The organism is Pseudomonas sp. QTF5, from assembly GCF_000512695.2.
Lineage (GTDB): Bacteria > Pseudomonadota > Gammaproteobacteria > Pseudomonadales > Pseudomonadaceae > Aquipseudomonas.
The window spans coordinates 171,708-223,018 of sequence record NZ_AZRW02000005.1 but is presented as its reverse complement, the minus strand read 5'-3'; the positions used below and the strand labels follow the sequence as shown (position 1 = coordinate 223,018).

The 51,311-nt window shown below is 58.5% G+C and carries 54 protein-coding genes (1 of these 54 only partly in view); 29 read left to right on the top strand and 25 right to left on the bottom strand.

From position 1 onward, the window contains the following. Positions 1-508 precede the first annotated feature (508 nt). The 8 genes from IC37_RS06505 to IC37_RS06470 all read left to right on the top strand — a co-directional run bounded on the left by IC37_RS06505 (position 509) and on the right by IC37_RS06470 (position 6,655). Complete coding sequence (locus IC37_RS06505; protein ID WP_051414885.1) at positions 509-1,450, top strand: SMEK domain-containing protein; 942 nt, start codon at positions 509-511, stop codon at positions 1,448-1,450. A gap of 38 nt (positions 1,451-1,488) precedes the next feature. Next, a complete protein-coding gene (locus IC37_RS06500; RefSeq protein ID WP_030132033.1) occupies positions 1,489-2,247 on the top strand; it encodes a hypothetical protein in 759 nt (252 codons plus the stop codon). A gap of 95 nt (positions 2,248-2,342) precedes the next feature. After that, positions 2,343-3,005 carry a TauD/TfdA family dioxygenase gene (locus IC37_RS30885; protein WP_030132032.1) on the top strand — a complete coding sequence of 221 codons (663 nt, stop codon included), beginning with the start codon at positions 2,343-2,345 and terminating at the stop codon, positions 3,003-3,005. Between the two features lie 2 nt (positions 3,006-3,007). Continuing rightward, a complete protein-coding gene (locus IC37_RS06490; protein ID WP_051414884.1) occupies positions 3,008-3,985 on the top strand; it encodes a hypothetical protein in 978 nt (325 codons plus the stop codon). Positions 3,986-4,369: 384 nt separating this feature from the next. Next, entirely contained in the window at positions 4,370-4,903 is a 534-nt protein-coding gene (locus tag IC37_RS06485) for a hypothetical protein (protein WP_030132030.1), read from the top strand. 229 nt (positions 4,904-5,132) lie between these two features. Continuing rightward, positions 5,133-5,474 (top strand): hypothetical protein, encoded by a 342-nt coding sequence (locus IC37_RS06480; RefSeq protein ID WP_030132029.1) that lies wholly within the window; start codon positions 5,133-5,135, stop codon positions 5,472-5,474. Positions 5,475-5,812: 338 nt separating this feature from the next. After that, positions 5,813-6,172 carry a DUF6124 family protein gene (locus IC37_RS06475; RefSeq protein WP_030132028.1) on the top strand — a complete coding sequence of 120 codons (360 nt, stop codon included), beginning with the start codon at positions 5,813-5,815 and terminating at the stop codon, positions 6,170-6,172. Positions 6,173-6,340: 168 nt separating this feature from the next. Then, positions 6,341-6,655 carry a phage tail assembly protein gene (locus tag IC37_RS06470; RefSeq protein WP_030132027.1) on the top strand — a complete coding sequence of 105 codons (315 nt, stop codon included), beginning with the start codon at positions 6,341-6,343 and terminating at the stop codon, positions 6,653-6,655. A gap of 59 nt (positions 6,656-6,714) precedes the next feature. Here the strand turns inward: IC37_RS06470 and IC37_RS06465 are convergent, their stop codons facing one another. Then, a complete protein-coding gene (locus IC37_RS06465) occupies positions 6,715-6,975 on the bottom strand; it encodes a hypothetical protein (protein WP_030132026.1) in 261 nt (86 codons plus the stop codon). Between the two features lie 18 nt (positions 6,976-6,993). Here IC37_RS06465 and IC37_RS06460 point away from each other — a divergent pair, with 18 nt between their 5' ends. From IC37_RS06460 to IC37_RS06440, 5 genes are read left to right on the top strand one after another with little or no spacing between them, the layout of a single operon-like run. Next, positions 6,994-9,582, top strand: a complete 2,589-nt coding sequence (locus IC37_RS06460; RefSeq protein ID WP_030132025.1) for a phage tail tape measure protein — start codon at positions 6,994-6,996, stop codon at positions 9,580-9,582. Beyond that, positions 9,582-10,463, top strand: coding sequence for a phage tail protein (locus IC37_RS06455; protein ID WP_030132024.1), 882 nt, complete (start codon positions 9,582-9,584; stop codon positions 10,461-10,463). The genes IC37_RS06460 and IC37_RS06455 overlap by 1 nt, the downstream gene beginning before the upstream one ends. After that, positions 10,463-10,669 (top strand): tail protein X, encoded by a 207-nt coding sequence (locus tag IC37_RS06450; protein ID WP_030132023.1) that lies wholly within the window; start codon positions 10,463-10,465, stop codon positions 10,667-10,669. The genes IC37_RS06455 and IC37_RS06450 overlap by 1 nt, the downstream gene beginning before the upstream one ends. Next, positions 10,657-11,709, top strand: a complete 1,053-nt coding sequence (locus tag IC37_RS06445) for a phage late control D family protein (RefSeq protein WP_030132022.1) — start codon at positions 10,657-10,659, stop codon at positions 11,707-11,709. Before IC37_RS06450 ends, IC37_RS06445 begins: the two co-directional genes overlap by 13 nt. Continuing rightward, entirely contained in the window at positions 11,706-12,239 is a 534-nt protein-coding gene (locus IC37_RS06440) for a phage baseplate assembly protein V (RefSeq protein WP_030132021.1), read from the top strand. Before IC37_RS06445 ends, IC37_RS06440 begins: the two co-directional genes overlap by 4 nt. Here IC37_RS06440 and IC37_RS06435 read toward each other — a convergent pair. Further along, complete coding sequence (locus IC37_RS06435; RefSeq protein WP_256580682.1) at positions 12,220-12,741, bottom strand: DUF4145 domain-containing protein; 522 nt, start codon at positions 12,739-12,741, stop codon at positions 12,220-12,222. The two genes, IC37_RS06440 and IC37_RS06435, sit on opposite strands and share 20 nt — an antisense overlap. 211 nt (positions 12,742-12,952) lie before the next feature. After that, positions 12,953-13,624: a DUF4145 domain-containing protein gene (locus IC37_RS30375; protein WP_051414883.1), complete on the bottom strand. Its 672-nt coding sequence runs from the start codon at positions 13,622-13,624 to the stop codon at positions 12,953-12,955. 80 nt (positions 13,625-13,704) lie between these two features. Here IC37_RS30375 and IC37_RS06425 point away from each other — a divergent pair, with 80 nt between their 5' ends. From IC37_RS06425 to IC37_RS06395, 7 genes are read left to right on the top strand one after another with little or no spacing between them, the layout of a single operon-like run. Beyond that, positions 13,705-14,082, top strand: coding sequence for a GPW/gp25 family protein (locus IC37_RS06425; RefSeq protein ID WP_030132019.1), 378 nt, complete (start codon positions 13,705-13,707; stop codon positions 14,080-14,082). Further along, the gene (locus IC37_RS06420; protein WP_030132018.1) at positions 14,066-15,187 is read left to right on the top strand and encodes a baseplate J/gp47 family protein; all 1,122 of its coding nucleotides are present in this window, start codon (positions 14,066-14,068) and stop codon (positions 15,185-15,187) included. Before IC37_RS06425 ends, IC37_RS06420 begins: the two co-directional genes overlap by 17 nt. Then, on the top strand, positions 15,180-15,725 hold the full coding sequence (locus IC37_RS06415) for a phage tail protein I (RefSeq protein ID WP_030132017.1): 546 nt from the start codon (positions 15,180-15,182) through the stop codon (positions 15,723-15,725). The genes IC37_RS06420 and IC37_RS06415 overlap by 8 nt, the downstream gene beginning before the upstream one ends. Beyond that, entirely contained in the window at positions 15,725-16,669 is a 945-nt protein-coding gene (locus IC37_RS28970) for a glycine-rich domain-containing protein (RefSeq protein WP_143519161.1), read from the top strand. Before IC37_RS06415 ends, IC37_RS28970 begins: the two co-directional genes overlap by 1 nt. 5 nt (positions 16,670-16,674) lie before the next feature. Further along, positions 16,675-17,172, top strand: a complete 498-nt coding sequence (locus IC37_RS06405) for a DUF4376 domain-containing protein (protein WP_256580681.1) — start codon at positions 16,675-16,677, stop codon at positions 17,170-17,172. A 2-nt stretch (positions 17,173-17,174) separates the two neighbouring features. Next, positions 17,175-17,375, top strand: a complete 201-nt coding sequence (locus IC37_RS06400) for a Com family DNA-binding transcriptional regulator (protein ID WP_081729410.1) — start codon at positions 17,175-17,177, stop codon at positions 17,373-17,375. Beyond that, entirely contained in the window at positions 17,336-18,187 is an 852-nt protein-coding gene (locus IC37_RS06395; RefSeq protein ID WP_030132015.1) for a DNA cytosine methyltransferase, read from the top strand. Before IC37_RS06400 ends, IC37_RS06395 begins: the two co-directional genes overlap by 40 nt. A 140-nt stretch (positions 18,188-18,327) precedes the next feature. On the opposite strand, the gene IC37_RS06390 is transcribed toward IC37_RS06395, so the two are convergent. Continuing rightward, positions 18,328-19,512, bottom strand: coding sequence for a thiolase family protein (locus IC37_RS06390; protein ID WP_030132014.1), 1,185 nt, complete (start codon positions 19,510-19,512; stop codon positions 18,328-18,330). Between the two features lie 105 nt (positions 19,513-19,617). Continuing rightward, complete coding sequence (pap, locus tag IC37_RS06385) at positions 19,618-21,141, bottom strand: polyphosphate:AMP phosphotransferase (protein WP_030132013.1); 1,524 nt, start codon at positions 21,139-21,141, stop codon at positions 19,618-19,620. 322 nt (positions 21,142-21,463) lie between these two features. Here pap and mnmC point away from each other — a divergent pair, with 322 nt between their 5' ends. The 5 genes from mnmC to IC37_RS06360 all read left to right on the top strand — a co-directional run bounded on the left by mnmC (position 21,464) and on the right by IC37_RS06360 (position 28,784). Next, positions 21,464-23,446 carry a bifunctional tRNA (5-methylaminomethyl-2-thiouridine)(34)-methyltransferase MnmD/FAD-dependent 5-carboxymethylaminomethyl-2-thiouridine(34) oxidoreductase MnmC gene (gene mnmC, locus IC37_RS06380; protein WP_030132012.1) on the top strand — a complete coding sequence of 661 codons (1,983 nt, stop codon included), beginning with the start codon at positions 21,464-21,466 and terminating at the stop codon, positions 23,444-23,446. Positions 23,447-23,569: 123 nt separating this feature from the next. Beyond that, positions 23,570-25,342 (top strand): N-acetylglutaminylglutamine amidotransferase, encoded by a 1,773-nt coding sequence (locus tag IC37_RS06375; protein ID WP_030132011.1) that lies wholly within the window; start codon positions 23,570-23,572, stop codon positions 25,340-25,342. Positions 25,343-25,345: 3 nt separating this feature from the next. Then, complete coding sequence (ngg, locus tag IC37_RS06370; protein ID WP_030132010.1) at positions 25,346-27,091, top strand: N-acetylglutaminylglutamine synthetase; 1,746 nt, start codon at positions 25,346-25,348, stop codon at positions 27,089-27,091. 68 nt (positions 27,092-27,159) lie between these two features. Next, positions 27,160-28,350 carry an osmoprotectant NAGGN system M42 family peptidase gene (locus IC37_RS06365; RefSeq protein ID WP_030132009.1) on the top strand — a complete coding sequence of 397 codons (1,191 nt, stop codon included), beginning with the start codon at positions 27,160-27,162 and terminating at the stop codon, positions 28,348-28,350. Between the two features lie 206 nt (positions 28,351-28,556). Continuing rightward, complete coding sequence (locus IC37_RS06360; RefSeq protein ID WP_030132008.1) at positions 28,557-28,784, top strand: YheU family protein; 228 nt, start codon at positions 28,557-28,559, stop codon at positions 28,782-28,784. Between the two features lie 5 nt (positions 28,785-28,789). Here IC37_RS06360 and csrA read toward each other — a convergent pair whose 3' ends face one another. The 3 genes from csrA to IC37_RS06345 all read right to left on the bottom strand — a co-directional run bounded on the left by csrA (position 28,790) and on the right by IC37_RS06345 (position 30,342). Beyond that, a complete protein-coding gene (gene csrA, locus IC37_RS06355) occupies positions 28,790-28,975 on the bottom strand; it encodes a carbon storage regulator CsrA (RefSeq protein ID WP_030132007.1) in 186 nt (61 codons plus the stop codon). 154 nt (positions 28,976-29,129) lie between these two features. Further along, entirely contained in the window at positions 29,130-29,462 is a 333-nt protein-coding gene (locus tag IC37_RS06350; protein WP_030132006.1) for a YnfA family protein, read from the bottom strand. A gap of 64 nt (positions 29,463-29,526) precedes the next feature. Then, complete coding sequence (locus tag IC37_RS06345; protein ID WP_030132005.1) at positions 29,527-30,342, bottom strand: SDR family oxidoreductase; 816 nt, start codon at positions 30,340-30,342, stop codon at positions 29,527-29,529. A 293-nt stretch (positions 30,343-30,635) separates the two neighbouring features. On the opposite strand from IC37_RS06345, the gene IC37_RS06340 reads away from it, so the two are divergent. Further along, entirely contained in the window at positions 30,636-30,788 is a 153-nt protein-coding gene (locus IC37_RS06340) for a DUF3309 family protein (protein ID WP_033864998.1), read from the top strand. Positions 30,789-30,847: 59 nt separating this feature from the next. Here the strand turns inward: IC37_RS06340 and IC37_RS06335 are convergent, their stop codons facing one another. The 10 genes from IC37_RS06335 to IC37_RS06290 all read right to left on the bottom strand — a co-directional run bounded on the left by IC37_RS06335 (position 30,848) and on the right by IC37_RS06290 (position 40,597). Further along, positions 30,848-32,941 carry an LTA synthase family protein gene (locus tag IC37_RS06335; RefSeq protein ID WP_030132004.1) on the bottom strand — a complete coding sequence of 698 codons (2,094 nt, stop codon included), beginning with the start codon at positions 32,939-32,941 and terminating at the stop codon, positions 30,848-30,850. 603 nt (positions 32,942-33,544) lie between these two features. Further along, positions 33,545-34,147, bottom strand: coding sequence for an START domain-containing protein (locus IC37_RS06330; RefSeq protein ID WP_030132003.1), 603 nt, complete (start codon positions 34,145-34,147; stop codon positions 33,545-33,547). Between the two features lie 39 nt (positions 34,148-34,186). Then, a complete protein-coding gene (locus IC37_RS06325) occupies positions 34,187-34,441 on the bottom strand; it encodes a YkgJ family cysteine cluster protein (protein WP_030132002.1) in 255 nt (84 codons plus the stop codon). 158 nt (positions 34,442-34,599) lie between these two features. Then, on the bottom strand, positions 34,600-35,067 hold the full coding sequence (locus tag IC37_RS06320) for a hypothetical protein (RefSeq protein ID WP_030132001.1): 468 nt from the start codon (positions 35,065-35,067) through the stop codon (positions 34,600-34,602). An 87-nt stretch (positions 35,068-35,154) separates the two neighbouring features. Beyond that, on the bottom strand, positions 35,155-36,594 hold the full coding sequence (locus IC37_RS06315; protein WP_030132000.1) for a PLP-dependent aminotransferase family protein: 1,440 nt from the start codon (positions 36,592-36,594) through the stop codon (positions 35,155-35,157). 196 nt (positions 36,595-36,790) lie between these two features. Beyond that, on the bottom strand, positions 36,791-37,603 hold the full coding sequence (locus IC37_RS06310) for an OmpA family protein (RefSeq protein ID WP_030131999.1): 813 nt from the start codon (positions 37,601-37,603) through the stop codon (positions 36,791-36,793). Continuing rightward, positions 37,600-37,956, bottom strand: a complete 357-nt coding sequence (locus IC37_RS06305; protein ID WP_008073146.1) for a DUF4398 domain-containing protein — start codon at positions 37,954-37,956, stop codon at positions 37,600-37,602. Before IC37_RS06305 ends, IC37_RS06310 begins: the two co-directional genes overlap by 4 nt. A 9-nt stretch (positions 37,957-37,965) precedes the next feature. After that, positions 37,966-38,802, bottom strand: a complete 837-nt coding sequence (locus IC37_RS06300) for an ABC transporter substrate-binding protein (RefSeq protein ID WP_030131998.1) — start codon at positions 38,800-38,802, stop codon at positions 37,966-37,968. A 113-nt stretch (positions 38,803-38,915) separates the two neighbouring features. Then, on the bottom strand, positions 38,916-39,845 hold the full coding sequence (locus tag IC37_RS06295; protein ID WP_030131997.1) for an electron transfer flavoprotein subunit alpha/FixB family protein: 930 nt from the start codon (positions 39,843-39,845) through the stop codon (positions 38,916-38,918). 2 nt (positions 39,846-39,847) lie between these two features. Next, a complete protein-coding gene (locus IC37_RS06290) occupies positions 39,848-40,597 on the bottom strand; it encodes an electron transfer flavoprotein subunit beta/FixA family protein (protein WP_007903904.1) in 750 nt (249 codons plus the stop codon). 546 nt (positions 40,598-41,143) lie between these two features. Between IC37_RS06290 and IC37_RS06285 the strand changes: the two genes are divergently transcribed. After that, on the top strand, positions 41,144-42,808 hold the full coding sequence (locus IC37_RS06285; protein WP_030131996.1) for an electron transfer flavoprotein-ubiquinone oxidoreductase: 1,665 nt from the start codon (positions 41,144-41,146) through the stop codon (positions 42,806-42,808). A gap of 185 nt (positions 42,809-42,993) precedes the next feature. On the opposite strand, the gene IC37_RS06280 is transcribed toward IC37_RS06285, so the two are convergent. Next, positions 42,994-43,884: an AraC family transcriptional regulator gene (locus IC37_RS06280; RefSeq protein ID WP_030131995.1), complete on the bottom strand. Its 891-nt coding sequence runs from the start codon at positions 43,882-43,884 to the stop codon at positions 42,994-42,996. A 203-nt stretch (positions 43,885-44,087) separates the two neighbouring features. On the opposite strand from IC37_RS06280, the gene IC37_RS06275 reads away from it, so the two are divergent. Beyond that, positions 44,088-45,140: an NAD(P)-dependent alcohol dehydrogenase gene (locus IC37_RS06275; protein WP_030131994.1), complete on the top strand. Its 1,053-nt coding sequence runs from the start codon at positions 44,088-44,090 to the stop codon at positions 45,138-45,140. 15 nt (positions 45,141-45,155) lie between these two features. Here IC37_RS06275 and IC37_RS06270 read toward each other — a convergent pair whose 3' ends face one another. From IC37_RS06270 to IC37_RS06240, 6 genes are all read right to left on the bottom strand, one after another. Further along, a complete protein-coding gene (locus IC37_RS06270; protein WP_008012044.1) occupies positions 45,156-45,959 on the bottom strand; it encodes an IclR family transcriptional regulator in 804 nt (267 codons plus the stop codon). A 60-nt stretch (positions 45,960-46,019) separates the two neighbouring features. Continuing rightward, complete coding sequence (locus IC37_RS06265) at positions 46,020-47,330, bottom strand: MFS transporter (RefSeq protein ID WP_030131993.1); 1,311 nt, start codon at positions 47,328-47,330, stop codon at positions 46,020-46,022. Between the two features lie 197 nt (positions 47,331-47,527). Further along, positions 47,528-48,676 carry a galactonate dehydratase gene (gene dgoD, locus IC37_RS06255; protein ID WP_030131992.1) on the bottom strand — a complete coding sequence of 383 codons (1,149 nt, stop codon included), beginning with the start codon at positions 48,674-48,676 and terminating at the stop codon, positions 47,528-47,530. A gap of 64 nt (positions 48,677-48,740) precedes the next feature. After that, positions 48,741-49,361, bottom strand: coding sequence for a 2-dehydro-3-deoxy-6-phosphogalactonate aldolase (locus tag IC37_RS06250; protein ID WP_018926189.1), 621 nt, complete (start codon positions 49,359-49,361; stop codon positions 48,741-48,743). A 19-nt stretch (positions 49,362-49,380) separates the two neighbouring features. Next, positions 49,381-50,373: a 2-dehydro-3-deoxygalactonokinase gene (locus tag IC37_RS06245; RefSeq protein WP_030131991.1), complete on the bottom strand. Its 993-nt coding sequence runs from the start codon at positions 50,371-50,373 to the stop codon at positions 49,381-49,383. Between the two features lie 217 nt (positions 50,374-50,590). Beyond that, a complete protein-coding gene (locus IC37_RS06240; RefSeq protein ID WP_030131990.1) occupies positions 50,591-51,073 on the bottom strand; it encodes a GNAT family N-acetyltransferase in 483 nt (160 codons plus the stop codon). 231 nt (positions 51,074-51,304) lie between these two features. Here IC37_RS06240 and IC37_RS06235 point away from each other — a divergent pair, with 231 nt between their 5' ends. Then, positions 51,305-51,311: the 5' portion of an HD domain-containing protein gene (locus tag IC37_RS06235; RefSeq protein WP_030131989.1), read on the top strand. The gene runs 656 nt beyond the window's last position; only the first 7 of its 663 coding nucleotides appear in the window; it begins with the start codon at positions 51,305-51,307; its stop codon lies off the right edge, out of view.

Here is a 51,311-nt window from a genome sequence, read left to right as displayed (position 1 = left end):
GGACGAGAAAAGAGCGGCATAGCTGGACGGTTGACGCGACAACTACCTTGAAAAACGCCGGTTGAGAGACCGCCGTACCGTGATGTGGAGAGACCTCCGTACTGTGAGGTAGACATTCCTCCATATTGAGAAGTGGACATGCCCCCGTACTGTGAACTAGACATACCTCCATACTGTGATGTTGACATACCACCATATTGAGAAGTGGATAAGCCACCGCGTTGTCTTGTGCTCAAATTACGCGGCCACAACCTCATGTTTGGAATTACTGGCCTAGGCATTATCTATCTTCCTGAATGGATGAAAACCCGACTTTAAACGGTTTTTTCTCGGGACTGTGGCCCCTCTGAAATTGACCCCTATGAGCCTTCAACGCGGGGCATGCTACCCTTTCTGCAAGGGGCAAGATCGCGATGGTGCTCTACCTGAGGTCGCCGACCGATGCAGCATCGACCCCGCTTGTACTAAACCCCGCTTGCTGACTTCTGTCTACCACTTTAGGAATGCCATGTTGAAACACGGACAACTGATCAAGGAGATCACCCTCCACATCACTCATCTAAGCGCATCCATAGAGGTCCTCGGGACTATGCACTTTTTTGACCTCAATATCGCAGCAGAACATTTCTTCCAGCGGTTGCTCAATCAGGTCTATGGGTACAATCTTGTCAACCTTAACCATAGTCAGTTAAACGCCGCCGCAATCGACCTAGCAGACCAAAACATTAGTCTGGCGGTCCAGGTTACCTCGGATCGCCGAGCGCCGAAGATCCAAAAGACTCTGGATAAATTTGTAAAGCACGGACTGGGGACGACCTACAAATCCCTCAAAATTCTGTTGATTGGAAAACGAACAGGCACGTATAGCACTGTAACCGTGCCTAGCGGAGTGGTCTTCGATGGTCGTGCCGACGTCATCGATAATAAATCGTTGATGCAAGACATCGAAAAAAAGACGACTTCGGAGCTCCAGGCCATCCTTGCCCTTATAGAGAGCGAGATCAGCTATGACCATACCGCCATATCCATCTTGGACAAGACCGATGCTGACGCACTTTCCGATATTCGGGACCGCATGGATCGGCCAGCTTTGCAGGATCCATGGCACTTGGAGAGCGACTATCGGGCGTTTGGGGATACGATCACTGGCCTTATTGAGACAATCAACACTGGGCGGTCAGATGGGCAGCTCGTGACGAAACCGCGATTCAAGTACCAAGACCCAACACTTATTGATCAACTCAATATTCTCTACAACCAACTGCGCGCACTGCGGCTTCTGTTTCGGACTCATGTCCAGAGCGGGGAGATCAATTTGATAGACAACGTCTGTAATTTCCGGTTGTCGCAAACTGCAAAAACCTTTGATTCGCATCGGAATTTAATTAACGCTGAATTCAACTCAATTGGCGCGCAGTACAATCTCGCCCCGTTACTAAATGTCAGCTAGCACATAGGTGCCTGCCAACAGAAAACTTGAGGATGGGTATGCAAGGGTCTCTAGAGCATTTCCGATCGACGCTGGGTGGCGTTGGGTGGTTCATACCGCCCTATATAACCATGGGTTTTTTGAGCGCTGTGTGTGCGGATATTCATAGGAAAGGTACATTATTCACTCAAGATGATCTGGAAAAGGTGCTAGCACTCGCATATTCCCCAGCTAATTTGGCGGCCATGGTCACAGAGCGATACCCAATCACTCCGTTCATTCAGGATTACAAGGTAATCATCTCTGAGGCCGTTCAAGCGCACTTCATGGGGCTTGATCACGTCGCTGTAGCCGGCCTGATGCCGGTGATAGAGGGTGCCGCTAAAAGGATTGCAGCCGATCGTGGGGTGACCTTCGGAAATATTCGGCCTGGATTTAAAGCTCTTGCTGATGATTGCAAACGCGACGCCATTCAGAACAGCAAAGGGGCCGTGGGCGAACTGGTCTCAATGATGGATTCCTTCTCGGATTTTACTGAAGGGAATATGTACATTGGGTCAGAAAAATATCCACACCCAGATATGACAAATCGGCACGGAATTCTTCACGGCGCATACGCCGACGAAGACTATGGCAAGCCGATCAATTTTTACAAATCCATCGCCGCGATCGATTTTTTGTGCCTGATTTCAGCATTCAAGGCCCATGTATCTTGGATGTCCCCTAACTCAACTGCCGAGTCGAGCAGCCTTGCGTTTTTCTACGTTGCGTGCCAACAGCTCTCTAAGCGAAATCCACTGAAAATTAATCCTGCATAGCCGATCATGACTTCTACACTGATCTAGACATTTGCATTCGTATTGACCAGCTATCGCATTGGATCAGTGTCAATGAAGTCCACAGGAAGTCATAAATGCACGAGCAGCTTGAGAGCGCGGAAGAAAAGCTGATCACAAACGGTTGGGCTGTGCTCACCGCCCCCAGCTCAACAGTGGATACCCTACAGGATCTGGTTGTCGGCATAGCCCGGCAGCTGGGATCGCCTCGGGCTAGCCGTAAGGGAGGCGATCTTGTAGATCATCTTCGACCCACTAGCGCCAACGCGGCGAAGCCGAGATCCCTAAGTGCACTTTATGGTACTGGGTTATTTCCGTGGCACACCGATGGCGCACATTGGTCAGTTCCTCCCCGTTACCTGGTCCTAGCTTGCGCGCAAGCTTCAGCAAACACGGCAGCGACCATTATCTGGGATGCCCGCCAAAGCCTTGCGCTGAATAGCCAGGCGGCACGGCAAGCAAATTTCAGGGTGTGTAATGGCGCCCATAGTTTCTACGCGACGGCCACAAGTCCGCTACAGTCGTACTATCGCTATGATCCGGGCTGCATGTCGCCTCTGGACTCAACCGCGCAGTACCTGCAGGGAGCGATAGAGGACGAAGGCACCTCGGTCTCGGACCAAATTGCATGGGCGCCTGGACTAATCGCAATAATCGACAACTGGCGATGCCTGCATCGGCGTACGAATGCCGAGCAAGACAGTGCCCGCTATCTTCTTCGCACAACGGTAATGGAGTGACGATGAACGACATGGAAAAGATGGACAAGCAATCGAAGTCGACACCAGGCAAGCATGAGCCCGTGGCGCTGTCCGCAGACGCACTTTTTGTGAAATCCCGAGTTTTTGTACATCGCGCGCTGAAAGCCAAAGACGGCGGAGATCATGAGGTTTTCCAGATGTGGGCCGCCTTGGCTTTGGAGCTGTTAGCAAAGGCGTCGCTCGCAAAAATCCATCCCAGCCTTGTCGTCGATGCCGTCAACCCAAACAGCCTTCTTGAAGCGTGCGGATTCAATACCAACACGGTAGTAAGAACGGTTGATGCTAACGTCGTTTTCGCCCGGCTTAAGCATACAGTTCCGAATTTCGGCACACCCAATGCCGAGGCTTGCAAGCGCATATCAGCTCGCCGAAACGCCGAACTTCATTCAGGTCAGGCAGCATTTTCCGGAATGCCATTGGACGCATGGGAAGGCGAATTTTGGAGCGCCGCGCAACTTATCTTAATTTCAATGGGGCTGGATCTAGAGGCTTGGGTAGGCGCCGAGTCTCAAATTCCTTTGGAATTGTTACGACACTTTCGTGACATTAAGGCCCAAGCGGCGCGACAGAGAATTGCTGATGCGAAGGCGACGTTTGTCAAAGACCACACCAAGAAGGAACAGGAGGCACTTCAGACTGTAGCAAAAAGCTTCAACAGCTTCTCATACCTCGAAAATTTCCGTTATCACTTGGACCACCACTGGGAACAAATCTGCCCTGCATGTGCCTGCACAGGCTTCCTAGGGGGCGATCGAGCTGATGAGGAAGTGATTGATCAAGACTTCAGTTCGGGCTACGAAACGGTCAATGAGTACTTCTCCCCAATGGAGTTCTATTGCCCCACCTGCCAACTACATCTTGAGGGTGAGGAGGCGTTGCACGAAGCTGAACTTTCCGACGATTACTCCGAAGAAAGCGAACGAGAAATGGAGTACGAGCCGGAATATGGGAATGACTGAACCCTTTGTGGTGGTCTAGTTGCAAACGTAGTTGTACCGAGCGAGCTTTTCTAAGCTCGCTATTACCCAACGTCATTGCCTACACCCGCTACAGAATCGGGCCGGCTGTTTCGCCAAGGGCTCGCCGCTATCTTGTCTCCTGTCACCGCTGCAGGGACCGGGCGGAGCAGCCCGTGGCACATTAGGTTGTAGTGCCTCTCGAAGGGACAGCTCCACCAGAGACAACTCTGAGAATTACCCTCGATCAAAGCTGTTTGAGTTATTTTGGCAAAAAAGTGAGCTAAACGACAGCTCTTGCTGCCGTTTAGCAAGGGACAAAGGCGACTTTGGCTAACGCCTACTATGCTTTTCCCGCCTCAACTCATTTTCAGAAAGGAAACAAGGATGCGCTCAAGGATCGCAGTCAGTACATTGCTGGTCGCTTTGCTAAGCGGCTGCACATCTGTACCCCCGCTGAATTTCTCCGTTCCAAGTATTTCGCCCTCGACTCACAAAGTGGACGCGGACCTTCGTGCAGTATCCGTTTCCTTCGCTGCCCCCAATGAGCAAACAGGAAATGTACCGTCCGATGGTGAAGGCATTCCCGAACTCTGGGAAAGGGCAGTAGTAGAAGCCATTAACAAGAGCTCAGTGTTCGACGACGAGTCGACAAAAAAAGTGAATCTTTTCGTCAAAATCCAGGAGCTGGATCCGCCGGCAGCTGGCGTGACCATGGTGACTGATGCTTCCGCAAAGTACCTGCTGGTAAATCGCAAAACGGGCGAAACCTTGCTCGAAGAAACGATCATCACCCAGGGCATCGTCCCTCCAGGCTACGCCTTCGCGGGTGTCGTCCGCCTCAAGGAATCAGTCAATCGCGCCGTACAGAACAATATTCGAGACTTCCTGGCGAAACTGGAAGCTCAGAAGTTGAACTAGGCGTAAAGACAAGGTGAATCGCCTTGGAAGAACGTGCTTGGTGCAACGCTGTATGACTTCGTGAGGCTACAACACCCAACGCCATTGCCTACACCCGCCACAGAATCGGCCGGCTGTTTCGCCAAGCGGTCGCCGGTATCTTATCTCCCGTCACCGCCGCAGTGACCGGGCGGAGCAGCCCGCGGCACGTTAAGTTGCATGTGCCTCTTTTGACGGGAAAGGCAGCTCCATGCCTAATGTTGATGGTGACTGTACACAGTGTGCCCTCGGGCAAGTCGGTATTGCGAAGCTCCCCTACGACTCCATTACCTGCGTACAGTTGCCATCCTTTTTCAACTCTGCACGGCTCATTCAAAAGGACCGACGCAGCGTTCAGCGTCCTATCCATCCGCCGGTGACCGATCCGGCATCCTCCTACCAAATCCTCGATTCAAAAAACCACGCCGCCGCGCGCGTCCTGCATGACTTTGAGCGGGCGACAGGTGCGGCCGCGCCGCAACACAACCCCAAAATTGTCAGGCGCTTCCTCGTTTTTTTGAAAGCGCTCACACGTTTAACGATGCGTGTTTAAAGACACCCGCTGTTACGTCCTAACGACTACAACACCTTGCGTCGTTACCTACGCGTGCACCAGAATCCGCTGGCTTGTGCGGCTGTGGGGCGGGCTATATCGTTTGCCGGTCACTGCAAAACAGTGATCGGGTTTGGTAGCCCGCTACGAAGTCGCATGGCAACACCTTATGCAGTCTCTTTTCGGGACTCTGCTTTTATGGTGGTCATGCGTGGGGCTCCATTGTGAGCGCCGGGTTTTTCCAACTTCGACCGGTCTACCAACCCACGTATGGCCGCCACCCTTCGTTTGGTAGCGAGGGTGATGGCTCCTCAATATTGCAAGTTGGAGCTTCATCTATGTTCAAAGTAACACCCAACCCGCCAGACACCGATCCGGCATCCCCGTACGAATCTGACGATTCAAAAAAATTTCATGAAGCCGCCGAGCGCGCCCTCAATTTCTACCTCAACCCGGCAGCGCTCAAGAACACCCCCCGCAAACCCAGCACCATGTACATGATTGCGCCGGATGTCGGCGATGAAGCCTTGCTGGTTCAAACGTGTGAGAACTTGGCTTCGGCCAGTGTCATGGCCAGTGACATTGCTGCATTGGTGGAGGGCACCCAGCGCAATACCCTGCTGGCGCTTCAGCAAGTCATCATGCTGGCTGAACTGGCGGTGAATCGAATGCTGGATAACTTCGTGCCACCTAAGTAATTACTCAGCCCTTTACCGGGGGTTTGTCCCTCGGTAAAGGGCTTTGATCGTTGCACCGCGAAGGGGTCGCATAAAAGTGCTGTCTCTTTAAAGTCGATTAAAAGTCTGCACCACGGCCAAGTGCGATGCTCAGGGCTCTTCAACAGCAACCCACCTGGAGCACCAACGATGGCCGACCCACTCAGCTTCACCCTCAAATTTCCCTTCAAAAGCGCCAACGGTGACATGGTCACCCAACGGCCAATCACGCGCCTCAAACGCAAAGACATCAGCGCCGCGCAGGCAGCGACCAAAGACGAAGGCGTGATGGAAGACATGCTCGTGGCCAAGATGCTGGGCATCACCCTGGAAGACCTCGGCGAGTTCGACATTGCCGATTCCAAATTAGCCACCGAGGTGTTGCGGGAAATGGCAGCCGCAGGCGACGTTGCTGCAGTCCTGGGACGAGGCGTTATTGCTGGTGCTGCGAATGCAGCCGTCTGAAATCGCCCGGCTCGACATGGTCGAGTATTGGCGCTGGGTAGACGTGTGTCAGCGCGAAATCAATCGTCGACTCGAACTCGACGAGCAAGCCCGTAGCTGATCAGCCTGACTAGCCCCATACCCAACCCGGCCAACAACGCGCCGCCCGCGGCAACAGGGGCGGCAGCCAAGGCCAGCAGTGGCAGCGCTAAACAAAACACCAGCACCGCCGCCCACAACGGCAAGTGAACCAGGCACAACCAGGCAAGCCAGATCACACCGGCGCCAATGGCCAGTGCATAGAGGATCTTGGCAGTGCGTAAAGCGGCTTTTTCAAACATGCCCAAAGCGTAGCAACTATGGCTAACGAAGTCCTCGTCGGGTTAAAAATTGGAGCAGTTGTCTCCGGCAGCCTGAACGCCGCCTTCGGGTCGGCCAAATCGACCGTGCAGCAACTGGGCCGCGCCATCAATGGCCTCACGACCAAGCAGCAGCTGATGGGCAACGAACTGTCAGCATCCCTGGTGCGTGGCGGCACCGGTGTCGAGCGCCTGCGCCGGCAGTACGATGCGGTGGGCCGCACCCTTGATCAGCTCAAGGTCAAACAAGACCGCCTTACCGCCAGCATCGCCCGCGGTAATGCCCTCAAAACCCAACGCGGCGACCTGCGCGGCCAGGCCATGGAAGTGGCCGGCACTGGCGCGGCGTTGGGCGTACCGGTTTTTCAGTCGATGAAAACCGCCATCGACTTTCAGGACCAGACCCGCGACGTCGCCATCACCGGCGGCTTCGACGAAGCAGAAGAAACCCGCCTCAGCCAGGTGATGCGCGGCGCCGCATTGAAGTGGAACCAGACCCAAACCGAGGTCGCCAACGGCACCGCCATACTGATTGCGGGTGGCATTGCCAGCGCAAAAGAGCTGGCCGCCTACGCCCCCGTCATGGCCAAAACAGCCACCGCCACCCGCGCCAGCATGGAGAATTTGGGTTCGGTGGCCATCGCCCTCAACGACAACCTGGGCATTGGCGCCGAGGGTCTTGAACGGTCCATGAACATGTTGGCGTTCGCCGGCAAAAGTGGTCAGTTCGAACTCGCCGACATGGCCAAGTGGCTACCGCAATTAACGCCCCAGTTTGCCGCCTTGGGCATCACCGGGGAGCGAGCGGTGGCAGAGATTGGCGCGTCCTTACAAATCGCCCGCCGTGGCGCCGGCAGTAATGACGAGGCCGCCAACAACTTCAAAAACTTCCTTTCAAAAATCACCGCACCCGAGACGCTCAAGTCATTTGAGAAGGCCGGTATCGATCTCAAAGGCAGCATGAAAAACCTGGTCAGCGAAGGGCTTTCACCCGTCGAGTCGATGATCAAAATCCTGACCGCCCACTTGGGCACCAAAGCCCCGGCCGCCGCGGCAGCGTATGGCAAGGCGCTGGACATCAAGGATGAGCAAGAGCGGCAGACGGCACTGGCCCGGCTGGACGAAGCCTACAAACTGGGCGAGCTGTTCGCCGACCAGCAAGTGCTGTCCTTTGTTAGGCCGGCATTAGCCAACCAGCAAGACCTTGGCGGTATCAAGCAAGGCAGTAAGGCGGCAGCGGATAAAGGCGTGCTCGATGATGATTGGGCCAAACGGATGGGCAGTTCCAAAGAGCAATTGAAAGAACTGCGCGTCAACCTCGCCGACATCGGCATCTCGGTCGGTAACGCGCTGCTGCCTGCCATTGTCGACGTCAGCCGCGCCGTCGTCCCGCTCATGCGCTCGTTCTCCGCTTGGGCAGGCGAGCACCCGGAATTGATCCGGGGTGTCATTGGGTTGGTGGGCGGTCTGCTGCTCGGGAAAATGGCCTTCATTGGCGTGGCGTACGGCGTCAACCTGATCTTGGCGCCGTTCGTGGCCATGACCACCACCGTCACCATGCTGTCCGCCAAATTCACCTTGCTGCGCAGTCTGTGGCAGATGGGCAAATTTACGCCCCTGATTACCGGGTTAACGCGTATCGGCGGCGGGTTGCTCACGGTGGCGAAATACAGCGGGTTATTCCTGCGCGGTATGACGCGGGCCTTGGGTAGCCCGCTGAGGGTGATCGCTCGCGGCGGCTTATTCTTGGGCAAGGTGTTGGGCGGCACATTGTTGTTCGGGCTGAAGCTCGCTGGGCAGGCCATTCTCTGGCTCGGCAGAGCCTTGATGATGAATCCTATTGGCTTACTGATTACCGGCATCGCACTGGCGGCGTATTTGATTTACCGGCACTGGGCGCCGATAAAAACGTTCTTCACCGGTCTGTGGGACGAGGTGAAAACCGGCTTCAGTGGTGGTCTGTCCGGCATCGCGGGGTTGATCATCAATTTCTCTCCGGTCGGCTGGTTCTATCGAGCCTTTGCCGGTGTCATGAATTACTTCGGCGTCGAGCTGCCGGGCACGTTCACCGAGTTCGGCGGCCTGCTCATCACGGGGCTGGTCAACGGCATCAGCAACATGGCCGGCGCCCTCAAAGACAGCGTCGTGGGCATCGGGTCTTCCGTTAAGGGGTGGTTTACCGAAACCCTCGGCATCCAGTCCCCCAGCCGGGTCTTCATCGGTTACGGCGCCAACATCAGCGAAGGCGCGGCCCTCGGCATCAGCGCCCAGTCTGGCCTGGTCCGTCAGGCGGCGTTGGGCATCGCCGCACAAAGCGCAGTCGACATGGCACCGCCCAATCCAGCAGAGGTATCCAAGGCCAGCAGGATGGGCGCCGCTGGCGGAAGGTCAGCCGCAGGTGCCGCAGAATCCGCGAGCCAAATGACCTTCCATTTCTCGCCTCAGATCAATTTGCCTGCCGGTGCCGGCATGGACCAGATCAACCAAGGCCTGCACGCCAGTTATGCCGAATGGGTGCGCTTGATGGAGCGCTACCTGCACGACAAACACCGCCGCAGTTACGGCCCCGCTGAGGAGGGGATGACCTAATGTTTGCGATCCTGGGCGACATCGAATTCACCGTCGCGGGCGGCATCAGCGGCATGGAACACAGCGGCTCAGCCGACTGGGCCGAGCATGCGCGCATCCAAGGCAAGCCATTATTGGAATGGATGGGCGAAGGCTTGGATGAATGCAACCTGACCATCGAGTTACACCCGGTGCTTGGCGATCCCGAAGAAAGGCTGCGCGCATTGCACCAGGCCAAAAGCCAACACCAACCGTTGGCCTTCGTCATGGGCAGTGGTGAATACCTGGGTGCCTATGTCATTAAAACCATCAGCAACACCCTGCGGCGTGCCACGGCCACTGGGCAAATCAAAGCGGCCACCGTGCAGCTCAGCCTTGCGGAATACAACGGCGCCTTTACGCGTAAAGTCGTTCACCCCGGTTTACTCGACACAGCCCTAAGCGGTACGTCAGCAGCCACCAGCGGTTCGCCAGGCTTGATCTCGCGCCTGATGCCATCGCCCAGCGCCACGCAACAGGTGATCGCCCATGCGAAAACCGCGGCCAACATGCTCAAGGCCGGCCAAAACCTTTACCACACGGTCAAGAGCGGTAACGCCGTCATGATTTTTGGCCAAGTGCCGCAGTTACTCGGCATCACGGCGCGGGCCATCGAGCCGTTGCAAGGGTTAGCCGACATCGCAAAGCTGCTCGACAATGGCTCAGATTTATCACGTTTGGGTGAGCAGGTACTGGGCAGCGTCATGGGCGCACGCGCCAGCCTGAACCCCGTCGACCTAGGCAACATCGTCGATCGCTTTTCCACCTCCCGCCACGCCCTCGACCAAGCCGTCAGTGCAATGGACGGTGCCAACACCCGATTGGCCGGCTTGGCCGCGCACGTCTTGACCCGGAGGGCCTGATGTTCATCGCCCATATCACCACCGAAGGCGAACGTTGGGACCAACTGGCCTGGCGTTATTACGGCGACGCCCACCGCTATTTGCCGATCGTTCAGGCCAACCCCCATGTCCCCATCAGCGCCACATTGCCCGCCGGATTGACACTCGCCATCCCCGTATTGCAACCACTGCCCACCACAGAAGACCTGCCGCCATGGATGCGATGATTCCCCAACAGGTGCCCCACGCGCGCTTCGTACTCACCTACCAGCAGCGCAACATCACCCGCAACGTCAGCCAGCACCTGCTGTCCTTGTCCTACACCGACTACCTCACCGGCCAGGCCGACAGCCTGGCGGTCGAGCTCGAAGACACTCAAGGTCAATGGCGCGATCAATGGTACCCAGGCCACGGCGACAGCTTGGCCCTGTCCATCGGTTGGGAAGGTCAGCCCCTGCGTGCCCTCGGCCGATTCGAAATCGACGAAGTCGAACTCAACTGCCCGCCCTCAACCATCACCCTCCATGGCCTGGCCACCGGCATCAAAGCGGCGCTGCGCACCACACAACACCACGCCTACGAAAACACCACGCTGGCCGCCATCGCCCAACAGATCGCCACGCGCCAGGGCCTACAACTGATCGGCAACATCCAGCCCGTCCCACTCGACCGCCTGACCCAGCAAGACGCCGACCTGACCTTCCTGCGCAACCTCGCCGCCGAGTACGACTACGCCTTCAAGATCACCGGCCAGCGCCTGGTCTTCCACGCCATCAGCGAGTTGGTCAACGCCGCGCCAGTGGCAACGCTCATACTCCAGGACTTAAGCCACGTGAACTTGCGCGACCAAATCAGAACCGTGCCCCAGGCCATCGAGCTCAAACACAAAGACCCCGCCAACAAGCAACTGCTCACCTACAAAATCGAGAACGGCGAAACCGTCGCCGTACCCAGCAGCATCAGCAAAACCACCACCAGTGGCGACACCCAAAAAAGCCGCAAACGCAGCGCCTCGACCGAAGAATCCAAAGCAAAAGTCAAAGCCGAACTGGTCAAAGCCAACCGCGAACGCACCACCGGCAGCTGGACCGCCATGGGCCGCCCAAATCTGCTCAGCGGCAACGTCATCACCCTGGCCGCCGCCGGCCAACTCGGCGGCCACTACCTCATCACCTCATCCCAACACCGCATCACCCGCACCGGCGGCTACACCGTCGACAAACACGTGTGCCGCGTCCGCACCACCAACTCAGAGCAAACCCCATGACCATCGACCTGGCCTACGGCGAAGTCAGCGCCATCGACTACCCCAGCTGCCGCATCCGCGTCCACCTGGATGACCGCGACGGCCTCCAGACCTATTGGCTCAACGTGCCCCAACACAACACCCAGGGCACAAAACGCCGGCCGCTCATGCCCGAACTGCGTGAACAAGTGGCGGTGCTGCTCGATGCGGATGGCGTGGGCGGCGTATATCTGGGCGGCATCTACTCAACCGCCGAACCGCCACCGATAGTGGATGAGGACACGGACTATGTGCGGTTTAGCGACGGGACGGTATCGACCTACGACCGTGCGGCCGGGGTGATGACGCTGGATTGTGTGGGGGCTTTGATTGTGAAGTGCGGGCGCAACATCACGGTTGAGTCGGGTGGGCCGGTGGTGGTGAAGTCACCTTCGGCGACGTTGAACATCCTGCAGGTCACCTTGAACGGTGACCTGCAGGTGAACGGAAATGTGAATGCGACAGGGGTAATCATGGACGTCGGTGGAAACTCTAATCACCACCACCATTAGATAAAAGCTTCGGGGCATCGCGCCTAGATATTGCATCAAGAGCACCTGTCGGCAGGCTATTGAAACGTTCTTCTATTTGTTTAGGACGGCTGATCAGCTCTTCGACAATGAGATTGATCATCTCAAACATCACCGTGACGTGATCAGGATTCTCCTCTAGAGATATTTCTCCGGGATGCACTGCATGATTTCCAGTGATTCGGACTACGTCAAAGGCTTGCTGGATTTTTGGGTTGAGGCCAGCACGCACCAACATACCAATGTCGTCATCAACCTTTTTTCCCTTGCCACCTAACTCCATGCATAGCTTTTGAAGGCACAACCGAAGTAACGCTGCAGCTCCTCGAGGAGATCGACTAGAAATCTCGCGAGCTTCTTCAAAATCCACTTTGCAGTCTGGTGGAAGGTCGACATGAGCGACAGGCGCGGCTGCGGTTGAAGGTAAGATCAATCGACCAGTAACGGGCGGCTCATCTTCAAAGTCCTTTTCGGTAGTGTTCAACCATAGACTGTTTTGACCGCAATGGCCGCAATAGCACAACTGGAATGACGACAACCTAACTCCACCACCTTGACGGATCCACAGCGGAACCCAAGTCATGGATGTGAGGACCGAACAAAACATGCATGTGTAGGCTTTGGCGTGGAAAGTGGGGGCTACATGCTTAGACATTTAGTGCTCATCCTGAAAGAGGCAACAGCATGGATAGTAGCTAGATTTCTCTGCGCTTGGTCTCAGGAGTCAAAGCGCGGATCGCTTCCAGCTCCTTTTCCTCCGTGATGCAGTGACGAACCGCCATGTTCAACAAACTGAAAAGCGCGAGGGCAACCTCTGGGGTGTCATTGAGGTTCACGGTTCCGGGGTGTACAGACTCATTTCCGAAGATGCGAATGGTGTCAAAGGCCTTCAGCACACGGGGTGGTAGTCCTTTATCAACAAGCTCACCAATTTGTTTGTGAATGTCGCCTTTTTTGCCGAGAAGCTGATGACAGAGCTTTTGCACGCACAGCCGTAATAATGCGGCTGCCGCCCGAGGCGAACTGCCAAAAACCTGCCTAGCCTCCTCGAAATCGATCTTAATTTCGTCGGGCATGTTCTCTTCAGGATTCGGGGCTTGAGAAATTGCTGGGTAAACAAGCTTGTAGTCCATATTAATAAGGGCTAACGCAGACACAGCGTTTTTAACAGGCACCCAGAGACTGTAATTATCGCAACCTTGGCAGGCAGCCATCATGATGAATTTTATTGGGTACTTTGGTGCCTTCAACGCAGTCCAGTCCATGGATGAAAAGGCCATGCAATGTGGGCACGTGAATCGTTGCGCCTGATACAAAGGCGGATGATAGCTGTTACTCAAGGCGTGCTCTCCAAATTGAAGATCCATTCGATGTTCTTCCTTATAGCGGAAGGGCTCCTTAAACTCGATTAAAAGCCAGCGTTAATTGGCACATGCACCATGTGCCCATGACTACGCCCATTCCCCATACCAGCATCACCGCCGCTCATTGGCAGCCAACCCTGGGTACCTCCGGAGAGGTGGTCGAGGGTCTGCGCGACATCGACCAGGCCATCCGCATCATCCTGAGCACGCCCAAGGGCAGCGATCCCCATCGTCCAACATTTGGCAGCGACCTGCACCTGTACCTCGACTGGCCCACCAACCGCGTCACGCCACACCTGGTGCGCGAAGCCGTCGACGCGATTCGCCACTGGGAACCCCGCGTCTCGGTAGTCCAGGTGCAAATCCAGATCAACGCCGCGCAAATTACCGTGCGCGTGCAGTGGCGTGTAGCCGGCGAAGTACCCCAGTTGACCGAGGTGCCCTATGCGCGAGCTGCCTAAACCCGAACTCATCAAAATAGACCCCGCCGCGCTAGAGGCCCAACTGATCGCCCGCTACGAGCAGAAGTCGGGCAAAACCCTGTACCCGGCCCAGATCGAGCGGCTGTACATCGACCAGATTGCCTACGCGGTGTCCCGGTTGCAGATGAGCATCCAGAATGCCGGCGAACAACTGCTGGTGCGATTCGCCCGCGGCCCGATCCTCGATTACCTCGGTGAACTGGTCGCCACGCCAAGGTTGCTGGCCCAGGCTGCCGGCTGCACGGTGTGCTTCACCATGCCCACGGCCGTGGCGCAGCCACTACTGATCCCAGTCGGCACTCGGGTCAGTACTCAAGATGCCAAGCTCACCTTCATCACCGATCGGGATGTGGTGATGGCCGTCGGTCAAACCCATGTGACCGTCACCGCAACCTGCTTGACCGCGGGCGAACAAGGCAACGGCTGGACCGTCGGCCAGATCAGCACCCTCGGTAGCTCGCCAGCGGCAGGCCTGACGGCCAGCAACACCACGATCACCGCCCACGGTGCTCAAGATGAAGACGATGACCGCTACCGCGAGCGCATCATCCTGGCCCCCGAAGCCTTCAGCAACGCCGGCAGTCGTGCCGCTTACCGCTACCACACCCTGGCCGTGCACCAGTCGATCATCGACGTCGCCGTCAATGGCCCAGACGAAGGCCAGCCAGACGGCCACGTCGCGCTGTTCCCACTGACCATCACCGGCTTACCAACGGACGATCTACTGCAACGCATAGAGCACCAGGTCAGCGGCGAAAAACTGCGCCCTCTGTGCGACACGGTCAGCGCGCTGTCACCCACCGAGGTCGCCTATCAAATCAAGGCAAACATTACCTTCTACGCCAACGCCGACCGCAGCGTCGCCATGGCAGCCGCACAAGCCGCCGCGCAGGCCTACGCCGCCGAATGCCGCGCCAGTCTCGGCCGCGATCTGGTGCCAGAACAACTCATCGCAGAGCTTCAAGTCACCGGCGTGTACCGCGCCCATCTGTTTCTACCAGCAAGCTTGCGCGAGTTGCAGGGCAATGAGTGGGCAAACTGCTCCGCCATCCAATTGATCGATGCCGGGGTGGCCTATGACTGATCAGCCGCTGCCGCCTGCATTGGCTGACGATGAACGATTCGCGCTGCTGTGCGAGCTGCTTAACCAGGCACTGGCCGACCTCGATCTCAACGTGATGCTGGTCTACCTGATCGACCTGGTGAAACCCTCGCTGCTACCGGCCTTGGCCGATCAGTTCTCGCTGCTCGACGAAGCCGCCTGGGGCCTGGCCGAATCCGAAGAAGCCAAGCGCAACTTAATCAAAAACGCCTCTGAGCTGCATCGGTTCAAGGGCACGCCATGGGCGATCCGCGAAATCATTCGTTTGTTGGGCTTTGGTGAAGTCACCCTCCAGGAAGGGCTACACGCGCAGCCGAGCACCGAGGCTTCTGCCTGGCCGCTGTACCGGGTCGTTCTAAAACGCGTCATCACCAACGATCAGGCGATGCTCTTGCGCTGCCTGCTTCTTTCCATCGCCCCGGCACGCTGCCGCCTGGTATCGCTCGACTACCAGACCGTCGCCATTCGCTACAACGCCGTCGCGTGCTACGACGGCCAATACAACCATGGGAGCAGCTAATGGCCGACTTACCCGAATCACCCGACTGGGCGCCTGGCGTCTACCAACTCGAAACATCCGACCCGGTACTGGGTGGGCCAGAAGGCATTACTAACCTACCGGCCAAACAACTGGCGAACCGGACAAGCTGGCTCAAGAAAAAAATCGATGCGTTCCTCGATGGCTCCGGTATTCCCTTTGCCAACCAGCGGGAAGCAGAGAAAGGGTCTGATACTAACAAGCCGATGAATGCGCTCAGGGTGTTCCAAGCGATCGGCGCCAAGGTCGTTCAGGCAACTACGAGTGCGCCGGGTATTGCGCGGATAGCAACTCAAATCTTGGTCAAAGCGGGCACTGATGATCGCACGATAATTACGCCTAAAACGCTCGCAGCAATGTTTCCGCTCCGTGGCATAAAAGTCTATTCGTTGGCGGGGGTATTCACCTGGGACGTACCGCCTGGCGTAACTAAAGCATGGGTGATTGTCATCGCAGGCGGCGGTGGCGGTGCCCGATCCGGATCATTACCGGGTCCTTCGGGTGGCTCTGGCGGAGGTATTGCCAAAAAGCTCGTCGACCTGACCGGTATTACGTCGGTAACGGTCACGGTGGGCTCAGGTGGTGTGGGTGGTTTGGAGGATGGAAGCACAGGCACCAACGGTGGCACCTCGTCATTTGGAACCACCTTATGGGCCTCGAATGGAGCAGGCGGCTTTATCAATGGCCAAGGACCACAAGGGGGGCAAGGTGTGGGTGGTGATGAGAACGGCACCCTCGGCCAAGGTGGCCTCCCTGTTGGCGATAGCAGTAACACAGACTTTCACGGGGGACGTGGTGGGGGTGGTGTATCCACGGCGGCAGGGAGCGATAACCAAAAGCCGCGAAGTCCGGGACAAGGGGGTGGCGGGCGTAGTGACGGTCCGGCACCTGATGGCGCAGATGGGCAAATAACAATTCAATGGTGATGAGCATGTGGGCACGTATAGAAAACGCAACAGTAGCTGAAGTTACAAACATCGACCCGCAAGGACGGTTTCATCCCTCTTTAATTTGGGTAGCTTGCTCCGACGACACACGGTCAGGCATGCAATACGTGAATGGATTGTTCACCGTAACGCCTAGAGCGCCAGCCGACGATGCCGCGCAAATTGCGGCCGTGCGCTATCGGCATGAAGTAGCAGGCATCACCGTCAACGGCGTTCGTATTGATACCCACCGAGCAAGCCAAGCGTTGATCACAGCAGCCGCGCTATCTGCGGTGCTCAATCCGGCTTATGCCTGTACCTGGAAGGCGCTAAGCGGGCCGGTAGAACTGAATGCAGCGCAACTGATCGACCTAGCCAAAGCCGTGCGGGTCCACGTCCAGGCCTGTTTCGATCGCGAGTGTCAGTTGCTTGCTGCATTGGCTAAAGGGACTTACAAGGCGGCCATGCTCGATAAGGGGTGGCCAACAGCGCAAGGGGCATAACCATGCAGGAAATTCGCTGTGGCGAATGTCACCGCAAACTCGCCGCCATCCGTGGCTTCATCGAACTACAAATCAAGTGCCCGCGCTGCCGGACACTCAATCACCTGAAGGCCCCGAGCCTCCTATCCGAATGCCCTGAGCATCTGTCCATTAAAGAGCAGACATGCCCCAGCCCACCATTGGAAGCCTGTTCGCAGGCATAGGAGGTTTTGATGTCGGATTCGAAAACGCAGGCTACCGCACCACCTGGCAAGTGGAACTTAACCCCATCAACCGGGCTGTGCTTGCCGATCGATTTCCTCACGCCGCCCAATTCGAAGATGTCCGCCACTGCGGCGCCCACAACCTCAGCCCCGTCGACGTCATCACCGGCGGCTTTCCCTGCCAAGACATCAGCCTGGCCGGCGCCAGACCCAGCAACAAAGACACCCGCGGCCTGCGCGGCCAACGAAGCGGCCTATTCTGGGAAGTCATACGAATCCTCAAAGAGACACAACCTCGCTGGGTGGTGCTTGAGAATGTCGTTAACCTGCTCGCTATCAACGATAGCCAAGACTTTGAAACAGTCATCGGGGCCCTTGCGCAATGCGGGTATGTGGGATTCTGGCGAGTGCTTAATGCTCAATATTTCGGAGTCCCCCAGCAACGTCGTCGAATATTCCTGGTCGCAGGTCATCGACGAATGCCCCCCATCGAGCTGCTGGCTGACGCTGCGCCAGTGGAAGCAATACCTCCAGCGTCTAGCAAGATCCAATGGCCACGCCCCGCGGATGCATGGGCTGCCAATACTCTATTGGCAAACAAAGCAGGCTCACAAATCGCTATGGGCTGTACCACTTTCGTCGCTCAACCGCACGGATGGCATCAGATGGCTGAGCGGCAGCGAGCGTCTGAAGATGATGGGTTTTGCCTCGGACTGGATGCGTCCAACCTTGCAGAGGCTTTCGCTGCCGGAAACGCCGTCGTTACGCAAATCGCGCAATGGATTGCCGAAAAGCTAATCAAAGCAGGCTGAAAAACAAAAGACAGCGGGGACTATCGTCTCCGCTGCCTACCCAACCACCTCAGCTTTCGCAATTCTCTTGCACCAGACGCAAAAAAACTAAACCCTATTTACCTCGCGCCAGAGCCCGAGTTTTTCGCGCTCGGCATCACTTAACGCACCGCCTCAAACAACCCCGTAGCCCCCATCCCGCCCCCCACGCACATGGTGACGATGCCGTAGCGCAGGTTTCGCCGCTGCAACTCACGCACGATGTGCCCGACCTGACGCGAACCGGTCATGCCGAACGGATGGCCGATGGAAATCGAGCCGCCGTTGACGTTGTATTTGTCGTTGTCGATTTCCAGTCGAGTGCGGCTGTACAGGCATTGCGAGGCGAACGCTTCGTTGAGCTCCCACAAATCGATGTCGCTAATCTGCAAACCCTTGGCCTTGAGCAATTTCGGCACCGAGAACACCGGGCCGATACCCATCTCGTCCGGCTGGCACCCGGCCACGGCAAAACCGCGGAAGAAGGCTTTGGGCTTGAGCCCCAGCGCCAGGGCTTTCTCCAGGCTCATCACCAGGGTCATCGAAGCGCCATCGGACAATTGCGACGAGTTGCCAGCGGTCACTGAGCCGTCTTCGGCAAACACCGGTTTCAACCCGGCCAGACTTTGCAACGTGGTGTCCGGGCGGTTGCAGTCGTCGTGGTCGACGATGCCGTCAAGGATCTGCACTTGGCCGGTGACCTTGTCCTCAACGCGATACTTCACCGCCATCGGTACGATTTCATCGTTGAACAACCCGGCGGCCTGCGCCAGGGCGGTACGTTGCTGGCTTTGCAGGGCGTATAAATCCTGCTCTTGGCGACTGACGTTGTAACGACGCGCGACGATTTCGGCGGTCTGGCCCATGGGGAAATAGATGCCCGGCACCTGCTCTTTCAGCAGCGGGTTGATCAGGTTGTCGGTGTTGACGCTTTTCATGGTCAAGCTGATCGACTCGACACCACCGGCGACGATGATGTCGCTGCAGCCCGAAGCGATCTGATTGGCGGCAATGGCGATGGCCTGCAAGCCTGACGAACAGAAGCGGTTAAGGGTCATGCCACCCGTGCCGATGCCCAAGTGCGACAGCACCGCGACGTTGCGGCCGATGTTGAAGCCCTGGGCGCCTTCGTTGGAGCCGGCGCCGACGATGCAATCCTCGACACTGGCCGGGTCGACGTCATTGCGCGTGAGCAACGCATTGACACAGTGGGCCGCCATGTCGTCCGGACGGGTCATGTTGAACTTGCCGCGAAAGGATTTGGCCAGGCCGGTCCGCACGCTGTCGACGATCACCACTTCACGCATGGCATACACCTCATTGTTGTTGTCAGTCAGGAGTTGGACCGAGCATAAGTCCACCCCCTGACCGACCGCGACAATCATTCACCTCGCGTATGCGCAGCCATCGGTTCAGCGCTTGCGCTTTTGCAGTTTCTTCTCGCGTTTGTCGGACTTTTCGAAGGCCTCTTCCAGCGCCTGGTTAATGGTGCGCAAGACCTTGACCCGTGCCCAGCGCTTGTCGTTGGCTTCCACCAGGGTCCAGGGTGATATCTCGGTGCTGGTGCGATCGACCATATCGCCGACGGCGGTGCGGTAGTCGTCCCATTTGTCGCGATTGCGCCAATCGTCCTCAGTGATCTTGAAACGCTTGAAGGAGATCTGTTCACGCTCCTTAAAGCGTTCCATCTGAGTTTCCTTGTCGATGGCCAGCCAGAACTTGACCGCGATCACCCCGGCATCGGCTATCTGCTCTTCGAAGTCGTTGATCTCGCCATAGGCGCGCAACCAGTCCGCTTTGCTGCAATAGCCTTCGATGCGTTCCACCAGCACCCGGCCATACCAGGAACGGTCGAACACGGTGAATTTGCCCCGCGCCGGAATATGCCGCCAGAACCGCCAGAGATATGGCTGCGCCCGTTCTTCCTCGGTAGGCGCGGCGATCGGCACGATGTTGTATTGGCGTGGGTCGAGCGCCGCGGCCACCCGACGGATCGCCCCGCCCTTGCCTGCCGCGTCGTTGCCTTCGAACACCGCGATCAACGCGTGGCGACGCATGCGCTTGTCGCGCATCAGCCCGGAAAACCGTGCCTGCTCGGTAATCAGTTGTTCTTCGTAGTCGTCCTTGTCCAGATGCAGGGTCAGGTCCAGGCTGTCGATCAGGTTGAACTGATCGACGCTGGGGACCAAGGGTGCGGCGCTGACTTTGTCTGGGTGAATCCTGGGCCTCTTCAGCGCGCTCTGCAGGCCCTCGAGCAGGATCTTGCCGACCGCCAGGCTGCGATAGCGCGCGTCCACGCCGGCGATCACATGCCACGGCGCATAGTCGCGGCTGGTGCGGCGCAGCACCCGTTCACCGTACTTCACGAACTTGTCGTAGGTCGCGGATTGTTGCCAGTCTAGCGGGCTGATGCGCCAGCTATGCAGCGGGTCGTCGGCCAGTGACTTGAGCCGCGTTTTCATCTGTTTTTTGGAGAGGTGAAACCAGAACTTGAAGATCAGCGCGCCCTCGTCGCACAACATCTTCTCCAACCGCTCGGCCCCGTTGATGCTTTGATCGAGTCGTGGATCCTTGAACAAACCATGAACCCGTCCCTGCAGCATCTGGCTGTACCAGTTGCCGAAGAAAATCCCCATGCGGCCCTTGGCCGGGAACATTCGCCAGTAGCGCCAGGCTGGCGGTCGCGCCAGTTCTTCGTCGGTCTGTTGATCGAAGGTACGGACCTCGATCGAGCGCGGGTCCATCCATTCGTTGAGCAACTTGACCGTCTCTCCCTTGCCGGCGCCTTCGATGCCGTTGATCAGAATGATGACCGGAAAGCGCTGTTGCTGGCGAAGTTCGAACTGCGCTTCGAGCAAGGCTTCACGCAACGCCGGCACTTCGGCTTCATAGGTTTCTTTGTCGATGACATGACCGATTTCAGCAGATTCGAACATGGAGCGGCTCCTTCCAGGATTGAGCAAGACTAGCGGATTGACTGCTCATGTGTAGGACAAATCAATCTGAAGGCTGATACAAATCCTGTGGCGAGGGAGCTTGCTCCCGCTGGGTCGCGAAGCGGCCCCAAAGCCATAGACCGCGGTTTTTCAGATTGATCGCGTCGCGAGTTTTACGACTGCTGCGCACCCGAGCGGGAGCAAGCTCCCTCGCCACAAAAGCGACGATTTCCCCTGACACAACCAATGTGGCACTTGCCATGAATCAAGCGCCGTAACGGCGATCGGCTAGAATGGCCACCTTGCCGTTGCCGAGCCTGCCATGAAACCTGTATTGCCCCACGCCCAGCTCGACTGGGACGACCAAGGTCGCCCGCGCTCGCGGGTGTTCGATGATGTGTATTTTTCCGACCTGTCGGGCCTTGAAGAAACCCGCTACGTGTTTCTGGAGCAAAACGATTTGCGTGACCGCTTCGCCGCATTGTCGGCGGGTGGGCGACTGGTGATTGGCGAAACCGGTTTCGGCACCGGGCTGAATTTCCTCTGTGCCTGGCAGTTGTTCGAACAGCACGCGGTGGCCGGTGCGCGACTGCATTTTGTCAGCGTCGAAAAATACCCGCTGAGCGCGCCCGATCTGCAACGGGCTTTGGCGTTGTGGCCAGAACTCAAGCCATTCGCCGATCAATTGCTGGCGCAATACGTAGCGATCCATCAGGGCTTTCAGCGCTTGGTGCTGGACAACGGCCGCGTCACCCTGACCTTGCTGATCGGTGATGCGCTGGAGCAGTTACCGCAACTGGATGCGCAGATCGACGCCTGGTTTCTCGACGGTTTCGCCCCGGCGAAAAATCCCGACATGTGGACCGCCGAATTGTTTGCCGAACTGGCTCGCCTCGCGACTCCCGGCTCGACCATCAGCACCTTCACCAGCACCGGCTGGGTGCGCCGCCTATTGAACGCGGCGGGCTTCAAGATGAAGCGCACGCCGGGCATTGGCCATAAATGGGAAATCCTGCGGGGCACGTTCCTCGGTTGGCCAGAAGAGGCCCCTAAACCAGCCGCGACAAAACCCTGGTTCGCTCGCCCACAACCGCTGACCGGCGAACGCCGCGCTCTGGTGATCGGCGCCGGGCTGGCCGGTTGCGCCAGTGCCGCCAGCCTCGCCGCGCGGGGGTGGCAAGTCACTCTGCTGGACCGTCACGCGGCACTGGCGCAGGAAGCCTCGGGCAATCCTCAAGGTGTGCTGTACCTCAAGCTTTCGGCCCATGGCACGGCGTTGTCGCAATTGATCGTCAGCGGTTTTGGCTACACCCGACGTCTGCTGGAACAATTACAGAGTGGCGTCGATTGGGACGATTGCGGGGTCTTGCAACTGGCCTTCAATGCCAAGGAAGCCGAGCGTCAGGCGCAATTGGCTGCGGCCTTTTCACCGAGCCTGGTGCACCTGCTCGATCAGCCCCAGGCCCAGGCCCGGGCCGGCATCGAATTGGCACACGGCGGCTTGTTCTACCCTGAAGGTGGCTGGGTTCATCCGCCCGCGTTGTGTCAGTGGCAGGCGTCCTCAACGAACATTCAGTGGCTGCCCCATCGCGAGGTGCTGGAACTGCGCAAGGTCGATGATCAATGGCAGGCCTGGGACGGCGATGCACTGCTGGCGAGCGCGCCCGTGGTGATTCTTGCCGGCGCCGCCGAGATCAAGCGGTTTCCACACAGCGCCGACCTGCCCCTCAAACGTATTCGCGGCCAGATCACCCGACTGGCACAAACCCCTGAAAGCCAGAGCCTGGCGACCGTCGTCTGCGCTGAAGGCTATGTGGCACCTGCTCGCCTGGGCGAACACACCCTCGGCGCCAGCTTCGATTTCAAAAGCGATGAGCTGACCCCCACCGTCGCCGAACACCTCGGCAACCTGGCGTTGCTCGAGGAAATCTCCACTGACCTGGTCGCCCGTCTGCATGTTCCAGACCTGGACCCGAAACGGCTTGAAGGTCGTGCGGCATTCCGCTGTACCAGCCCCGACTATCTGCCGATCGTCGGGCCACTGGCCGAACAAAGCGCCTTCGCCGAGGCCTATGCCGCGCTGAGCAAAGATGCCCGACAAGTGCCCGATGTGCCCTGCCCATGGCTCGAGGGGTTTTACGTCAACAGCGGTCACGGTTCTCGCGGTTTGATCACCGCGCCGTTGTCTGGCGAGCTGTTGGCTGCGTGGCTTGAAAACGAACCGTTGCCGCTGCCAAAAACAGTGGCCGAGGCCTGCCATCCCAACCGTTTTGCCTTGCGCCAATTGATCCGCGGAAAAGCCTGACACGCAGCTTTATAACTTATCGGTCTAAAACTCCAGGGATTCACATGGGTCAGTTTCCGAGTACCCGCCGTTTTTGGCGCGTATCGATTGACCCTCCCCAACGGAAAAAACCGGTAAGGACTTATGTGCGGATTAGCTGGAGAATTACGTTTCGACCATCAACCTGCGGACCTCGCAGCCATTGAACGGATCACCCATCACCTGGCCCCTCGCGGCCCTGACGCATGGGGTTTCCACAGCCAGGGGCCGATTGCCCTGGGCCATCGGCGCCTGAAAATCATGGACCTGTCGGACGGCTCGGCCCAACCGATGATCGACAACCAACTGGGTCTGTCCCTGGCCTTCAACGGCGCGATCTACAACTTCCCGGAACTGCGCACCGAGCTGGAAAGCCTCGGTTACGCCTTTTATTCCGGCGGTGACACCGAAGTGCTGCTCAAGGGTTATCACGCCTGGGGCGAAGCGCTGTTGCCCAAACTCAACGGCATGTTCGCCTTCGCCATTTGGGAGCGCGACGCCAAACGTCTATTCATTGCCCGCGACCGTCTCGGCGTGAAGCCGTTGTATCTATCGCGCACCGGTCAACGCCTGCGCTTTGCCTCGGCCCTGCCGGCATTGCTCAAGGGCGGCGACATCAACCCGATCCTCGACCCGGTGGCGCTCAATCATTATCTGAACTTCCATGCGGTGGTCCCGGCGCCGCGCACCTTGCTGGCGGGCATCGAGAAACTGCCTCCGGCGAGCTGGATGCGCATCGACGCAGACGGCACCACCGAGCAGAAAACCTGGTGGACCCTGCCCTACGGCCCAAATGCCGACGAACTGAACCTGACCCTCGAAGACTGGCGCGATCGCGTGCTCGACAGCACCCGTGATGCGGTGGCGATCCGTCAACGGGCGGCGGTGGATGTAGGCGTGCTGCTTTCCGGTGGCGTCGATTCGAGTTTGCTGGTGGGCCTGTTGCGCGAAGTCGGGGTCGAAAACCTGTCGACCTTTTCCATTGGTTTTCAGGATGCCGGTGGCGAACGTGGTGACGAGTTTCAATATTCGGACCTGATCGCCAAACACTACGGCACGCAGCACCATCAACTGCGCATCGACGAAAAAGAGATCATCGACCAACTGCCCGCGGCATTCCGCGCCATGAGCGAGCCGATGGTCAGCCATGACTGTATCGCGTTCTATCTGCTGTCTCGCGAAGTGGCCAGGCATTGCAAGGTGGTGCAAAGCGGTCAGGGCGCGGACGAGTTGTTCGCCGGGTATCACTGGTATCCGCAGGTGGATGGTGCGAGCGATCCGTACGCGGCGTATCGCGAGGCGTTTTTCGACTGCAGCTACGTCGACTACGCCGCCACGGTGCAGCCGAAATGGTTGACGGCCAACGACGCGGCTGGCGACTTCGTGAAGGAGCATTTCGCCCAGCCCGGTGCCGATGCAGCCGTGGACAAAGCCCTGCGTCTGGACAGTACCGTGATGCTGGTGGATGACCCGGTCAAACGGGTCGACAACATGACCATGGCTTGGGGTCTGGAAGCGCGTACGCCGTTTCTCGACTATCGCCTGGTGGAGTTGTCGGCACGGGTGCCGGGCAAATTCAAACTGCCGGATGGCGGCAAGCACGTCTTGAAAGAAGCGGCGCGCCTGGTCATTCCGAGTGAAGTGATCGACCGCAAAAAGGGCTACTTCCCGGTCCCTGGCCTCAAACATTTGCAGGGCGATACGCTGAACTGGGTGCGTGAACTGCTACTCGATCCGAGTCAGGAACGTGGCCTGTTCAACCCCGCCATCCTCGACCGCCTGCTGACCGATCCGCAAGGTCAACTGACCCCGTTGCGCGGTTCCAGGCTGTGGCAATTGGCGGCCCTGAACCTGTGGCTCAGCGAACAAGGAATCTGATCGATGAAACCTCATGCCACGGCTTATAGCCAACGCTTGTTGCGCGGTCAGACGCCCTCTTACGAACGTTTGCAGGCGCGCCTGGCTGAAGACCGCAGTGAATTGGGCGCCGCGCCAATCGCGGTGCACTGCGGCTGGGGCCGGTTGCTGATCGGCCATACCTTTCCCGATGCCGCGAGCCTGGCCCAAGAGTTGCTCAATGAGCAGCCCGGTGAGCGGGATATCGCCTTGTACGTCGCCGCGCCCCAGCAAGTGCTGGGGCTGGAACCGGCGCAGCTGTTTCTCGATCCCTCCGACACCTTGCGCCTGTGGTTCAGTGATTACCGTCAGGCCACTCGGGTGTTTCGCGGCTTCCGCATCCGTCGGGCGCAAAGCGAGGCGGACTGGCAGGCGATCAATCAGCTGTATCAGGCGCGCGGCATGCTGCCGATCGATGCGAGTTTGCTGACGCCTCATCACCAGGGCGGCCCGGTTTACTGGCTGGCCGAAGATGAGGACAGCGGCGCGATCATCGGCAGTGTCATGGGCCTGAATCATCACAAGGCCTTCAATGACCCGGAAAATGGCAGCAGCCTGTGGTGCCTGGCGGTCGATCCGCAATGTTCCCGCCCAGGCGTCGGTGAAGTGCTGGTGCGGCACTTGATCGAACACTTCATGAGCCGTGGCCTGAGTTACCTGGACCTGTCCGTGCTGCACAACAACCGTCAGGCGAAAAGTCTTTACGCCAAGCTCGGCTTTCGCAACTTGTCGACCTTCGCCATCAAGCGCAAGAATGGCATCAATCAGCCGTTGTTTCTCGGCCCCGGCCCCGAAGCCGAGTTCAATCCGTATGCGCGAATCATCGTCGAGGAGGCTCACCGACGCGGTATTGAAGTGCAGGTAGATGACGCCCAGGCTGGCCTGTTCACCTTGATTCACGGCAGTCGCCGGGTGCGTTGCCGCGAATCACTGAGCGATCTGACGAGCGCCGTCAGCATGACGTTGTGCCAGGACAAAAGCCTGACCCACAAGGTGCTGAAAAACGCCGGACTCAAACTGCCCGCCCAACAACTGGCGGCGAGCGCGGATGACAATCTGGCGTTTCTCGACGAGCACGAACGGGTGGTGGTCAAACCGCTGGACGGTGAACAGGGCCAAGGGGTGGCGGTGGATTTACGCACCATCGAAGAGGTCCAGCAAGCCATCGAAAATGCCCGCACCTTCGACAGTCGAGTGCTGTTGGAAAGCTTCCATGAAGGCCTCGACTTGCGGATTCTGGTGATCGGTTTCGAAGTGGTCGCGGCCGCCATTCGCCGTCCGGCGGAAGTGGTGGGCGATGGTCAGCATTCCATCGGTGCGCTGATCGAAGCCCAGAGCCGTCGCCGTCAGGCGGCGACCAGCGGGGAAAGCAAAATCCCGCTAGACCATGAGACCCAGCGCACCTTGCAGGATGCGGGTTACGACTACAGCTGCATTCTGCCGGCCGGCGAGCATCTGTTCGTGCGGCGCACGGCGAATCTTCATACCGGCGGCATGCTTGAAGACGTCACGGCGATTCTGCATCCGACCTTGGTGGATGCGGCAGTGCGCGCGGCGCGGGCGCTGGATATTCCAATGGTCGGGCTCGACCTGATGGTGCCGGCCGCTGATCAGCCGGAGTATGTGTTTATCGAAGCCAATGAGCGCGCCGGGCTGGCCAACCATGAACCGCAGCCAACGGCCGAGCGGTTTGTGGATTTGTTGTTTGCGCATAGTCAGCCGGCGGTTTAGCTCCCCCCTCATGATCATTCCCACGCTCTGCGTGGGAACGATCAGCTCTCAACCCATCAGGAGTTTCCATGACCCGCAAAATTCCCGAACCGGATCTCAATTATCTGCAAAAAGTCCTGCTGGAAATGCTCGCCATTCCCAGCCCCACCGGGTTCACCGACACCATCGTGCGTTACGTCGCCGAGCGTCTCGAAGAGCTGGGCATTCCCTTTGAGATGACCCGTCGCGGCACCATCCGCGCCACCCTCAAGGGCAAGAAGAACAGCCCGGACCGCGCGGTCTCCGCTCACCTGGACACCATTGGCGCGGCGGTTCGCGCAATCAAGGACAACGGTCGCCTGACCCTGGCACCAGTCGGTTGCTGGTCCAGTCGTTTTGCCGAGGGCAGCCGCGTCAGTCTGTTCACCGACAACGGCGTGATCCGCGGCAGCGTGTTGCCGCTGATGGCTTCCGGGCACGCGTTCAATACTGCCGTGGATGAAATGCCGATCAGCTGGGATCACATCGAATTGCGTCTGGACGCGTACTGCGCCACCCGCGCCGATTGCGATTCGCTGGGGATCAGCGTCGGTGATTTCATTGCCTTCGACCCGTTGCCGGAGTTCACCGAAAGCGGCCACATCAGCGCCCGCCACCTCGATGACAAGGCTGGCGTTGCCGCACTGCTGGCGGCGCTGAAAGCCATCGTCGACAGCGGCGAAGAGTTGATGATCGACTGCCATCCGCTGTTCACCATTACTGAAGAAACCGGCAGCGGTGCGGCGGCGGCCCTGCCCTGGGATGTCAGCGAATTCGTCGGCATCGACATCGCGCCGGTCGCGCCCGGCCAGCACTCCAGCGAACACGCGGTGAGCGTGGCAATGCAGGATTCCGGCGGGCCTTATGACTATCACCTGTCACGCCACCTGCTGCGCCTGGCCAGCGACAACGAACTGCCGGCGCGCCGTGACCTGTTCCGCTATTACTTCAGCGATGCTCACTCGGCGGTCACTGCTGGCCACGACATTCGCACCGCCCTGCTCGCCTTCGGTTGCGATGCCACTCACGGTTACGAGCGCACCCACATCGACAGCCTCGCCGCCCTCAGCCGCCTGCTCGGCGCCTACATCCTCAGCCCGCCGGTATTCGACAGCGATGCACAACCGGCCAAGGGATCGCTGGACCGGTTCAGTCACCAGATCGAACACGAGACGCAGATGGAAAGTGATACCCGGGTGCCGTCGGTGGATAGTTTGATTGGGCAGCGTTCAGAAGGTTGAGTTTTACCTGTAAATATTCGGTGTGTGAACGATCGTCTTCGCGAGCAAGCCCGCTCCCACAGGTGACCGAGTTCTTTCATAGGAATGCGGTCGAATGTGGGAGCGGGCTTGCTCGCGAGGCGGCCTGGCAGGCAACTGTTCAGACCGGACTAGCCGCCCCCCTTCATTCGCCGTAGCATCGCGCCATTGTTTAGCCGAGGTGCCTTATGCTGATCCCCCACGACCAACTTGAAGTCGATACCCTGACCCGTCTGATCGAGGATTTCGTGACCCGTGACGGCACGGACAACGGCGATGACACACCGCTGGAAACCCGCGTCTTGCGTGTTCGTCAGGCATTGACCAAAGGCCAGGCGTTGATCGTTTTCGATCAGGAAAGCGAGCAATGCCAGTTGATGCTCAAGCACGACGTGCCCAAGCATCTGTTCGACTGAGATTCTTAACGGGCTTTGGCTTTGGCCTGTTTGATCTGGATGCGCTCATAGACTTCGGCGCGATGTACGTTGACCTGCTGCGGCGCTTCAACACCGAAGCGCACGCTGCTTCCGTTGACGGCGAGAACCCGCACGGTAATGTTGTCACCAATGGATATCAATTCGCCCACAACGCGACTAAGTACAAGCATGGCATTCATCCTTCAGGGTTACCGGCCCTTGAAGATGCCCGGCGCGTAGCGGGTCTTCAATGCAACGACAACAAAACAGTCTCGCCCTACAGCGCAGGATGCAGAGCCCTGAAGGACTTATCCGACAAACCGGTTTGAATGAAGGACCGATCCTTCAGGCAGCGGAAAAACGCGGGCCAAACAGAATGACACTCGCCCCGATCACACACAGCGCCACGCCAATCCAGTCCGAGCCCAGTGGACGAATCCGCTCGACCACCGCCAGCCAGCCGATCGACGCAATGATGTAGATGCCACCGTAGGCGGCATAGGCGCGGCCGGCGTAGCTCGCTTCGACCCGCGTCAGCAACACCGCGAACAAGATCAGGCTGAGCAACGCCGGGATAATCCACCACGCGCTTTTACCTTGGCGCAGCCACATCCAGAAGGCGAAGCAGCCAGCGATTTCGAACAGCGCGGCGAGGAAAAACCACAGGTAATTGAGCATGCAGATGTCTCGTTGGGATGGCCGATGGCGGCCACCCTAACGACGGTATTGCGCACGGGCAAGTTCAGCTTGCGGATTGTTTGGCCTTGGCGCGCATCTTGTCGGCCATCACGGTCATTTCGTTGTAGAGCAATTGCGGGTCTTTTTGTTTGATCGCCCAGGCCATGCGGCCCTGTTCGTGAGGCAAGATCAAGAATTCGCCGACGGCGACCTGCTGATAAATGTAGTCGGCAATATCGGCAGCGGTGATTGGCGAGCTTTCCAGCAATTTACCGACCTGGGCTTTCATGGCCGGGGTCGGGCCGCGGAAGGAGTCCAGCAAATTGGTCTGGAAGAACGACGGACAGACCACATGCACACTGACTTCCTCGTGGGCCAGTTCGATCAACAGACTTTCGGACAAAGCCACCACCCCCGCCTTAGCCACGTTGTAGTTGCTCATGGCCGGGCCTTGCATCAGTGCCGCCATCGAGGCGATGTTGATGATCTTGCCTTGGCTTTTCTCCAGCAGCGGCAGGAAAGCCTTGCAGCCCTTGACCACGCCCATCAGGTTGATCGCGATCTGCCAGTCCCAGTCTTCCAGCGACAACTCACTGAAGAACCCGCCCGAGGCCACTCCGGCGTTGTTGACGATGACATCGATGCCGCCGAACTTCTCTTCACAGGCTTGGGCAAAAGCCGTCAGCTGGCTGTAGTCGCGCACATCGCAACGCTGGATGAACCCGTCGCCGCCGGCTTCGCGAACCAGCTTCAGGGTTTCTTGCAGGCCGGGCTCACTGACATCCGACAAGGCCAGCTGCCAGCCTTCACGCGCCCAGCGCAGCGCGATTTCGCGACCCAGGCCTGAGCCCGCGCCAGTGATCATCATGCGATTTTGCATAGCAAACAGCCTTGTTGTTCCGGGGAAGATGCACCGAGTGTAGCGAAGGATACTGCGCCACCCACGCTCCATCAGATTGCTGAATGGCCCGCAATGAACCACGGCGCGGTCCGGGTGTTTCAACTTTGAGACGCAATAAAAGAAATAAGCGTGCTTGCCAAATACATTAAAAAAAACTGGAATTTTTCTTCATATCCATGAGTCGGATTTCGTAAGCAGCTAGGATTAATACAAGTCCAGCTGATGGCTAAAACCCTAGGTCAATCCACAACGCTTCCAACAAGGAAACAGACATGGGCACAATTCTTATCGTTATCCTTATCATATTGCTGATAGGTGGTTTGCCGGTCTTCCCGCACTCCAGAAGTTGGGGTTACGGCCCGTCCGGCATCATCGGCGTGGTGTTGGTGGTGCTATTAATCCTGCTGCTACTTGGCAAGATATAAAGGTTTTGCCGGCAAAAAAAGAGGCCCTGCGAAGGGCCTCTTTTTTATTGCGCAAAAATTTAGTCCGGCTTGCCGTCAACCACACCGGCGGTGTTATCGATCAGGCTTTTGGTAGCCGTCTGAATGAACGACTCAAGTTTCTGCTTGAGCGCCGCTTCGTCAGCCGATGCCGGGATCACTTCACCTTTCGGATTGGCGCCCAGTTCGTATTGATACAACTTCGGCGGCATCTCTTTGGGCAGTACCAGCACGCGATCCCCGGTGAGCAATGCAACCGTCTGATCACTACCCGACGGTTTGATCACGCCAAAGCCCTTATCGCCTTCCGGCAGGTTCAGCAAGTCGCGACCCCAGCATTGATGAACCACGTCGCCACCGATCCGGCCCATGATGGTCGGCACGACGTCGATCTGGGTGCCCACGGTGTGGTCAAGTTGACCAAATTTTTCCTGGACGCCCGGCCCGATCATCAGCATCGGTACGTTGAAGCGGCCCAGGTCCATTTCGGTAATTTGCTGTTCATTGCCAAAACCGTGGTCGCCGACAACCACGAACAGGGTTTCCTTGAAGTACGGCTCTTTGCGGGCCTGTTCAAAGAACTGACCCAACGCCCAATCGGAGTAGCGCATGGCGGTCAAGTGTTCGTTCAGGTTGCCACGATCGGTCACGCGCTCCACCGGCAATGGCGTCGGCAAGGCGTACGGCGTGTGGTTGGACAGGGTCTGCAGCAAGGCATAGAAAGGCTTTTTGTCCTTGCCATCGCGGGCCTTCAATTCCTCCAGACCACGGTTGAACATGTCTTGGTCGGACACCCCCCAGGTCGGATCGGAGAACACCGGGTTGACGTAGTCATTGCGCCCGATGAAATTGGTCATGCCCTGGTTGCTGAAGAAACCCGACTGGTTGTCCCAGGCGAAGTCGCCGTTGTAGACGTACACATCATCGTAGTCGCGGGCGCTGAGCAACTGCGGCAGGCCGGACAGTTTGTGGCTGCCTTCAGGCGTCTGCATCAGGTATTCGAAACCCGGCAGGTTCGGGAAGCAGGCCATGGTGGCGAACATGCCCTGGTGGGTATGGGTGCCATTGGAGAAGAAACGGTCGAACAACAGGCCTTCTTTCGACAGTTTGTCGAAGTACGGTGTGATTTCACCCGGACGACCCAGAGCGCCCACCGAGTGACCGGCGAAGCTTTCCATCAGGATCACCACGACGTTCTTGATCGGCAGTGTCTTGTTGGTGTCGGGGCTATAGTTGCGACGCACCGCGGCGGTCTCGGGATCGACCAGCTTATCGCTCGAAGTCAGCAACAAATCGCGCACGGTCTGCTGGGCCAGAGGCTGTGGCAGCGTGGCTTTCCAGACATTGTCGCGATGTTCGGACATCCGGCTCTTCGCCGCCGCGATCAGCGACAGCGTGCCGTTAAGGCCCAACTGGTTGGCGAAGTTCGAGTCGGTGGTGTAAACGTCACCCCAACGCATCGGCGGTCCTTGACGCAAGGTGCCACGAGCCGCGACCACGCAGACCAGCAGGCAGACCACGAACACCACGCCACGCGCATACCACGGAGCGACCTGCCGCGTGCCAATGCTGCCACCGCTGAACGGCCCGCGAGGACGCGTGGCGCGATCGGCGCCCTTGAACGCGAGGGTCAGAATCAACGTGCCCACGGCCCAGGCCAACAGGTAGCGAACCACCGGAAAACCGTACCAGAGCATGCTCATCACGGTTTTCGGGTCTTCTTTCACGTATTGGAAGACCAGACCGTTGAGGCGCTGGTGGAACTCGCGGTAAAAGTCCATCTCCATCAGGCCGAGGAACAGCGCGATGCTCGAGGCAACGGTCAGCCACAGCCGGAAGAACCCGCGGGCGGCCATGGCCCGGGCGCTGAACAATGCCAGCAGCAGCGGAATGCTGAGGTAAACCACCAGACGCAAGTCGAAACGCAGGCCGTTGGCGAACGCTTCCAGAAAGGTCGAAGCCGGTGTATCGAGGATCATCGAGCTGTTGTAGACCAGCAGCGCCACGCGCAGCAGGCTGAACATGACCATCATGACCAGGGCACACAACAGTGTGTAGGCCAGATGCGATTTGACGGTCGGTTGCAGCAGGCGACTAGAAGCTCGCTGCTGACTCAGGGCGTCCGGGTTTGCCATGTCGTTTTAGGACCCATTGGAAGTTGAAGTTTCAAAAATACAGCGGCGCCTTGCCTGATGCTGGTCGGTCAACCTGTGGGAGCGGGCTTGCTCGCGAAGGCGGCGGCACAGTCAACATTGATGTCGTCTGACACACCGCTTTTGCGAGCAAGCCCGCTCCCACATGAATTGCGCTTGACTGACCGGCATCAGCTGTCTCGCCCTCTGTTGGCCATCCTCGGCCCCGGGGCTTGCGCGGTGCGCAAATGTTGCACGATCACCCGCGGCATTACCATTGATTACTGACCCGCAGGCCCGACTGTCGCTTGCAGCGTTCCGGGACAAGAGACGTGACGCAAAGTTGCGGAGGCTGACGGGTTGGGGCGCGGGTGAATTGTCTTGGAGGCTTTGTGAAAATTTCGTTCAACGCATATCCAGAAACAAAATAAAGCCCCGATACTGAACCTGTGGCGAGGGAGCTTGCTCCCGCTGGGCCGCGAAGTGGCCCCATTCTCTACCTAAAAAAGAAGGGGACTGCTGCGCAGTCCAACGGGAGCAAGCTCCCTCGCCACAGGTTACTCATCGGGCGTTTGTCGAACAGGCTATATCAGAAGAGTCGGGTGGTTACTTCTCGGCGCGTTCTTTCAGGGCTTTGAGGGTATTGAACGGCGCATCGACCACAAACTTGTTGGCCAACCACGACGGCACACTGCCGCCGGGTTCGGTATGGGCCTGATAAGTCACTTCGACTTGATCGCCTTTAGGCACGAGCTTCCAGAAACCTTTGACTTGGGCGACCCGTACAAAACCTTTTTCTTCCGGAATGTATTTGGGCTGCCCTTCCAGCTCGCGGGTCAGGCTGCCATCGGCGCCTTCAGCGGTGGTGACATGCAACACGGAGTCGCGAGGAGTGACCGGCCAAGGGGTATTGAACTGGGTGTAGGTCCAGCTCTGGTTACCTTCATGTTTGAGCAACTTCTGAGTCTTGCACTCGTGAATCCATGCACAGGCACCTGGCACGTCTTCCTGCAATGCACGCAATTTGGCCATGGTGGTCTTCATGACGGTCACGCCACGGAAAGCCTTGTACTGGGAACCGGCCACTTCACTCAAGGACACCTTGATGCCCTCTTCTTCCTTGGCAGTTTTCCATTCTTCGGCCTGGGCCGTGGAGGCCAGCAAAACCGTCAAACCACACAGCACAGCCATACGATGCAGCGAACCCATAGTCTTATTCCTTATTGTTGAAATTCCGTTCGATGAACATCACGCAGCCGTCATTTGTTCCCACCAGCCCAGCAACCTGATCGCTTCGTCGCTACTGCTTCCGCAGACCTCGATATCGGCTTCAAATGCCGAACACACCGCAGGACGTTCCGGCTTGCCGAAAATGCCGCACAGGTTATCGACAGACAGCTGTACGCAGCGCTCTCCGGCGGCTTTGCCATTGGGCATGCCGGGAATCGGTGAACTGATGGAAGGGGCAATGCAACAGGCGCCACAACCTTCACGGCATCTCATGACGACAAGCTCCTCGCGACGGGTAAAGGGACGTGGCACAGAGTAACGGCTAAAACGACTGTTTTAAATTACCTGAGCCCGGGTTTTTTCGTTCAAACGAACGTGACTGACCAGTCTCCGACAAAGCGTCTGGTCCGCGGGTCACGAATGGGAAGGATTTACTGCTTGAACTCGAATTCCAGTGCCGCGCCTTCAACTTCCCGACGCTCTTCATTGCGCAGTTGCAGCTGCATTTCGTTGCTGAGCAGACGACCGTTGAGCTGGAACGGGCTGCTCTTGTCACCGAACATTTGCGGCAACAGCGCATCGCGTCGGGGCAACTGTACCGTGCCGACCGGCTTCAGTTCTTCGACCATGTCCTTGGGCAAGCTCAAGTCGAGATTTGCGGAAGGGAGTTTGGTTTTCACGACTTCACTGGCCGGTTTCGACTTGGAAGCAATGGGGGAACGTTTTTTGACTGCAGTAGCCTTCTTTTTGGCCGGCGCGGCTTTTTTGACCGGTGCCGTTTTTTTCGCGGTTGTGCTGGCTGCCGTTTTTTCCTGAACGGAAGCCGCCATGACGCCTTCCGCGTGACAGGTCATCAACAGGCAGATCAACAACCAGGCGGCAGGAAAAATCGGCTTCATGGACCCAACGGCGTGAACGGCAGAAGTTTATATGCTCGCCTGTTGGAGGCGACAAGACAAGCGGGCAGTTCAGAACTGCCCGGCCGATCAAAAACCGCTCGTCGTCTCCTGACAAAGTTGCGTCGCCAGCAACCCCAACGTCATCAATGCACGCTCGGCTTCACGGTTCCAGGGGGTGCCACAGTTCAGGCGAATGCAGTGATTGAACTGCTCGGTGTTACTGAAGATCAGCCCCGGCGCAATACTGATGCCCTGTTGCAACGCACGCACATGCAGTTCCTGCGTGTTGACCCGTCCCGGCAGGCTGACCCATAGAATGAAACCACCGGTGGGCCGGCTCATCTGCGTGCCTTCCGGAAAGTACTGCTGCACCGCCAGCTGAAAAGCACTGAGGTTCTTGCGGTATTCCTGACGGATGTAGCGCAAATGCCGGTCGTAGCCACCGTTCTCCAGATAGGCCGCGATGCCCATTTGCGTGACGCTGCAAGCCGAATGGGTGCTGAAGGTTTGCAAGCGCTGGATTTCCTGCTGGTACTTGCCGGCAATCATCCAGCCGATGCGCACACCGGGCGACAGGGTTTTGGAGAAACTGGAGCAATAGATCACTCGATCCAGCCGGTCATAGGCCTTGAGCGATTTAGTGCGGCCCTGCTCGAACATCAGCTCGCCATAAATATCGTCTTCGACGACCTGGATATCGAAATCCGAGGCCAGACGCAGCAGTTGTTTCTGCCGCTCTTCAGGCATGGTGCCACCCAAGGGATTGCTCAGGCGGGTGGTCAGCACCAGCGCCTTGATCGACCACTGGTTGGCTGCCAATTGCAGGGCTTCGAGGCTCATGCCGGTAGCCGGGTCGCTGGGGATCTCGATGACTTTCAGCCCCAGCAGGTCAGCCAGCTGCAGCAAACCGTAATAGGTTGGCGACTCGGCGGCGATCAGATCGCCCGGCCGGGTCAACACGCGCAGAGACATCTGCAACGCATCGACGCAGCCGTGGGTGATCACCACTTCCGACGGATCGACCACCACGCCGGCATCGCGCATGCGGATCGCCACTTGCCGACGCAACGGCTCGAAGCCGGGGCTGAACATGTAGCTGAACGCTCGGGGGCTATGGAAACGGGTGACTTTGGCCAGTTGCTGATGCAGCGCCCGCACCGGCAGATAGTCGACGCTCGGTACGGCCGCGCCCAATGGGAAGACGCCTTCGCGGCGGGATTCGACCAGTACTTGCTGGATGATGCTGCTGCGGGTGACCAGGCCAGGGCGCTCGACCCGGGCAATATCCGGGGTTGGCGCCGTGAGCGCCGGCGTCTGGTGCACGTAGTAACCGGATTGCGGCCGGGCACGAATCAGCCCCTGATCCTCAAGGTTGGCGTAGGCCTGCAACACCGTTGCATGGCTGACGTTGAGCTGCGAGCTCATCTTGCGCACCGAAGGCACGCGCTCCCCCGGTTGATAGACACCGCGGCGGATGTCTTCAGCCAGTTGCTGAGCAATTCGTTGATAGAGCAAGAGATTGGTCATGACGCAGCACTCGATTTCACGGGCATTTTATTCTTGTGTGAAACAATACCGGAACAGTTTAGAAGTGTACTGGGACAGTTGCCACAATAGTCGACCGTACAGTCCATTGTCAGCAAAAACTGTACTGTGGACTGATGGGCAGGCGCAAAAAAACCCGGCGCTGACTGACAGGCCGGGTTTTCCAGTAACGCAACCCTTAGCGAGTGGCGCCGAGCTGGCCTTTTTCGTCAGAGAACACAATTTCCACCCGACGGTTCTGCGCACGACCGCGCTCGGAAGCGTTCACGTCCACCGGGTATTCATCGCCGTAGCCTTCGACTTTGATACGTTTATCGTCGATACCCAGGTCCATCAGCACGTCAGCCACTGATTGCGCACGGTCTCGGGACAGCTTGAGATTGTCCTGTTTGCCGCCAGTGCTGTCGGTATAGCCCTCGATCCGCACCACACGTTTGGGGTTGAGCTGCAAGAACTGGACGATCTTCAGGATCACACGGTTTGCCGAGTTTTTCAGCTCCGCTTCACCGGTATCGAACAGCACATCGCCCAGGGTCATCACCAATCCACGGTCGGTTTGGGTAGTCGCCAGCGCCACGATCTGCTCTTCGAGCCACTTGCCCTGTTGCTGCACGCTGAGCAACTTGGACTCACGCAGGGCCAATTGCAGGCGCTGACGCTCAAGCTCGAGCTTCGCAGCGCGTTCTTCATTGAGCACTTGATTGGTGTGTTCCCGGGCGATTTCGCTGTAGCGCTGGCTCAGGTAGGCGTAATGCACCACGTCCGAACCGCTGCCCCAGTAGCTGGACAGACGATCGGCGCGGGCCAGGGACTCGCCGGCACGGATCACGTCTTTGGGCGCAATGCGCAGCACGCTGGAGTCTTCCTTGACCTTCTGGAAGTCGGCGCCGGCCTGCTGCAATGCGGCTTCGCTGTGTTGACCGGCGCAGCCATAAAGGCTTGCGCAGCCGGCCAGGATCAAGCCGCCGAGTGCTTTGGTCTTCAGGCTCATTGGGCATCTCCCAGTTGCTTGCGCAGGCGAGTGATGCGGGTATTGAGCACGTTCAACTGCTCCTCGCTCTTGAGGGTCAGAACCCGTGCTTCGGCAAGGCGCGCGTCCAGTTCGGCCTGCTCGGCCCGCATGCGCGCATTCTTGAAGGACTGGTCGGCCATGTTGCCCTTGGCACGCTTGAACTTGTCTTCAGCCAGTTTCAGCTCCGGCACTTCGTCGGCGGTAGCACCCACGGCCTTGGCTTGTTCGAGGGCCTGTTCGGTCAGGCGTATTTGTTCATTCGGCGCCGGATCGGCTGCACAACCCGCCAGAGCCAGAACGGCCAGGGCAGCGAAAAGAGGTCGAATACTCACTAAAAATCCCTACTGTTTTGGGGTACTGACAGGTTGTGGCTGCGGCTGTGAGGATTGGGTCTTCCAACGCTCGATATTGCGCAGCAGCGCAGCTTCCGTCAGTCCGGACGCGGGCAATTCTGTCATCTTTTTGGCCAGTTGTCCGCGCAACCAAGGATCGTTGCAGGCAGAGTTATGGGAAACCGCGAGGTACAGACCGGGTTTGTCGATAGGTTGTGGATGGGCCATCAAGTCATTGGTCATCCCCAGCGTTTGCACCATGGCCATGCCCGAGTAGCGTCCGGCAAGGACAAACTCCACCTCGTTCAGCAGCAATTTCTGAAAGGCCTGAGTCAGATTGGGTGTGCGCACAAGGGTCAATTGCTGCTCGGCGAAAGTGCCGAATGCCGGGGTCACTCGAGCCTTTTCCGACAACGCGCCGGGATGACCGCGCAGGTCCTGCGCTTCGTTGTAGACCAGTAACGAGTCGTTGCGGGTCCAGACCAGGTAATCGTTTTCCAGCAGCGGAGGGTGAATGTAATCCAGATTCTCCAGCTCACTGACCATCAACGGCGCATCGGCCAGCATGTCCATGCGCCCGCTGCGCACTTCGTCCAGGGCCTGGGAGCGTTTGCCGGCGTAAAGCAGCTCGAGCTTGATGCCCAACTCCCCCGCCACTTGCTGCAACAGGTCAGCGCTGGCGCCAATCAGATGCTTGGGGTTTTGCGGGTCTTGCCACAGGTACGGCGGTGCGTCCGGGCTACCGGTCACCACCAGGCGCTCGCATTTTCCCGCGGCGGCAGACAGCCCCGGCAGCAACGCCAGCCCCAGCAGTAATGACCAGCCATACACGCGGCGCAAATCCATGGAGACACTCCCTACAACCCATTATTTACGCCCGTAGGAGCTCCTACACAGTTCCTACAGAACAAAAAAAGCCCGACCAAAAGGCCGGGCTCTTTATAAGTCAAGCTGCCGGATTAGACCAGCTTCTCGAACTCGGGGATGGCTTCGAACAAGTCCGCCACCAGGCCGTAATCGGCCACCTGGAAGATCGGCGCTTCTTCGTCCTTGTTGATCGCAACGATCACTTTGGAGTCTTTCATGCCGGCCAGGTGCTGGATCGCGCCGGAGATACCAACGGCGATGTACAGCTGTGGCGCAACGATCTTGCCGGTCTGACCGACCTGCATGTCGTTGGGTACGAAACCTGCGTCGACCGCCGCGCGGGAAGCACCGACGGCAGCGCCCAGCTTGTCGGCCAGGGCGTACAGGTGTTTAAAGTTGTCGCCGTTCTGCATGCCACGACCGCCGGAAACGACGATTTTGGCAGCGGTCAGTTCCGGACGATCGGACTTGGCCAGTTCTTCGCCAACGAAGCTCGAAGTGCCAGCGTCGTGGGCAGCGGCAACGGCTTCAACGGCAGCCGAACCACCTTCAGCAGCAACCGGGTCGAAACCGGTGGCACGCACGGTGATCACTTTGACCGCAGCGTTGGACTGTACGGTAGCAATGGCGTTACCGGCGTAGATCGGGCGCTTGAAGGTATCAGCGCTTTCGACCGAGATGATCTCGGAGATCTGGTCAACGTCCAGGCTCGCGGCAACGCGCGGCAGGATGTTTTTGCCATTGGAAGTGGCGGCGGCCAGGATGTGGCTGTAGCCCTTGCCCAACTCTGCAACCAGCGGAGCAACGTTTTCCGGCAGCTGATGCGCGTAAGCAGCATTGTCAGCAGACAGAACTTTGCTCACGCCAGCGATTTTCGCAGCGGCTTCAGCCACGGCGCCAGCGCCCTGACCTGCAACCAGAACGTGGATGTCGCCACCGATCTTGGCGGCAGCAGCAACGGTATTCAGCGTGGCCGGGGCCAGCACTTTGTTGTCGTGTTCAGCGATTACCAAGATAGTCATGATTAGATTACCTTCGCTTCGTTTTTCAGTTTCTCGACCAGTTCAGCCACCGACTTGACCTTGATACCCGCGCTGCGTGCAGCCGGTGCTTCGACTTTCAGGGTCTTGTTGGTGGAGGCGGTGGAAACGCCCAAAGCGTCCGGAGTCAGCACTTCGAGAGGCTTCTTCTTGGCTTTCATGATGTTTGGCAGAGACGCATAGCGCGGCTCGTTCAAACGCAGGTCGGTGGTGACGATAGCCGGCAGTTTCAGGGAAACCGTCTGTGCGCCGCCGTCGATTTCGCGGGTCACGGCAACGGTATCGCCGCTGACTTCGACTTTCGAAGCGAACGTGCCCTGACCGTAGCCGCTCAATGCAGCGAGCATCTGGCCAGTCTGGTTGTTATCGCTGTCGATGGCTTGTTTGCCGAGGATCACCAGCTGAGGCTGTTCCTTGTCGACAACAGCTTTCAACAACTTGGCAACGGCCAGGGAAGTCAGATCTTCAGCGGATTCGACGAGGATGGCACGGTCGGCACCCAGAGCCAGCGCGGTGCGCAGTTGCTCTTGAGCGGTGGACGGGCCGATGGAGACGACGACGATTTCAGTCGCGACGCCTTTCTCTTTCAGACGTACGGCTTCTTCCACTGCGATTTCGCAGAACGGGTTCATCGACATCTTGACGTTAGCGAGGTCGACGCCGGAATTGTCCGCCTTGACACGAACCTTGACGTTGTAATCCACAACGCGTTTGACAGCTACAAGAACCTTCATGGATTCCTCGTTACTCTCCGGTGAAAAGAAAGTCGCCTAGGCGAACCTGGCGGTTGATGCTCATCGGCGCAAGGGCACCTCTAAAAAGCTGGCAGGTGTATCGGGTGAACATTGCTCACGAGGCTGATAACCGTTCGTCAGTGGTGACCCACGAGTCATTCATTATCGCGGCGTGTAAACTGCACGCCAAACCTGCACTGCGCATCACCTTATATTGCCATCGCCCTGTCTTTAGAGGTGCTCTTGAAACCAACAGTCAGCCTACGGCGAGCGCAAAACCGACCGTATCTTGACCGGAACGCCTATTCCGGTCAATACGGCAAAATAGCCGTTCATAAGCCGCGTGACTTTGATTTATCTGGCCTTGAGCCAATTCAAACAAACGTTTGTATTGGACGCTAGGAGTGGTGTAGATATAATGCGCCACCCAGAGAGAAAGGTGGTTCATCGATTGTCCTCTCCCCCGCATTGTGGGGGAATTCATGGATGCGACACCAAACCTCCAATTAGAAAAAAAACTGTTGAGCCTTGAGTAGGAGATAGCCTGTGGAACGCGAATACATGGAATTCGACGTGGTCATCGTCGGTGCCGGCCCCGCTGGCCTGTCCGCCGCCTGCCGTTTGAAGCAGAAGGCCGCCGAAGCCGGTAAGGAAATCAGCGTCTGCGTGGTCGAAAAAGGCTCCGAAGTCGGCGCTCACATCCTCTCCGGTGCCGTGTTCGAACCACGGGCCCTGAACGAATTGTTCCCGGACTGGAAAGAACTCGGCGCGCCGCTGAATACGCCAGTCACACGCGATGACATCTTCGTGCTCAAGAATGCCGACAGCGCGCAGAAGATTCCTGACTTCTTTGTGCCCAAGACCATGCACAACGAAGGCAACTACATCATCTCCCTGGGCAACCTGTGCCGCTGGCTGGCTCAGCAGGCCGAGAACCTGGGCGTGGAAATCTACCCGGGCTTCGCCGCCCAGGAAGCGCTGTTCGATGAGAACGGCGTGGTTCGCGGGATCATCACCGGCGACTTGGGCGTTGATCGCGAAGGCAATCCGAAAGAAGGCCTGTACACCCCGGGCATGGAACTGCGTGCCAAGTACACGCTGTTCGCCGAAGGTTGCCGTGGCCATATCGGCAAGCAACTGATCAAGCGTTTCAACCTCGACAGCGAGGCCGACGCCCAGCATTACGGCATCGGCCTGAAAGAAATCTGGGAAATCGATCCGGCCAAACACCAGCCGGGCCTGGTGGTACACACCGCCGGCTGGCCGCTGGACATCATGGGCACCGAGAACACCGGCGGCTCGTTCCTCTATCACCTGGAAAACAACCAGGTGGTGGTCGGCCTGATCGTCGATCTTTCCTACAGCAACACCTTCCTGTCGCCGTTCGACGAGTTCCAGCGCCTCAAGCATCACCCGGTGCTCAAGCAATACCTGGAAGGCGGCAAGCGCATCAGCTACGGCGCGCGTGCTATCTCCAAAGGCGGCCTGAACTCGCTGCCGAAAATGGTCTTCAAGGGCGGCGCGCTGATCGGTTGCGACCTCGGCACGCTGAACTTCGCCAAGATCAAAGGCAGCCACACCGCGATGAAGTCCGGCATGCTCGCCGCTGATGCCGTGGCCGATGCGCTGTTCGCCGAGCTGGACGGCACGCAAGAGCTGACCACTTATGTCGACGCGTTCAAGAAGAGCTGGCTCTACGACGAACTGTTCGCCAGCCGCAACTTCGGCCCGGCGATGCACAAGTTCGGCCCGATCATCGGTGCCGGTTTCAACTGGCTCGACCAGAACATCTTCGGCGGCAAACTGCCGTTCACCCTGCACGACACCAAGCCGGATTACGCTTGCCTGAAACTGGCGGCTGACTGCAAGAAGATCGACTACCCGAAACCGGACGGCAAGATCAGCTTCGACAAACTCAGCTCGGTGTTCATCTCGGGTACCAACCACGAAGAAGAGCAGCCTTGCCACTTGAAGCTGGCCGACGCGAGCATTCCGATCGCCAAAAACCTGCCGATGTACGATGAACCTGCCCAGCGTTACTGCCCGGCCGGTGTGTACGAAGTGGTGACCAAGGAAGACGGCGAGAAGCGCTTCCAGATCAACGCCCAGAACTGCGTTCACTGCAAGACCTGCGACATCAAGGACCCTGCACAGAACATCACCTGGGTGGCGCCGGAAGGTGCTGGCGGCCCGACTTACCCGAACATGTAAGTCGAATCGCTGAACAACGAAGGCTCCCGAAATGGGAGCCTTTTTGTTGCCCGAAATTAAGCCACACCACAAAACCAATGTGGGAGCGGGCTTGCTCGCGAAAGCGGTTTATCATCCAACATTGATGTCGACTGATACATCGCGTTCGCGAGCAAGCCCGCTCCCACAAGGGGATTCGTGGTGTATCAAGCCGCGCGCTCATCCCCAGGATTGCGCTCAAAGTAACGCTTGTACTCACGGCTGAACTGCGACGTGCTCTGATACCCCACCCGATGCGCCACCTGAGCCACGCCCAAGCCTTCGCCCAGCAACAACTGCTGGGCCCTGAGCAAGCGCAAACGCTTCAAATACTGCACCGGCGACAACAAGGTGCTGCGTTTGAAATGCTCATGAAACGTCGACGCGCTCATGTTCGCGCAACGGGCCAAAGTCTCGACGTTCAACGGCTCAGTGTAATGCGCATGCAGATGACTCAGGGACGCCGCGATCCGGGCGAACTGCCCCTGTTGTTCCACCAGCGCTCGCAATACATCGGCTTGCGGCCCCCGCAACGCCACGAACAACAATTCACGCAAACGCGCCGGCCCCATGATCTGGCATTCCAGCGGATCGTGCAGGCAGCGCAACAACCGCTCCACACAACCGCGCATGGCATCGTCGAGCACCGCCGAGGTCATGGACTCAGGCGTCTGTGCGGGAACCGTGCGCCCCGGCGACAGCCCCATGACCAGCACCAACTCACCGAGCATTACCCGGTCGATGGAGATGGAAACGCCTAGCATCGGGCCATCCGGAGCCGAAAACGTCTCGCATTCGAAGGGCACCGGCAACGCCTGAATCAGGTAATGCCCGGCACCATATTCAAGCGTGCGCGGGCCCAGATACGCCAACTTGCTGCCTTGGGCGATGATGACCAGGCTTGGCTCGTAGATTTGCGGGCCACGGGCCACATCACAACTGGCGCGCAAAACCTGTACCCCCGGCAATGCGGTGGGCGCGAAACCATCACGAATGGTCAGCGGCTGGATCAGCGAAACCAGGGTGGCATTGGCATCGAGATGACGGGTCAACAACATGGGGAGCTCTTCACAAAAGAAGTCACAAAAAAAGTCGCGAAAAAGGGATGAAAGCATCATCGCAGGTCTGAACGCCAATGCGACCAATCAACGGTGCATGCCGGAGGATTAGGCATGACACCCGGAGGAATCGCCATGGCCGGTCACCCGTGCGGCACCCAGAATTGCTCGCCTCACCTGTCACTGCTTTTGCGAGGTTCACCATGTACACCGCCATCGGATACGCCGCTCAGTCAGCCACCACTCCCCTCGCCCCGATGAAATTCGAACGCCGCAGCCCACGGGCCGACGACGTTGCGATCGACATTCTCTACTGCGGCGTCTGCCATTCCGACATCCATCAGGCACGCAACGAGTGGGGCATTGCTGTTTACCCGCTGATGCCCGGCCATGAGATCGTCGGAAAAGTCACCGCGGTCGGTGCGAATGTGTCCCAACACAAGGTCGGCGATCTGGTCGGTGTCGGCTGCATGGTCGACTCGTGCCGCCACTGCGAAGCCTGCCAGGCGGATCTGGAGCAATACTGCCTGGAAGGTCCGACCATGACCTATGCCACCCCGGACCGGGTCGATGGCAGCAACACCATGGGCGGTTACTCCGACAGCATCGTGGTCAGCGAGCACTTTGTCGTGCGTATCCCGGAGAAACTCGACCCGGCCAGTGCCGCGCCGATTCTGTGCGCCGGCATCACCACCTACTCGCCGCTCAAGCACTACGGCGTCAAGGCCGGCGACAAGGTCGGAATTCTCGGCATGGGTGGCCTCGGTCACATGGGCATCAAGTTCGCCAAGGCGATGGGCGCTGAAGTGACGTTGTTCACCCGCTCGGCAAGCAAGGCTGAAGAAGGTCGTCGTCAAGGCGCGGACCACGTGATCGTGTCCACCGATGCGGAACAGATGAAAGCCGCCGCAGGACATTTCGACTTCCTGCTGGACACCATTCCGGTGCAGCACGACCTCAATCCCTACCTCGATACGCTGCGTTTCGACGGTGTGCATATTCTGGTGGGCTTGATCGAACCGATCGATCCACCGGTGCATGCTGCCAAACTGGTATTGGGTCGTCGTGTGCTGGCCGGCTCCCTGATTGGCGGCATCGCTGAAACCCAGGAAGTGCTGGATTTCTGCGCCGAACACGGCATCACCTGCGACATCGAAATGCTCGACATCCGCCAGATCAACGAGGCTTACACCCGCATGATTGCCGGTGACGTGAAGTACCGCTTCGTGATCGACATGGCGACGCTGAAAGTCTGATCAGGCCCGCTCGACTTATACCTTCAAGCCGAGCTCCGCCGACAGCCGGGCTGTAACCCCTTTGATCAGGGGAATCAGCTCGGCCATTTTTTCCAATGGCATGTACGGCACGGTGCTGGCGATGCTGATACCGGCGACGATGCGCTTGCTGGCATCGCGGATCGGCGCCGCCACACAGCGGATCGACGGTTCGTTGTCTTCCAGGTCGAAGGCGTAACCGCCGGCCACGTACTCGATCATGCGCTGCTGGAACTGCTCCCAGGATTGCTCCGGGTGCTGCGGCCAGAACTGATTTTTCCCACCCACCGGCAAGCTGATTTCGTACAGCCGTTGCCATTCTTCCTGCGTGTCATCGAGCATCAACGCTTTACCGATCCCGGTACGCGCCAATGGCATGCGATGACCGACCCGCGAGCGCATTTCCGGGCCATTGCGCCCCGGATTTTTGTGCAGGTACAGCACCTCGTCGCCCTCACGAATCGCCAAGTGAATGGTGTCTCCGGTCAACGCCGACAACTCATCCAGATACGGCCCGGCCAACGTCACCAGTGGCAGCTCTTCACGTGCCTGGAAACCCAGCTCGATCAGTTTCGGCCCCAGCAGATACCCGACTTGCGGCACCACCCGCAAATAACGCTCGTCCACCAGGCAGCTGGCCAGACGATGGGTGGTGCTGCGCGTCGTGCCGATCAGCCGGGCGATTTCCTTGAGATCGCGGGCGCCACTGGCCACGGCCTGAACCACACCCAAGCCTCGAAGCAGTGTCTGGGTGCCAGTCGGCGCGGCGTCCTTGGCGATTTTTGGGGCGTCTTCCTGCATATCCAGCCTTTACCGTTGAGCGAGTGAACGGGCGGCATTATGGTCGCCCGATGGCCGCGACTACAACTTGATACGCTCGACCTTGCCCACCAGCAGCACGTAGGAAAGCGCACCCAACAACGCCAGAACCGAGATATAGGTAATCGCCGGGGCAAACGAATCACCCGAGGCGAGGAAACCGATGACGATGGGCGTGGTAATCGCCGCCAGGTTGCCGATGAAATTGAACACTCCACCGGTCAATCCAAGCAAGCGCGCCGGGGCCAGGGTCGACACCAGCGACCAGGTGATCGACGCCAGGCCGTTGCCGAAAAAGGCCAGCGCGAGGAAGGCAATCACCAGCGGTGTCGACTCGACGAAGTTAGCGCCGATGATCGAGGTGGAAATCAGCAAGCCACCAATGATCGGCAACTTGCGGGCGAAACCCACCGTGTAGCCGCGACGAATCAAAAAGTCCGAGAAGAACCCCGAACACAGCACACCGACGAAGGCCGCCAGAAACGGTAGCGACGCCAGCAAGCCAGACTTGATGAAGTCCATGCCGCGATATTTCACCAGGTAGGTCGGGAACCACGTCAGAAAAAACCACAACGTCGAATTAAGGCAGAACTGACCGAGGTAAATGCCCCACAACTTGCGTTTACTCAGGACAATCCCAAGGTCGACCCAGCTGAATTTCGCCTTGGCCTTCGCGGCTTCAGCCTGAATATCCACCAGCCCGCCGCCTTCGCGGATCAGCTCGATTTCAGCGTCATTGGCACCCTTGAAATCCCGTGGCTCGCGATACACCGCGTACCAGATCACCGCCCAGATAATGCCCACCATGCCGGTGCTGACAAACACCATGTGCCAGCCATATTGATGTTGCAACCATGCGAGTACCGGCGTGAGAAACGCCAGGCCGACGAACTGCCCGGAGGTGTAGAAACCAATGGCTGTGGCGCGTTCGCGCTCAGGGAACCAGGTCGTCACCACGCGGCTGTTGATTGGATACGCCGGCGCTTCCAGGGCGCCGACGGCCATGCGCAGTACGAACAGCGCGATGAAACTGGCGGCGAAGCCGAGCATCACCGTGGCAATCGACCACAGCAGCAATGCGACGCTATACAGGATGCGCGGCGGCACCCGGTCCACCAGCCAGCCGCCGGGGATCTGCATGGCGGCGTAAGTCCAGCCGAAGGCCGAGAAGATCAGCCCGACATGGATCGGATCGATACCCAGATCGCTGGTCAGCGCCGGGGCGGCAATCGACAGGTTGCTGCGGTCCAGGTAGTTGATCACCACGGTGATGAACAGCAGGACCATGATGAAAAACCGCTTGCGGCTCGGCGTCACCATCGACGCCTGCCCGGTGAGGGTTTGCGGTTGCATGGGGGGGTGCCTCTTCTTATGTTTATTGAGGTCGAAGTGAAACTGGGGTAAACGCAGATCTCCCTGTCCCTGGAGATCAAATGTGGGAGCGGGCTTGCTCGCGAAGGCGGAGTGTCAGTCAACATCAATACTGAATGTGCTGACCTCTTCGCGAGCAAGCCCGCTCCCACAGGGGATTGAGGTGAATCAAAGATCACTCACCACTCGGCAAAACTGCCATCGGCATGGCGCCAGATGGGGTTGCGCCAGCGGTGGCCGACGGCGGCGCGTTCGATCACGTATTCCTCGTTGATCTCGATGCCCAGGCCCGGGCCGTTGGGGATTTTCACGAAGCCCTTGTCGTAGTCGAACACCCGCGGATCTTTCACATAGTCGAGCAGGTCATTGCTCTCGTTGTAATGGATGCCCAGGCTCTGCTCCTGGATGAACGCGTTGTAGCAAACCGCGTCCAGTTGCAGGCACGCGGCCAGGGCAATCGGGCCCAACGGGCAATGCAGTGCCAGCGCCACGTCGTAGGCTTCGGCCATGTTGGCGATCTTGCGGGTTTCGGTGATGCCGCCCGCGTGGGAGGCATCGGGCTGGATGATGTCGACGTAGCCTTCGCTGAGCACCCGCTTGAAGTCCCAACGCGAAAATAAGCGCTCGCCGAGGGCAATCGGCGTGCTGGTCAGCGGCGCCAGTTCTTTCAGCGCTTCGTAGTTTTCGCTGAGCACCGGCTCTTCGATGAACATCAGTTTGTACGGGTCGAGCTCCTTCATCAGCACCTTGGCCATGGGCTTGTGCACCCGACCATGGAAGTCCACGCCGATGCCGACATTCGGCCCGACCGCATCGCGTACGGCGGCGACGTTGGCCAGCGCCAGATCGACCTTCTCGAAGGAGTCGAGGAATTGCAGCTCTTCGGTGCCGTTCATTTTCACCGCGGTGAAACCACGGCTGACCGCTTCTTTCGCGGCGCGAGCGGTGTCCGCCGGGCGATCACCACCGATCCATGAATAAACGCGAATCTTGTCCCGCACCTGCCCCCCCAACAGATCGCTGACCGACACACCCAGAGCCTTGCCCTTGATGTCCCACAACGCCTGGTCGATGCCGGCCAGGGCGCTCATGTGGATCGCACCGCCACGGTAGAAGCCGCCACGGTAGAGCACGGTCCAGATGTCTTCGATATTGCGTGGGTCTTTGCCGATCAGGTAGTCAGACAATTCCTCAACTGCAGCAGCGACGGTGTGCGCGCGGCCTTCGACCACAGGCTCGCCCCAACCGGTCACGCCCTCGTCGGTTTCGATTTTGAGGAAGCACCAGCGCGGCGGAACGATGAAGGTCGTGAGTTTGGTGATTTTCATCTCTCGTACTCTCTTTTTATAAATGCAGCTCATATAGATGCAGCGCTCACAGCGCCAAAAAGTCTTAACGCAAAGCATTCCAGGCAGCGACATACGCCTTGGCGCGCACCGCTACTTCGTCAGCCGTCATGCCCGGTTTGAACAACCCGGAACCGAGACCGAAACCTTTGACGCCGGCCTCGACAAACACCTGCATGTTGTCCGGCGTAATCCCGCCCACCGGCACCAGCACCGTCCCTGCCGGCAACACCGCCAGCCAGGCTTTCACAACGGCGGGGCCCATTTGTTCGGCCGGGAACATCTTCAGCACATCCGCCCCTTCGGCCAATGCAGCAAAGGCCTCGGTCGGCGTCGCCACGCCCGGCGACAGGAACAGCCCCGCCGCTTTCGCCGCACGCAACACCTTGGCATCGCTGTGAGGCATGACGATTACCTGGCCGCCCGCCGCTTTCACTTGCTCGACCTGTTCCGGCGTCAACACCGTGCCCGCACCGATCAGGCAATCGGCGGGTAAGGTACTGCGCAGGATGCGGATACTTTCGTACGGTTCGGGGGAATTGAGCGGCACTTCGATGACGCGAAATCCGGCCGAGTACAGGACTTCACCGACGGCTGCCGCCTCTTGCGGACGCAGGCCACGCAGGATCGCGATCAGACCGTTTTGTGCCAGAGCTTGCTTGAGCATGTCAGACCTCCAGTCAGGTTTAACGGGATGGGTTTGCGGTGATCAGTCCAGCGGCGACCGCCAACTGCCACAACCCTCGTTCGGTGGCCTGCTCGGCCAGGGTCACGCGGGTAAAACCGCAGGCGTCGAGCGCCCGGCTGTAGCGGGCGCAGAGTTGGGTGTTGCCGATGAGGATGATCGAGGGCAGGTGCACGCTGTTGCGCCGGCGCCGCTGAACATTGGCCAGGGCCGACAATTCATGGCCGATCAACAGGCCAGACAGATAGTCCGGCTGAGCGACGGCGCTGAGTTCGCCGGTCAGCCCCAGACTGCGGGCACTGAATAATGTCGACAGCGGCCCGATTTCGCCGTCCGCCGACAGGGCCACCCGCACGCCACGATCAAACGCTTCACCATCAAAGGACGCGCCGCGCTGCTGAGTGCGCCCCAGAATGCTGTGTTCACTGAGGACGGCGAAGATTTCGCCGGTCATGAAAGTGTCGAAATGCACGATGCAGCCGTCGGCCACTTCCACCCATTTCGAATGGCTGCCCGGCAGGCCGATCAACAGATCGTTACCCGCCCCGCTCGGCAGATTCTGCAACACGCCGAGGACTTGGGTTTCCTCGCCGCGCATCACGTTCGGCAAACGCGAACGCTGAATCACGCCCGGCACGATGTGCACATCGACACCGCGAAGACTGCGAACGGTTTGTAGGGAGGTTCCGAGATTGGCGACGTTCGCCGGCGTGTCGCAGTAGGCCGCTTCGCGCCAGCCCTGAGCACTGCCGACCATGCCGCAAGCAATCACCGGCAAATCGGGCTGTGCGTCGAGCCAGTCACCGCAGGCCTCATCGAAGGCCAGTTCAAAGCCGTCGGCGCATGCCTGGCCGGCGATGATTCGCGGCGTCTTGGGCAGCTGCATGATCCCGGACGACAGCGAGCGCTGTTCCAGCACCTGACCACCGAAGCCGAGTTTGTAAGCACGTAATGAGGTTGTCCCCCAATCGAGCGCGATCAATTGCGCCAGCATCGCTTCACCTGTTTTGTTTTTTGGCAGTGAGTGAGCTGGACTATAAACCTGGGCGAAGGAAAATCTCAATATATAAATATCAATCCCACATATCGGGATGTGACGCAAAAAAAAGATCGCAGCCTTCGGCAGTCCCTACAGATTCGATGTACGACGCAATAGCGCGGTCGAACACAATCCCGTGTGGAGCTGCCGAAGGCTGCGATCTTTTAGGGGGTCAATTGCCCTCGGCAAAATCCCTTAACACCGCCCCATCCATCCGATACCGCACCCACTCCTCCTGCGGCTGTGCGCCCAGCGATTTATAGAATTCGATCGCCGGTTTGTTCCAGTCCAGCACGCTCCATTCGAAACGGCCGCAGTCATTGGCGCAGGCGATTTTCGCCAAGTGGCGCAGCAAGGTTTTACCGGCGCCGCCGCCCCGTTGTTCGGGCGTGATGTAGAGGTCTTCGAGGTACAGGCAGTTGCTGCCCAACCAGGTGGAATAACTGAAAAAGAACACCGCGAAGCCGATCGGCAAACCGTCGCGCAGACAGATCAGGCCATGGGCGGTGGCGCCTTCGCTGAACAGGCTGCGCTCGATGTCGGCGACACTGGCGATGACTTCATGGCGGGCACGTTCGAAGTCCGCCAGTTCAGTGATGAACGCGAGGATTTGCGGAGCATCGTTGGGGGTTGCCGGGCGAATTTCGATCGTCATGAACGTGCCTTGTCAAAAGTTGAAAACGCCATACTAAGTCCGCGCGCGGCGCTCGTCACATTTGAAAGCAATGTGGCGAGGGAGCTTGCTCCCGTTCGGCTGCAAAGCAGTCGCAAAACTGGCGACGCTGATCTAATTGAAATACCGTGCCGTCTGAGGTCGGGGCTGCTGCCCAGCCCAGCGGGAGCAAGCTCCCTCGCCACAAAAGCGTTTCCCACAAAAAGGACTTTTATGACCA

What these genes read in the sequence shown, in the direction of transcription:
- IC37_RS06505 (WP_051414885.1), top strand. Translation starts at nt 509, where the DNA reads ATGTTGAAACACGGACAACTGATCAAGGAGATCACCCTCCACATCACT.
- IC37_RS06500 (WP_030132033.1), top strand. Translation starts at nt 1,489, where the DNA reads ATGCAAGGGTCTCTAGAGCATTTCCGATCGACGCTGGGTGGCGTTGGG.
- IC37_RS30885 (WP_030132032.1), top strand. Translation starts at nt 2,343, where the DNA reads ATGCACGAGCAGCTTGAGAGCGCGGAAGAAAAGCTGATCACAAACGGT.
- IC37_RS06490 (WP_051414884.1), top strand. Translation starts at nt 3,008, where the DNA reads ATGAACGACATGGAAAAGATGGACAAGCAATCGAAGTCGACACCAGGC.
- IC37_RS06485 (WP_030132030.1), top strand. Translation starts at nt 4,370, where the DNA reads ATGCGCTCAAGGATCGCAGTCAGTACATTGCTGGTCGCTTTGCTAAGC.
- IC37_RS06480 (WP_030132029.1), top strand. Translation starts at nt 5,133, where the DNA reads ATGCCTAATGTTGATGGTGACTGTACACAGTGTGCCCTCGGGCAAGTC.
- IC37_RS06475 (WP_030132028.1), top strand. Translation starts at nt 5,813, where the DNA reads ATGTTCAAAGTAACACCCAACCCGCCAGACACCGATCCGGCATCCCCG.
- IC37_RS06470 (WP_030132027.1), top strand. Translation starts at nt 6,341, where the DNA reads ATGGCCGACCCACTCAGCTTCACCCTCAAATTTCCCTTCAAAAGCGCC.
- IC37_RS06465 (WP_030132026.1), bottom strand. Translation starts at nt 6,975, where the DNA reads ATGTTTGAAAAAGCCGCTTTACGCACTGCCAAGATCCTCTATGCACTG.
- IC37_RS06460 (WP_030132025.1), top strand. Translation starts at nt 6,994, where the DNA reads ATGGCTAACGAAGTCCTCGTCGGGTTAAAAATTGGAGCAGTTGTCTCC.
- IC37_RS06455 (WP_030132024.1), top strand. Translation starts at nt 9,582, where the DNA reads ATGTTTGCGATCCTGGGCGACATCGAATTCACCGTCGCGGGCGGCATC.
- IC37_RS06450 (WP_030132023.1), top strand. Translation starts at nt 10,463, where the DNA reads ATGTTCATCGCCCATATCACCACCGAAGGCGAACGTTGGGACCAACTG.
- IC37_RS06445 (WP_030132022.1), top strand. Translation starts at nt 10,657, where the DNA reads ATGGATGCGATGATTCCCCAACAGGTGCCCCACGCGCGCTTCGTACTC.
- IC37_RS06440 (WP_030132021.1), top strand. Translation starts at nt 11,706, where the DNA reads ATGACCATCGACCTGGCCTACGGCGAAGTCAGCGCCATCGACTACCCC.
- IC37_RS30375 (WP_051414883.1), bottom strand. Translation starts at nt 13,624, where the DNA reads ATGGATCTTCAATTTGGAGAGCACGCCTTGAGTAACAGCTATCATCCG.
- IC37_RS06425 (WP_030132019.1), top strand. Translation starts at nt 13,705, where the DNA reads ATGACTACGCCCATTCCCCATACCAGCATCACCGCCGCTCATTGGCAG.
- IC37_RS06420 (WP_030132018.1), top strand. Translation starts at nt 14,066, where the DNA reads ATGCGCGAGCTGCCTAAACCCGAACTCATCAAAATAGACCCCGCCGCG.
- IC37_RS06415 (WP_030132017.1), top strand. Translation starts at nt 15,180, where the DNA reads ATGACTGATCAGCCGCTGCCGCCTGCATTGGCTGACGATGAACGATTC.
- IC37_RS28970 (WP_143519161.1), top strand. Translation starts at nt 15,725, where the DNA reads ATGGCCGACTTACCCGAATCACCCGACTGGGCGCCTGGCGTCTACCAA.
- IC37_RS06405 (WP_256580681.1), top strand. Translation starts at nt 16,675, where the DNA reads ATGTGGGCACGTATAGAAAACGCAACAGTAGCTGAAGTTACAAACATC.
- IC37_RS06400 (WP_081729410.1), top strand. Translation starts at nt 17,175, where the DNA reads ATGCAGGAAATTCGCTGTGGCGAATGTCACCGCAAACTCGCCGCCATC.
- IC37_RS06395 (WP_030132015.1), top strand. Translation starts at nt 17,336, where the DNA reads ATGCCCCAGCCCACCATTGGAAGCCTGTTCGCAGGCATAGGAGGTTTT.
- IC37_RS06390 (WP_030132014.1), bottom strand. Translation starts at nt 19,512, where the DNA reads ATGCGTGAAGTGGTGATCGTCGACAGCGTGCGGACCGGCCTGGCCAAA.
- pap (WP_030132013.1), bottom strand. Translation starts at nt 21,141, where the DNA reads ATGTTCGAATCTGCTGAAATCGGTCATGTCATCGACAAAGAAACCTAT.
- mnmC (WP_030132012.1), top strand. Translation starts at nt 21,464, where the DNA reads ATGAAACCTGTATTGCCCCACGCCCAGCTCGACTGGGACGACCAAGGT.
- IC37_RS06375 (WP_030132011.1), top strand. Translation starts at nt 23,570, where the DNA reads ATGTGCGGATTAGCTGGAGAATTACGTTTCGACCATCAACCTGCGGAC.
- ngg (WP_030132010.1), top strand. Translation starts at nt 25,346, where the DNA reads ATGAAACCTCATGCCACGGCTTATAGCCAACGCTTGTTGCGCGGTCAG.
- IC37_RS06365 (WP_030132009.1), top strand. Translation starts at nt 27,160, where the DNA reads ATGACCCGCAAAATTCCCGAACCGGATCTCAATTATCTGCAAAAAGTC.
- IC37_RS06360 (WP_030132008.1), top strand. Translation starts at nt 28,557, where the DNA reads ATGCTGATCCCCCACGACCAACTTGAAGTCGATACCCTGACCCGTCTG.
- csrA (WP_030132007.1), bottom strand. Translation starts at nt 28,975, where the DNA reads ATGCTTGTACTTAGTCGCGTTGTGGGCGAATTGATATCCATTGGTGAC.
- IC37_RS06350 (WP_030132006.1), bottom strand. Translation starts at nt 29,462, where the DNA reads ATGCTCAATTACCTGTGGTTTTTCCTCGCCGCGCTGTTCGAAATCGCT.
- IC37_RS06345 (WP_030132005.1), bottom strand. Translation starts at nt 30,342, where the DNA reads ATGCAAAATCGCATGATGATCACTGGCGCGGGCTCAGGCCTGGGTCGC.
- IC37_RS06340 (WP_033864998.1), top strand. Translation starts at nt 30,636, where the DNA reads ATGGGCACAATTCTTATCGTTATCCTTATCATATTGCTGATAGGTGGT.
- IC37_RS06335 (WP_030132004.1), bottom strand. Translation starts at nt 32,941, where the DNA reads ATGGCAAACCCGGACGCCCTGAGTCAGCAGCGAGCTTCTAGTCGCCTG.
- IC37_RS06330 (WP_030132003.1), bottom strand. Translation starts at nt 34,147, where the DNA reads ATGGGTTCGCTGCATCGTATGGCTGTGCTGTGTGGTTTGACGGTTTTG.
- IC37_RS06325 (WP_030132002.1), bottom strand. Translation starts at nt 34,441, where the DNA reads ATGAGATGCCGTGAAGGTTGTGGCGCCTGTTGCATTGCCCCTTCCATC.
- IC37_RS06320 (WP_030132001.1), bottom strand. Translation starts at nt 35,067, where the DNA reads ATGAAGCCGATTTTTCCTGCCGCCTGGTTGTTGATCTGCCTGTTGATG.
- IC37_RS06315 (WP_030132000.1), bottom strand. Translation starts at nt 36,594, where the DNA reads ATGACCAATCTCTTGCTCTATCAACGAATTGCTCAGCAACTGGCTGAA.
- IC37_RS06310 (WP_030131999.1), bottom strand. Translation starts at nt 37,603, where the DNA reads ATGAGCCTGAAGACCAAAGCACTCGGCGGCTTGATCCTGGCCGGCTGC.
- IC37_RS06300 (WP_030131998.1), bottom strand. Translation starts at nt 38,802, where the DNA reads ATGGATTTGCGCCGCGTGTATGGCTGGTCATTACTGCTGGGGCTGGCG.
- IC37_RS06295 (WP_030131997.1), bottom strand. Translation starts at nt 39,845, where the DNA reads ATGACTATCTTGGTAATCGCTGAACACGACAACAAAGTGCTGGCCCCG.
- IC37_RS06290 (WP_007903904.1), bottom strand. Translation starts at nt 40,597, where the DNA reads ATGAAGGTTCTTGTAGCTGTCAAACGCGTTGTGGATTACAACGTCAAG.
- IC37_RS06280 (WP_030131995.1), bottom strand. Translation starts at nt 43,884, where the DNA reads ATGTTGTTGACCCGTCATCTCGATGCCAATGCCACCCTGGTTTCGCTG.
- IC37_RS06275 (WP_030131994.1), top strand. Translation starts at nt 44,088, where the DNA reads ATGTACACCGCCATCGGATACGCCGCTCAGTCAGCCACCACTCCCCTC.
- IC37_RS06270 (WP_008012044.1), bottom strand. Translation starts at nt 45,959, where the DNA reads ATGCAGGAAGACGCCCCAAAAATCGCCAAGGACGCCGCGCCGACTGGC.
- IC37_RS06265 (WP_030131993.1), bottom strand. Translation starts at nt 47,330, where the DNA reads ATGCAACCGCAAACCCTCACCGGGCAGGCGTCGATGGTGACGCCGAGC.
- dgoD (WP_030131992.1), bottom strand. Translation starts at nt 48,676, where the DNA reads ATGAAAATCACCAAACTCACGACCTTCATCGTTCCGCCGCGCTGGTGC.
- IC37_RS06250 (WP_018926189.1), bottom strand. Translation starts at nt 49,361, where the DNA reads ATGCTCAAGCAAGCTCTGGCACAAAACGGTCTGATCGCGATCCTGCGT.
- IC37_RS06245 (WP_030131991.1), bottom strand. Translation starts at nt 50,373, where the DNA reads ATGCTGGCGCAATTGATCGCGCTCGATTGGGGGACAACCTCATTACGT.
- IC37_RS06240 (WP_030131990.1), bottom strand. Translation starts at nt 51,073, where the DNA reads ATGACGATCGAAATTCGCCCGGCAACCCCCAACGATGCTCCGCAAATC.